This window comes from Rhizobium sp. BG4 (assembly GCF_016864575.1).
Lineage (GTDB): Bacteria > Pseudomonadota > Alphaproteobacteria > Rhizobiales > Rhizobiaceae > Rhizobium.
Map to the genome: position 1 here is coordinate 3947823 of NZ_CP044125.1, position 57335 is coordinate 4005157.

The window sequence follows — 57335 nt, forward strand, 5'->3', positions numbered from 1 at the left end:
AACGAGATCGTGGTCGCCGACGGATGCTCCGCCGAGCGTGACGATGACATCGGCGCCTGCGCCTTCGGCCTTGCGGATCGCGGCGGTGATGGCCGCCTTGTCATCAGGGACGATGCCGAGATCGAGCACCTCGCCGCCGGCATTGCGCACCAGAGCGGCAACGCCAAAGGTGCTCGACGCGATGATCTGCGATGGGCCGGGCTTGCTTCCGGGAGTGACCAGCTCGTCGCCGGTGGCGAGGATCGCGACGCGCGGCTTGCGCAGCACCTGCATCTCCGGCTGGTTCATCCCGGCAGCGACCGTCAGCCTGCTGAAATCCATCACCGTACCGGCGAGCAGCACAGGCTCGGATTCCACGAAATCCTGCCCGTACGGGCGGATATGCTGGCCCTGGCGCACCGCGAATTTGGTGCGGACGCCGCCATCGATCTTTTCGGCATCCTCCTGCAGCAGCACGCTGTCGGCGCCTTCGGGCACCGGCGCTCCGGTGAAGATGCGGACGGCTTCGCCCTTGCCGACCGTGCCCTCGAAAGCGTGACCGGCGGAGGAAGTACCGATGACGCGAAGCTCTGCGCCCGGCTCCGGCGCATCCTCGCGGCGCAGCGCGTAGCCATCCATGGCGGAAGCATTGAAGGGCGGCTGGGTCAGCCGGGCAACGAGATCGGCTGCCAGCACGCGGCCATCGGCCTCAGCCAGTGCCACGGGCTCATGCTCCGAAACGGGCGATGCACTGCCGAGCAGGCGGGCCTGGGCTTCGGCTACCGGCAACAGGCTGCTCATCGGCCGGCCTCCGGATGACGGAAGTCGCCGGACTTGCCGCCGGACTTTTCCAGCAGGCGGATGCCGCCGATTTCCATCGCCTTGTCTGCCGCCTTTGCCATGTCGTAGATCGTCAGGCAGGCGACGGAGACCGCGGTCAACGCTTCCATCTCGACGCCGGTCTTGCCGGTGAGTTTGGCCGTCGCAGTCACCCGCAGGCCGGGCAGGGCGGCGTCCTCTTCGATCTCGACGCTGACCTTGGTCAGCATCAGCGGATGGCAGAGCGGAATGAGACTAGAGGTTTGCTTGGCGGCCATGATGCCGGCCAGGCGAGCAGTGCCGATGACATCGCCCTTCTTGGCATTACCGTCACGGATCAGCGCCAGGGTTTCGGGCGCCATCCGCACGTGACCTTCGGCCGTGGCGATGCGCGTCGTTTCGGCCTTGTCGCCGACATCGACCATGTTCGCCTCGCCGGAGGCGCCGATATGGGTCAGGCGGGGCTCATCGCCGCTCATGTCATTCAGCCGCGATTGCAGCTTCGCCGAACAGCAGCGCGCGGGTGGCGGCCGCGACATCATCCTTGCGCATCAGGCTCTCGCCGACGAGGAAGGTGTTGATGCCGAAGGCCTGCAGCCGCTTGCAATCGGCATTGGTGAAGATGCCGCTTTCGCCGACGAGCAGACGATCGTCGGGCACCATGGCCGACAGCTGTTCGCTGACGGTCAGGCTGACTTCGAAGGTGCGCAGATTGCGGTTATTGATGCCCACGAGCGGTGAGGAGAGCTTCAGCGCCCGCTCCATTTCCTCGGCATCGTGAACTTCGACCAGAACATCCATGCCGAGCCCGAAGGCTTCGTCCTGCAGGCGCTCGGCGTCACTGTCGCTCAGCGATGCCATGATCAGCAGGATGCAGTCTGCGCCCCATGCGCGGGCTTCGTGGACCTGGTAGGTCTCGAACATGAAATCCTTGCGCAGCGCCGGCAGCGAGCAGGCGGCGCGGGCAGCGGTCAGGAATTCCGGCGCGCCCTGGAAGCTCGGCGTATCGGTCAGAACCGAAAGACAGGCGGCGCTGCCGTTCTCGTAGGCCTTGGCAAGCGCCGGCGGATCGAAATCCGGGCGGATCAGGCCCTTGGACGGGCTCGCCTTCTTGATTTCGGCAATCAGCCCGAACTCGCCGGCATCCCGCTTGGCAACGAGCGCCTTGTGAAAGCCGCGCGGTGCCGATTGGCCCGCCTGCATCGCCTTCAGGTCGGCAAGCGAGACCTTGGCCTTGGCGGCGGCGATCTCCTCGCGCTTGTAGGTTTCGATCTTCTTCAGGATATCGGTCATCGGGCAATCCTAGTCGATATCGTTGGAAACGGCGATGAGTTTGTCGAGGGCTGCCGCCGTCGCGCCGCTGTCCAGCGACTGCGTGGCGAGCGTCATGCCCTTGGCGATCGTCTCGGCTTTGCCGGCAACGACGAGCGCAGCAGCGGCATTGGCGAGCGCGACGTCGCGATAGGCATTCTTTGCACCGCCGAGCACTTCGCGCAGTGCCGCCGCGTTGACGACACCATCTCCGCCCTTCAGGGCCGAGAGCGTGCAGGGCGATACGCCGAAATCGGCAGGAGACAGCTCGAAGGTGCGGATTTTGCCGTTCTCAAGTGCTGCGACGCTGGTCTTGCCGGTCGTGGTGATTTCGTCCAGGCCATCGCCGTGGACGACCCAGACGCTTTCGGAGCCCAGATCGCGCATGACTTCGGCGAGCGGCACCACCCATTGCGGCGCGAAGACACCGAGCAGCTGGCGGCGGACGCCGGCGGGATTCGTGAGCGGTCCCAGCAGATTGAAGATCGTACGCGTACCGAGCTCGACGCGCGACGGGCCGACATGGCGCATCGCCGAGTGATGCTGCTGCGCGAACATGAAGCCGACACCGGCTTCCGCGATGCAGCGGCTGATCACCTCGGGGCTGATCTCCAGCTTGACGCCGAGTGCCGACAGGCTGTCCGACGCTCCGGATTTCGAGCTCAGGGCGCGGTTGCCGTGCTTGGCGACCGGGACACCGGCACCGGCGACGATCAGCGCCGCCAGCGTCGAGATATTGTAGGTGCCGCTGCCGTCACCGCCGGTGCCGACGATGTCGATCGCATCATCGGGTGCGACGACGCGCAACATCTTGGAGCGCATCGTGGTGGCGGCGCCGACGATCTCGTCGACGGTTTCGCCGCGCACCCTGAGGGCCATCAGGAAGCCGCCGATCTGCGAAGGCGTCGCCTGGCCCGACATCAGGATGTCGAAGGCCGCCTGGGCCTCCTCACGCGTCAGAGGCTCGCGGCTCGCGGCCTTGGCCAGAAGCGGCTTCAGATCGGTCATCAGCTCAAGCTCCTGCTAGCGGACGGCTGCCTGGTCGGCGAGCGTCTGGTTGATCGAGGCGCCGTACTGCGTCTGCAGAAGGGTCACCATCTGGTCGAGGATATCGTCACCGGCGGCATTGGCGACGGCGGCGATCTGCGCATCCTGGTTGGTCAGCGCGTCGGTCGTCGGGTCGTCGTTGACATTGGTGACCTTGAGCAGGATCTGCGTGCTCGGATCGGCGCCGACGGCACTGGCGACAGTGTCGGCCGGGCCGCTGAAGGCAGCGTTGACGGCGCGTCCGAGGACGGCATCATCTGTGCTGCGGGTCACGCCGGCCTTGCTTTCGACGGCGATGCCGAGCGGAGCAGCGATATCGGCCAGCGACTTGCCCTTCTGTGCTTCCTGCTTCAGCTCGTCGGCCTTCTTGGCAAGCTCGAGCTTCTGTTGCTCTGCCGTCCAGTCGGCGACGGCCTTGTCGCGCACTTCGGCGAGCGGGCGCTCGCGCTCCGGCGTCACTTCGCGAACATCGAACCAGACATAGCCGTCATTGCCGAGCGAAACGGCAACCGGCTGGGTGCCGACTTCAGTCTTGAAGGCTTCGCCGAGCAGCTGCTGCTTGGCCGGGATATCCTTGACCTCGTTGCCATCCTTGTCAGCGCCCGTGGCGTCGATCGCGTCGATGAGGACGGCCTTGAGCTTCAGCTCCTTGGCAATGTCTTCGAGCGACTGGCCGGCGCTGCGCATATCCTCGATATGATCGTGGACATTGATGACTTCCTGCGAAGCGTTGACCAGCGCAAGCTGCTTGCGGATGTCTTCCTTGACCTCGTCGAGCGTCTTCGTCGTTTCCGGCTTGATATTGGTGATGCGCAGGATGACCGGGCCGAAGGCGCCGTCGACTACAGGCGTCGTGCCGCCGCTCTTGGCAACGGCAAAGGCTGCGTCGGCAACGGACTGATCCGGAACCTTGTCTTTGGTGAAATCACCGAGCAGCACGTCCGTCGCCGTCTTGCCCTGGTCGGTGACCAGCTGGTCGAACGTCGTGCCGGTCTTCAGCGCGGCGAGAGCGGCGGCGGCCAGATCCTTGTTGGCGAAGGTCAGCTGTTCGATCGTACGGGTTTCGGGCGTGCGGAAGGTTTCCTTGCGCTTGTCGAAATCTTCGCGGATCTGCTCATCGGTGACCGTCGAGACATCGGCAATGTCGGCAGACTCGAGCTTGAGATAGGCGACCTTGCGGTATTCCGGCGCGCGGTAGCGGGTCTTTACGCCATCGAACCACTTCGACAGAACGTCGTCGGCGGGTGCCTTGATCGGCTCGATATTGGCGTTGGTGAGCAGCAGGTAATCGATGTCGCGGCTTTCCTGGCGATAGACCTTGAGCGCATCGACCAGCGTCTTCGGGGCGGTGAAGCCATTCGAGACTGCATCGACGATCTGGCTGCGGACCGCGACCTTGCTGCGCTCGTTGATATAATCAGCTTCGCGGATACCGGCATTGCGCAGGCGCGAGGTGAAGAGCGTGCGGTCGAACTTGCCGCTGACATCCTTGAAGGCCGGATCGTCACCGATCAGCTGGGCGAGGCGATCTTCGGAGAGGCCGAGATTCATGTCTTCGGCGAGCTGGTCGAGCGAAGCGCCGGCAACGAGCTGGGCGATCGTCTGCTGCTCGACCCCGAAGGCCTTGGCCTGATCCGGCGTCAGGCGCATGCCGAACTGCTGGCTGAGGCTTGCCACCTGGCGCTGATAGGCGAGGCGGAACTCGTTGACGTCCACCTTCTGATCACCAACGGTGACGACCGTCGTGCTGGAACCGCCGCTGATCAGCTCGCGGGATATGCCCCAGATGCCGAAGGAGGCGACCAGAAGAAGCATGAGGAGCTTGGCGACCCAGGTCTGGGCAGCTCTTCTCAGGATATGGAACATCGAAACGCAAACCTCGCATTATATTCCGCCCATTCACGGGCAAAGCTTTCGACGTTCCTTAGAGCAAAGCACGGCGGAATTGAAGCGTTATCGGACGAAAACATGACAGTGTCCGGAATGGATTTTGCTGGGCCGCCGCCGCCAACAAAAGCGCGCATTGCCGGGAACCTTTCGCCGCCTCCATTCGTTGTTGCGGCATCCGGAAAAATAGGAGCAGACAATGGCCGAACTGAAAACCGCCTCAGCCCAATCCACAGCTGCGCGCGTCAAGGCGGAAGTCGCCGCCGATGACCTGTCCGCACAGGTAGCCGCGTTGCGCGAGGATCTGGCCCGCCTTTCCGAAAGCGTCGTGGCGCTGGGGCAGGGTGCAAAGACCGCCGTTGCCGACGAAGCTTCTGTGATGACGGAAAAGGTGCGCGACAAGGTGCGCGAGGAGCCGATCTTCGCTCTCGCCGTCACGGCCGGTATCGCCTATGTCTTCGGGCTGATGAGCCGTCGCTGATTGCCGACACCCAACAAAAAAGCCGGGAGTGAAATCCCGGCTTTTTTCATGCGCATTTTTCTTGGGATCAGCGCCGGACCATCCGGCCGATGGCGATCAGCAGGCAGGCGCCGACGAAACCGGTGATGAGATAGCCGAGCCAGCCCGACAGCGGCTGCACATGCAGAAGCCCCAGAATGAAGTTGGCGACGATAGCGCCGACAATGCCCAGAATGATGTTCATGAACACGCCCATGTTGCTGCTCATGAACTTTTCGGCCAGCCAGCCGGCAAAGCCGCCGATGATGATTGCCGCAATCCAGCCTACGCCCTGATCTTCCATAGTGATTTCCCTCCGAGAAAAACAACGAAATGAACGCGGAAACTGCAGAAAGGTTCCCCGATTCTCAGGGCTGAAGCAATGTCACCGGCATATGCATCGCATGGCTGACCAGCTGAAACAGCAGGCCCGACAGGGCAAGCGCCGCAAAACCCAGCGGCATGATCAAACTCTTACCGGACATTTTTACTCTCTCCCATTTGACGTTCGAGAATAAATCATCGGGTAAGCACGGCAAGCCAAATATTAACGGATGGTTAAGCATAAAATTTGAATGAAACGGCTGAGAAGAAACCAGTTTTTACTTCGCCACGTAAATTATTCCAGGCTGCAAAATTAACGTGCCATTAAAGCATATTAGTGATCATCGATACACAGCAACCGACGGGAGACTCAGATGCGTCATTCACACCTTATGGAACACCTGGAAGCAGCCCGCAAAATCGCCGAGGCCGACAACGAACTGTTCGTCGCCTACCTGATCAAGATGGCGAAAGAGGCTGTGCGCAAGCAGGATAAGGGCGTAAAGCCCAAGGAAGCCGTCGCCGCCTAAGACCCGGACGGCACTTCAGCCTCAACGCGCGACATTCTGACGGCCAATCAGCAAATTGGCCGCCATAGTCCACCGTTAGAGTGGTTTTCGCTCCGTTTCGGACTATCACGGCGCCTCGACTTTGTGTTGTACGACAACCATAGCGGGCCGCAGCCGAGAGCGACTTGGATGCCAACTGCGGTCACGTGACAGGCACCCAGACGCGCGCAACGGCTTTACTGTGCGCACGCGGCCGAATTGTCCGGGCTCACGACATTGCCTGATGGACCGGTATTGCCGCTTGCATTTGCCTGCGGCTCACGGCGGCAGTCGTTTGAATCACCGTTCGAGCCGGAATTTCCGCTATTGATCGTGCTGTTCGTCGTGTTCGGATCGACGATCGCGGGATTGCTGTTGGTCGTCCCGTTCGTGCCGCCGCTTCCATTGCCGCTCATGCTGCCGGACCCCGACATCGTCCCGGTCCCCGATCCGCTTCCCGCTGCACTACCACCCGAAGAACCGCCGCTGGACGACTGGGCGAGGGCGGATGTTGCCAGCCCGAGAGACAGCAGGGATACGGCAGCTATTTTCACAAACATGATTTCCTCCTTCATCAGCGTTGAAGAAGACCCAACCGCCTGCCACGTCCTATGTTCCCATTTTTCCGGTACGGGCGATCCCGCCGCTGCAGAGTTTTTTGGGTCCAGCCCTTGCATTGACGCGCGCCTTTGCGTCATAAGGCGCGGAACGGAAGAGTGTCCGAGTGGTTTAAGGAACCGGTCTTGAAAACCGGCGTGCGGGAAACCGTACCGTGGGTTCGAATCCCACCTCTTCCGCCAATTCCAATTAGAGTGACGATCAAACAGAGCTCATCGTGTACCACGGCTCATGGCTTGCCGCAACACTCACCACTTCATCGTTGCGTCTTCCAGGCCGAATTCATGGCTGTAGGGCGTTTCGCCACGGATCGTGGCTTCGATCAACCTTTTCAGGCCGACGCGCTTTAGATCCAGCATTCTTGTGACGACAGTGTCTTGAGCCCCGAAGTAGCCGAGCAATGCGCTCTCCTGCTCCGTCAGATGCACCGCTTTAGAACCACACCTGAAGCCAACGCAAAGCCTGCCGCTAAGTAGCGGCCGGATGGGATTTTCGGCGGCTAGTTCAGAACTCAGGACCTTGCCGCCATTGAGTTCGAGCTCCAATGTCCCGGTGCGATAGTTGCGGGGGCCGATTATTGTTGCGGTTGCGGTATCGGCAAAAGCGATCGTCATGTTGTCGCGTTTTCCGGATGTCGTCTTTATCTTCGCCAACTCGCCTCGACCGACCAGCGCCCTTGCGAGCGCGGCGGCATGATAGCGGTAACCTGAACGTTGCATCCGAACTGCCCGAACCGGCTCACTCGGCAGTGCATCGATCCACGGAAGCAAAACAGAATCCTCGCCAAGTACGGCCTGCCTGAATTTGGCAAGCTCCGATTTTATCCGGGGGGTGTCTACAGCTGGTGTATCGATGATCAGCGAGATGTGTCGGACCGACGATTTTGTGACTTGGGCGAGAACCCGCTCCAACTGCGCCGGCGGGACGGCGATGTAGACGAGCGTGGCCTGCTGCAGTTGATCGGCGGTGAGAGATTCGAGCGAGGCGGTCTCATAGCACTCGCGCTCACCGAAAACCGCATTGAGACCCGTCGAATAGACCTTGTCGATCTCGATGCTTTCGATGGCCTCAAGAGCAGGTATGACATCTTCCCGGACACGGCGGCCGGCACCGATGACGATCGCGTGATCGGTTTTATCTCTTGCGGCAACAACCTTCCTCCGAGGCATATCGGGAACGAGATGTCGCGCCAGCCGGATCGATAGCGCAATCACCGTCATTGTCGGATTTGCGCTTCCCCCTGTCGGGAAGACCATACCGCCGGCAAGAAAGAGATTATCGACACTATGGACGCGCAGATTCGTGTCGACGACCGAAGTCTGTGGATCATGCCCCATGGCTGCCCCGCCGAGATGATGGCTCGCGTCATTGCGCAAGAGGCCCGCGAGGTCTGGCTCGACAGTCAACTCTCCGATACCAGCAGCCTGCAGCGCGACGCGCGCCTGCTCAGCCAGGCGCGCCACCGCTCGGACGTCCTCATCCGTGATGTCGTGCTTGACGAAAGCGATCGGCGTACCGAGCTGATCCGCCACCTCGGGCAAAACAGTGACGTACGAGGCATCGCTCGGGCGCATCTCCATGAAGCAACGGACGCGTGCCCATCTGAACGTCTTTTGGCGCTTGCTCAGAAGTCTCGCTGCTATCCGCTGGACGGTTTGCAGAATCCCGGGGAGATTTGCGAGGCCTGCAGCATGTTTGCCGGCGGCCGCAAATTGGCGTTTGCGCAGCGACGCCGTGAAGGCCCGCAGCGTTTGGCTCAGCTGTTTTGCCTCCGGGTAGGCGCCGATAGAACTGGGTTCGAAGCGCAGATAGGGATTGAGAAGCCCTTCGTTTTCCTGAACCTCATCGCTCAGACGAAGCCCGACGTAGCCTGTATAGCCGCGGTCGCCTACCTGAAAGAAATCATGTGACTTTGGCAGCGGCTGATTGAACGTCACACGTCCAATATAGCCCTTCGGGTGATTCATGAAGCCGCGGCCGAGGCGGCCAAAATTGTCTGGGATGCCAGAGTTTTTCAGTATCCTGATGGCCTCGATCGCCGATGTCGCCAGGACGAATCGCTTGGCCTGGATGCGGATCTTCGTGCCGCTGTCGGTCGCACAGTTTGCGCCCACGACATGTGCCAACTCTTGCTGGCCCGAACCGAGCGCCAACGAGGTAACGGTCGCGCCATAAACCAGGTCAAAGCCTTCTGACAAAAAGGCATGCGCGTAACGCCTGCCGAAGCGGGTTACCGGCTCCTGCGTCTTGAAGATCTTGCCATCAACGCCCGGAAGCGCGGGCAGGCGATGCTCGACATTGTTGCTCCAAGGCTCACCGAACCTGTTGCGTGATGGAATCTTGTAACGATATCCAACCTCGTCGGAGCCCGAATAAAGCTCATCGTGAGAAATAGGCCAACCGGGGTGCAATCCTGGCCGGTCTTTCAGATCAATCTCGTCCAGCGGGGCGATGAAACCGGACCAGGTCTGCGAGGAGCCGCCAATCGATCGGACGCGGGAATCGGATCTGACCTCTATACCCTCGGATCGGATGGCACCAAGGTCGTCTCGCTCGCCTGCGGCTTCACTGCCACTTTCGAGCACGCAGATCCGCAAGCCCGAATACTTGAGCTCGAGGGCGACGGTCATACCCGCCGGCCCGCTTCCTATGATGCACAGATCATATGCTTCTGATGAACCCGGCTGTATGTCAGTCGCAGGAATAATCACGATCAAATCTTATGTTCGTTGAGATTGCTCTGGGATTTATCTGACTGTTGATTAAATGAAAACCGGAGAAGCGAGGCCGTTATTCGGCTCGCATTAAGCGAGCTTGAGACACCTTTAATTTAACCCTTCATAAACCATAACCATTAAAATTACGGCTATCGCTGCGATATTGTTCGCAAATTCGGCACATTGGCCACACAATTAAAGTCTCGTTAGGTGCAGGGGCGTAGGCAGGGTTGGTCCGATTTAGGGCACTTGCTTAACCATAACGATCTTTGGCGGCGTGGGACAGATGAAGTTGGAATACGGGGCGGCGTCTTTCGCAACGGGTGTGCGGTGGCTGGCATTGGCGGCAATGTGCGCTGCGGTCACGGCGTGCGGTACAACATCTCAGGCGCCGAAGAAGCGCGCTCACGGCAAAGAATACTTTTCCGAAAAAGAATATGGCGTCAAAGCCAGCCCCCGTGTCGTCGAGGGCGGACCGATCCCTAAGGGCGGCGGCCGCTATATCGTCGGCAATCCCTACCAGGTGAAGGGCAAGTGGTATTATCCGCAGGAAGACTTCTCCTATAGCAAGGTCGGCATCGCATCCTGGTACGGCTCGGCCTTCCATGGCCGCCTGACGGCGAACGGCGAAGTCTATGACCAGCTGTCGATCTCGGCGGCGCATCCGACATTCCCGCTGCCGAGCTATGCGCGCGTCACCAATGTCGAGAACGGCTCGTCGATCATCGTGCGCGTCAACGATCGCGGCCCTTATCACGAGGGTCGAATCATCGACCTGTCCAACAAGACCGCCGATCTGCTCGACATGAAGCATAGCGGCACCGGCCGCGTTCGCGTTCAGTATGTCGGCAAGGCGCGTATGGATGGGCATGACATGCCCTATCTGATGGCCTCCTACACGCCGAAGGGCAGCCGCATCCCGGCCGTCGATCCGGGCGGTCAGATTGCAAGCGGCGTGATGGTTGCTTCCAACGATCGCCGCATCACCAGCGACCAGCTGCGCAGCCTGGGCACGCTGACCGTGCCGCAGACCTCCAAGGTTCCGGTTCCGATGTCGGCCACGGCTTACGGCGGTTCGACGCCGAGCGCCCGCTATAATGCCGCTCCGGTCCCGGCGCCGGCACCCACGCAGGCTTTCGGCACGATGGGTGCACCGCAGGGCTTTGGCGAGATGGTGGTTCTGCCGGAGATCGGACCGATCCCTTATGAGCGTCCCTATGGCGGGGGCAGCTCGCTGGCGATGGGCTATCAGGAAACCGAAACGGTCACCGTTCCGATCGCCTTCGACGCCGTCATGGTCCGCAACGATGGCCTGACGCAGGAATCGATCCTCGCCTCCTACAAGCGCCAGCAGGCAAAGCAGCCGGTGCGCTAAGACGCCGATTGCAGGCGCGCACCGGGTTCACTAACCTCCAGAATCGAATTTCGCGCTTGGGGACTTGCGATGCTGAAGCGTCTCATCGGTTATTGCGTTTGCCTGCTTTCTGCCGCTTCGGCGGCAGCGGCAGCTGATCCGGCACCTGCCGGTTTCGTCACCAAGGCGGCGCAGGCCTATATGATCGAGGCTTCGACCGGCACGGTTCTTCTCGCGAAGAACGAGGGCCAGTCGTTTTCGCCGGCCTCGCTCGCCAAGCTGATGACGATGGATATCGTCTTTGCCTCGCTGAAGGGCGGCGAGATCACCCTCGATACCGATTATCCGGTCTCCGAATTCGCCTGGCGCACCGGCGGCGCACCGTCACGGACGGCAACGATGTTTGCTTCGCTGAAGAGCCGGGTGCGCGTCGAGGATCTGGTCAAGGGCGTTGCCATCCAGGGCGCCAATGACAGCTGCATCATTCTTGCCGAAGGCATGAGCGGCACCGAGGAGAATTTCGCCGCCGCCATGACGCGCCGTGCCCAGACGCTTGGGATGTCCAAGAGCATCTTCGGCAATTCGACGGGCCTGCCCGACGGCGGCAAGAGCAAGACGACGGCGCGGGATATGGTGACGTTGGCCGCCGATCTGCAGCAGACCTATCCGGCCTATTATCCCTATTTCGCGCAGGCCGATTTCGAGTGGAACAAGATCTTCCAGCGCAATCGCAATCCGCTGCTTGGTCTCGGGCTAGGCGCAGATGGCCTTGCGACCGGCTTTGCCGAAGGCGAGGGCTATTCGATCGTTGCCTCGGTGCAGCGTGACGGCAAGCGGCTGTTCCTGGCGCTCGGCGGCATTGCCTCCGACAAGGAGCGCACAGACGAGGCCAAGCGCATTCTCGAATGGGGGCTGACCTCCTTCGAAACGCGGCAGATCTTTGCCGAGAAGGAAGTTGTCGGGTCGGCGAGCGTCTACGGCGGTCAGTCGGGCAGTGTCGACCTCGTCGCCAAGACGCCGGTCAGCGTCTATATCCCGGTCAGCAATCCCGATCGGCTGGCGGCGCGAATCATCTATCGCTGGCCGCTGACAGCGCCGGTTGCGGCCGATGCGGAGGCGGGGACGCTGGTGATTTCCTCCGGCGGGCGCGTGTTGCGCGAAGTGCCGCTCTTTACCGCGCAGGGCGTGGCCGAGGGCTCGCTGACCAGCCGGGCGGTCGATGCGCTGCTCGAACTCGGCGAATCCGTGTTCTTCTCCTGGCTTTGGGACAAGCCCGAAGGCGCCTGACGACCGGGCCGGCACTTGAAATTGGCGGGGAAGGGCGCTTGCCCGGCTCAGTGCAAGGTTTCACTTGGCGGCGTCTTCGGCTAGATAGGTCAGGAGCCCTGCGTCAATTCTTTCGCAGGATGGCGAGAAGACGGGAAAGTGCGCGTGTCGTCCGGTACGGGATTGTTCGTTACATTCGAAGGCGGTGAGGGGGCTGGCAAATCGACCCAGATCCGCCGCCTTGCCGAAGCTTTGCGCGAGCGCGGACATCAGGTGCTGCTGACGCGCGAGCCCGGCGGTTCGCCGGGTGCGGAAGCCGTTCGCCATGTGCTGCTGTCAGGCGCGGCCGAAGCTTTCGGCACGCGGATGGAAGCGATCCTGTTTGCCGCCGCGCGTAACGATCACGTCGAGGAAATCATCCGGCCGGCGCTGCTGCAGGGCAAGATCGTGCTCTGTGACCGCTTCATGGATTCCTCGCGCGTCTATCAGGGCGTAACCGGCAATCTGGAGCCCGATTTCATCGAGACGCTGCAGCGCATCGCCGTCAACGGCGTGGTGCCGGATTGCACCGTCATCCTCGATATTCCAGCAAGTGCCGGTCTTGCCCGGGTGCAGAAGCGCAATGCGGACGGTCCCGATCGCTTCGAGAAAGAAGAACTCGAAACGCACGAGAAGCGCCGCGAGGCCTATCTCGATATCGCCGCCCGCGAACCGGAACGCTGCCACGTCGTCAATGCCATGCAGGACGAGGCCGCCATCGCTGCCGAAATCCTTGAGATCATCACGCAGCTGACGAGCACTGACGCAGCCGAAAAGACACCGGAAGCCGTTCATGAGTGAGGACCGGCCCGGCCTGCTGGATGGGGCGATCTGGCCGGCGGAAAATCCCAAGCTCTTTGGTCACGAGGATGCGGAGGCTTTCCTCTCGCAGTCCTATCGCTCCGGCAAGGGGCATCATGCGGTCCTGATCGAGGGGCCGGAAGGCATCGGCAAGGCGACGCTGGCCTTCCGCTTTGCCAATTACGTGCTTTCGCACCCCGATCCCGGGACCGCGCCTGAAATCATTCCCGATCCGGATCCGAATTCTCCCGTCAGCCGCCAGATCTCATCGGGTGCCTCGCACAATCTCCTGCATCTGGCGCGGCCGGTCGACGAGAAGACCGGCAAGGTCAAGTCGGCGATCACCGTCGACGAGGTGCGCCGCGCCGGGAAATTCTTCTCGCAGACATCAGGTACCGGCAACTGGCGCATCGTCATCATCGATCCGGCCGACGACATGAACCGGAATGCCGCCAATGCGATCCTGAAGATCCTCGAGGAGCCACCGAAGCGGGCGCTGTTCCTGGTTCTCTCGCATGCGCCAGGAAAGCTGCTGCCGACCATCCGCTCGCGATGCCTGCCGCTGAAGCTTTCGCCGCTTGGCGAAGGCGACCTCGCGGCGGCGCTCGGCAATCTCGGCGCCGCGGCCGACGACGAGTCGCTGCTTGCGGCCGCCAAGGGCAGCGTCGGCGAGGCACTGAAGCTGATGAATTATGGTGGCGGCGAGATCATCAATGCCTATCAGGACGTGCTTTCGGCACAGGGACCGGCGGCGCGGCGCGCGATGCACCGGCTGGCCGACGCTCTCTCCGGCAAGGAAAGCGATACGATCTTCGAGTTCTTCGTGAGCCATGTCGGCGAAGACCTGATGGACCGGGCGCGTCAGGCGGCGCGGGCAGGGGATATCGCCGGTGCCGAGCGGATGGCGCGGCTGCAATCGGATGTGAACGAGCGGCTGACGGTGTCGGGCGCCTATAATCTCGACCGCAAGCAGACGATCCTCGGCATTCTCGCCGATATCAAGCAACCCGGGCCGTAATCAAGCCGTCAGCAGCTTCCAGGCGACGACGGCAAGCGTCAGCGCCAGCACGATGCGGATGGTGCGTTCGTGCAGCTTCGGCGCCAGCAGGCTGCCTGCGATGATCCCCGGGATCGAACCGATGAGCAAGGCAATCAGCATCAGCCAGTCGATCTCGCCGATGAACCAGTAGCCCATGCCGCCGATCAGCGTCAGCGGCACTGCATGGACGATATCGGAACCGACGATCTCGCGCACATCGAGGTTCGGATACAGAACCAGGAGAATGGTGACGCCAAGCGCACCGGCGCCGACCGAGGTCAGCGTGACGAGAATGCCAAGCGCCAGGCCGAGGATGGCGGTGAAGATGGCGATCGTCGCGGGCTTCGGCGGCGAGCGCTCGCCGATGGCGCTCTTGGCAAAGGCGAGCACTTGGGAGCGGAAAATCAGCATGAAGGCGGTCATGACCAGCAGCCAGCCAAGCGCGATGGTGATCGTATGGGCGACCTCGACGCTCTTGCGGTCGACGCCGGACATCAGCCAGAGCATTAGCAGGGCGGCCGGGACGCTTCCGGCGGCGAGCGAGCCGACGATGCGCCAGTTGATGCGGCCATGTATGCCGTGGACCGCGGTACCCGCTGATTTGGTGATCGCGGCATAGAGAAGGTCGGTGCCGACGGCAGTTGCCGGATGGACGCCGAAGAGCAGCACCAGCAGCGGCGTCATCAGCGAGCCGCCGCCGACGCCTGTAATGCCGACGAGCATGCCGACAAAGAAGCCGGAGAGCGAATAGAGCGGCTGGAAGGTTTCGGGAAGGCTCAAGCGGCATTCCCCGATGCGCGTGCGGCGATCAGCTCAATTTTCACGGTCTACTCTGCCTCGCCCCTGATGATGGCAAAGGGGTAGGATGCGGGCAAAAACGAGTCAAGCTCAGCTTGCCGCGCAGACGGCCAAAAGGCTGCCGCTTTCGAAACTTAGTGTTTCTCTTCGCCATGACATGCGCTAAGAGCGGCTGACAATTTTTATAGAGTAAGCCGGACAAGATGGCCGCCATGACAGACAAGAAGCCCTTCTACATCACCACCGCGATTTCCTATCCGAACGGCAAGCCGCATATCGGCCATGCCTACGAACTGATCGCCACCGACGCCATGGCGCGCTTCCAGCGCCTCGACGGCCGTGATGTGTTCTTCCTGACGGGTACCGACGAGCACGGCCAGAAGATGCAGCAGACGGCGCGCAACGAGGGCATCACGGCCCAGGAACTTGCCGACCGCAATTCCGGTGAATTCCAGGCGATGGCGAAGCTGTTGAATGCGTCGAACGACGACTTCATCCGCACGACGCAGGAGCGCCACCACGAGACTTCGCGCAACATCTGGAACCTGATGGCCGACAACGGCGACATCTACAAGGATTCCTATGCCGGCTGGTACTCGGTTCGTGACGAAGCCTATTACCAGGAAGACGAGACCGAAGTGCGCGCCGACGGCGTCCGCTATGGCCCCCAGGGCACGCCGGTCGAATGGGTCGAGGAAGCCAGCTACTTCTTCAAGCTGTCCGAATACCAGGACAAGCTCCTGAAGCACTACGAAGAGAACCCGGATTTCATCGGCCCGTCCGAGCGCCGAAACGAGGTCATTTCCTTCGTCAAGTCCGGCCTGAAGGACCTCTCGGTCTCGCGCACGACCTTCGACTGGGGCATCAAGGTTCCGAACGACCCCGAGCATGTCATGTATGTCTGGGTCGACGCGCTAACCAACTACATCACCGCGACCGGCTATATCGAAGACCGCAATGGACCGCGGGCGAAATACTGGCCGGCCGATGTGCATATCATCGGCAAGGACATCATCCGCTTCCACGCCGTCTATTGGCCGGCCTTCCTGATGTCGGCGGGTCTGCCGCTGCCGAAGCGCGTCTTTGCCCACGGCTTCCTGCTCAACAAGGGCGAGAAGATGTCGAAGTCGCTGGGCAACGTCGTCGATCCCGTCAATCTCGTCAATCACTTCGGTCTCGACCAGGTGCGCTACTTCTTCCTGCGCGAAGTCTCCTTCGGCCAGGACGGCAGCTATAGCGAAGAGGCGATCGGCCAGCGCATCAACGCTGACCTCGCCAATGGTATCGGCAACCTTGCCAGCCGCTCGCTGTCGATGATCGTCAAGAATTGCGACGGCAAGATCCCGGAACCCGGTCCGCTGACGGATGAAGACAAGGTGATGCTGGCTGCTGCCGATGCGCTGCTGGATTCCAACCGCGAAGACATGGGCAAGCAGATGATCCACAAGGCTGTCGCCTCGATCATCGGCGTGGTCTCCGAGACCGACCGCTATTTCGCCGGCCAGGCGCCGTGGGCGCTGAAGAAGACCGATCCGGACCGTATGGCCACCGTGCTCTACGTTACGGCAGAAGTCGTCCGCCAGATCGCCATCCTGCTTCAGCCGATCGTACCGGAATCGGCCGGGAAGCTGCTCGATCTCGTTGCCGCTCCTGCGGACAAGCGCGATTTCGCAGCGCTCGGCGAGGCCGGCCGTCTGGTGCCAGGCACGCAGCTTGAGGCACCGGCACCGGTCTTCCCGCGTTACGTCGCGCCCGAGGCTTAAGGACTGCCGATGCTGATCGATACGCATTGCCATCTGGACTTTGCCGATTTCGACGCTGAGCGCGACGAGATCGTTGCTCGGGCGCACCAGTCCGGCGTCAAGCAGATGGTGACGATCTCGACGCGCGTCAGGAAGCTCGACGGGCTGCTGGCGATCACCGAGCGCTATCCGTCGGTCTTCTGCTCGGTCGGCACGCATCCGAACAGCGCCAACGAGGAACTTGATATCCAGACGGAAGATCTCGTCCGTCTGGCGAACGCCCATGAGAAGATCGTTGCGATCGGCGAAGCCGGTCTCGACTATTTTTATGACACGCAGACGCCTGCGGACCAGCAGACCGGCTTTCGCCGTCACATCGCGGCTGCGCGCGAAACGCAGCTGCCGCTGGTCATTCACAGCCGCAGCGCCGACGAGGACATGGCGGCGATCCTGACCGAGGAAACAGGGAAGGGGGCCTTCCCTTTCATCCTGCATTGCTTCTCGGCCGGCCCTGAGCTTGCGAAGACCGGCGTCGAGCTTGGCGGTTATATCTCCTTCTCGGGCATCCTGACCTTCCCTAAGTCGGAAGAACTGCGGGCGATCGCCAAGACGATCCCGCATGACCGGCTGCTAGTCGAAACCGACGCGCCTTATCTGGCGCCGAAGCGCTGGCGCGGCAAGCGCAACGAGCCATCCTACGTCGTGAACACCGCCGAGGTGCTCGCCGAGACACTCGATCTCAGCTACGCCGAGATGGCGCGCATCACCACCGACAACGCCTTCCGGCTGTTCACCAAGATGCCAAGGATCTAGCGGCGTGGGCTACCGGCGGCGTTTCACCATTCTCGGCTGTTCGTCGTCGCCAGGCGTGCCGCGCATCACCGGTGACTGGGGCGCCTGCAATCCGGACAATCCGAAGAACCGGCGCACGCGCGCATCCTTCATGGTGCAGCAGTTCGACGGCAATGGCGGCGTCACAACCGTCGTCGTCGATACCGGATCCGATTTCCGCGAGCAGATGATCGCCGCCAAGGTCGGTCACATCGATGCGGTGCTCTACACGCATCCGCATGCCGACCATATCCACGGCATCGACGATCTGCGTGGCTACTATCACAATGCCCAGCAGCGCGTGCCGATCTACGCCAATGCGTTCACGATGGAGCGTATCCGCCAAGGTTTCGGCTATTGCATCGAAACGCCGCCAGGCAGCAATTATCCGCCGATTGTCGAGCCCAGGCTGATCGAGACGCTCGACGCGTCGATCCGCATATCCGGCGCCGGCGGCACCATTTCGTTTCTGCCGCACGAGCAGCAGCACGGCGATATCATCTCGCTCGGCTTCCGCATCGGCAATGTCGCTTATTGCAGCGATATCAGTGACTTTCCGGCGGAAACTGCAGTGAGGCTTGAAAAGCTGGATGTGCTGATCATCGATGCACTTCAATACCGATATCATCCGAGCCATCTGTCGCTGGAACAGTCGCTGGACTGGATCGCAAGACTGCAGCCGAAACGCGCGATCCTGACGCATATGCATACACCGTTGGACTACGACACAGTGATGGGCGAGACGCCGGATCACGTCGAACCGGCTTACGACCAGATGCAGTTCGAGATCGAACTCAGCGAGCTGGAAGAGCGCTGAGGGCGTCAGAGTGCCGGTTTTCCGGGGTTCTCAGGTAATCTGGGTATATCGTTTAGTTCCATAATCTATCTTATGCGATCTTTGCATGTAGCCACAAAGTTAGAATGTCCTGTTTCTGCAAAGTTGGAATGTCACACTCCCCGGGTCTGAAGGATGCGTGGGAGATTGCAGATGGGATTGATAGCGATGAGCGAGCGCGATCTGCAGCGGATTGAGATTTTATCGAAGGTGGCCGCTGGCCGGATGACGACGGTGTCAGCGGCGCATGTGCTTGACCTGAGCGAGCGCCAGGTGCGCCGACTTCTGGAACGGATACGGATTGGCGGCGCGGCATCGATCCGCCACAAGGCGATTGGCCGGCCATCGAACAACCGGATCAGCGACGGCGTTCGGGACTATGCGATGACGCTGGTTCGCGAACGTTATGCGGATTTCGGCCCGACGTTGGCGACGGAGAAGTTGGCTGAGCGCGATGGCTTGCGGGTGTCACGCGAGACGGTGCGCGGTTGGATGTCCGAGGCCGGACTGTGGCTGTCGCGCAAGCAGCGCCGGACGTTTCACCAGCCGCGGCTTCGACGCGAGGCTTATGGCGAGTTGGTGCAGATCGACGGATCGGAGCATCGCTGGTTCGAGGATCGCGGGCCGCCTTGCTCGCTGCTGGTGTTTGTCGACGATGCGACCGGCAGGCTGATGCAGCTGCGTTTCGTGCGCTCGGAAAGTGCCTTCACCTACTTCGAGGCGCTGGAACTCTATCTCCACCGTCACGGCGCGCCGATTGCCTTTTATTCGGACAAGCATTCGGTGTTCCGGGTGGCGAAGAAGGATGCCAAAGGTGGCCAGGGCATGACCCAGTTCGGGCGTGCACTTTGCGAGTTAAACATCGAGATTCTATGCGCAAATTCGAGCCAGGCCAAGGGTCGTGTCGAACGCATGAACCGGACGCTGCAGGACCGCCTGGTCAAGGAGCTCAGGCTTTGCGGCATCGACAGCATGGAGGCCGGCAACGCGTTTTTGCCGGACTTCATGGAGGACTACAATGCGCGTTTTGCGGTTACCCCTGCCCGGTCTGATGATCTGCATCGGCCGCTGAATCTGGCGCCAGATCGGTTGACGGAGATCCTGTGCAAACGCGAGCAGCGCTATGTTGGATCGCAGCTGACGTTTTCGTTCGAGCGCCAGCGGATCATGCTGGAGGAGACCGATGTGACGCGTGGGCTGGTGGGGCGCTATGTCGAGACCTATGCCTATGCCGACGGTCGTCTGGATGTGCGGTGGAAAGGCTACTCCCTGCCCTACACGGTGTTCGACAAGGACCAGCGGGTGACGCATGCCGCGATCACCGAGAACAAGCGGTTGGGTGATGTTCTGGCCTATATCAAGGAGCGCCAGGAGCAGCAGGACAAGCCGAAGGTGAAGAGCAGCAGTGACAAGAATGGCTACGTCAAACGGGCTCGCGGACCTGGCCGGCGGAAGGATTTCATGAACGATCCGGCAGTGATCGCACGGCGCCAGAAAGCATTGTCGCGACAGCAGGCTGCGGAGTGAGGCGTGTCAAAGCTAAAGCCGAAGAGGTGTATTTACCACCCGCCCCGATCTGATCTTGCAACCGGGATCAGCCGCTCAGATCGGGGCTGACCGTTGTGCCGTGTGATGACCACGCGGACATTTCTACCTTGCAAACCGCCGGACATTCCAACTCTCCCGCCACATTGCATAGGCGTTTCCGAGGGCCTGATAAAGCCGCCCGCTTCCCTGATTGGCTGCGGTCACGTCCTGCGCTTGAATGTGTGCTCCACTGCCGGAAACGCTCGTGAGCGGACATCCTTCGCATATTCCTCTGCAGCGGACGCGGCGCGTTTGCCGAGTTCGTCGTAGCGTTTGACGAAGCGTGGCGTGAAATCGTTGAAGAGACCGAGCATGTCGTCGGAGACGAGGATCTGGCCGTCGCAGGCCGAGGATGCGCCGATGCCGATTGTCGGGATATGGATCGCCGATGTGACTTCGCGGGCCAGCGGCTCGACGGTGCCTTCGACGACGACGGCAAAAGCACCGGAGCCGCCGATCGCGTGGGCGTCGCGGCGGATCTTCGACGTCTCGTGCTCCGTGTGCCCGACCGAGCGGTAGCCGCCGGCGGTATGGACGAGCTGCGGCATCAGGCCGATATGGCCGAGAACCGGGATGCCGCGAGCCGTCAGGAACGCGATCGTCTCCACCATCTCCTCGCCGCCCTCGAGCTTGACGGCGTCGCAGCCGGTTTCCTGCAGGATGCGGACGGCGTTGCGGAAGGCCACTTCCTTTGATTCCTGGTAGGTGCCGAACGGCATGTCGACGACGACGCAGGCCTTCTCGACGCCGCGCATCACCGCCTTGCCATGGGCGACCATCATGTCGAGCGTCACGGCCGTCGTGGTCTCCATGCCGTAAAGCACCATGCCGAGCGAATCTCCGACGAGGAGAAGATCGCAATGGGCATCGAGGAGACGCGCCATCGGCGTCGTATAGGCTGTCAGGCAGACGATCGGCGTGCCGCCCTTCATCGCGGTGATGCGGGATGGGGTCAGGCGCTTGCTTGTTCCGGATGCACTCATCGCACCGCTCCTATCCTTGCCACGCCCTGCCCGCCGATAACCCTGTTATCCAGCAGCCGCGTCGTGCCGATCCTGACGAAGAGCGCGACGACAACGGGATCGCTGATGACCTCGACCGGCTTCAGCGTCTCCGCGTCGCGCACGGCGACGACTTCGGGATTGGCGAGCGGCTCCCGGCCAAGGAATGCTTTCAGCAGATGTTCGAGCTCGGCGGGATCGGTCAGGCCGGCGGCGACCAGCCGCTCAGCCTCGGCGAGCGTCTGCGGCACGATGACTGCTGCCTTGCGCTCGCCGGCGCTCAGATAGACATTGCGCGACGACAGCGCGAGGCCGTCGTGATCACGCACTGTCGGCACGGGTACGATGCGCACCGGCAGCGCGAGATCGTCGACCATGCGCCTGATGACGACGACCTGCTGATAGTCCTTTTCGCCGAAATAGGCGCGCTGCGGCTGGACGATGTTGAAGAGCTTGCAGACGACGGTGGCGACGCCGGCGAAATGCCCGGGCCTCACCGCTCCTTCGAGCTCGCGGCCGATCTCCGGCACATCGACAACCGTCAGCATCGGCTTCGGATACATGTCGGTGACACCGGGCGCGAACAGGATGTTGACGCCGCCCTGGCGGAGCATGGCCGTGTCGCGGTCGAGATCGCGGGGATATTTGCTGAGGTCTTCGTTGGCACCGAACTGCAGCGGATTGACGAAGATCGAAGCGACAACGATGTCGTTCTCCACCCTCGCCCGCGATACCAGCTCCATATGGCCGGCATGCAGATAGCCCATGGTCGGAACCAGGCCGATGGTGCGCGATTGCCGGCGTAAGGCTTCGAGCGCCGCGCGCAGTTCGCCGATGTCAGAGAAAACTCGCATTATCCACCCGTCACTCCACCTCGCGCGCATAGAAATTGCAATCGGGCCGGAAGGTCAATCCTCGTACGGGCCTTCGTCCAGGATATAAACGATTATATGCTAATCTGCTGATAATGGGAGCAAATTTCGGGAGGCCGAACTGTGCTGGAGGGCAGCGCCTGCCCTTGCCTTCCCGCCGATGATGCCAATCTCACAGGGGATCCTGTCTCAGCTGGAGGTTCCCTTGCCCTGGATTGCCTATATCGTTCATTTCATCGCCGCCGCGTTTCTGACCAACGGCATTCCGCATTTCGTCAACGGCGTCAGCGGGCGCGCTTTCAGGACGCCTTTCGTAAGGATGAGCGGCAGCAAGCTGAGCTCGCCCGAGGTCAACGTCATCTGGGGCTGGCTGAATTTCCTGATCGCCTTTCTGCTCTTCGCCAATATCGGGCCGCTCTATATCGGCACGCCCGGAGATACGATCTTCGTTGCTGCGGGCATGCTGGTGATGGGCGTCATTCTCGCCCGGATCTTCAGTTCCGACGCGCGCTGAAGAGTGACTTGCTAAAAGCAAGTGACTGCGATAGTGACTTGCTTCATGCAACGGACCAGCTTTGCCATCTTTCCATGCCCTGCCGCCCGCGCGCTGAACAGCGTCGGCGATTCCTGGAGCATCATGATCCTGCGCGACGCCTTTCAGGGCCTGACGCGCTTCGACGATTTCCAGAAGAGCCTCGGGATCGCGCCGAACATCCTGACGCGGCGCCTCGCCCACCTGGTCGAGGAGGGCATTTTCGAGAAGCGGCTCTATAGCGAGCGCCCTGCCCGCTACGAATATGTGCTGACCGCGAAGGGACAGGATTTCTTCCCGGTGCTGATGGCGCTGTCGACATGGGGCGGACGCCACGCTCCGCAGGAAGATCTCGCCTATCTTCTCGGCAATGCGTCCGGCGAAAAGCTTGATGCCAAGCTGGTCGATGCCAGGAACGGCGAAGAACTCACCCCCCGGAATACCTGCCTGCTGCCCGGCCCTGCGGCCGATGAGGCGGCGCATGAGCGCATTGCGCGGATGAAGGCCTGGTATCTGGGTTTTGATGCCTAGAAAGGACAAGAATATGGATCGGATCGTCGTTACCGGCATGGGGCTCGTCTCGCCGCTTGGAACGGGCGTCGAGACTGCCTGGAAGCGCCTGCTTGCGGGCGGCTCGGGGCTGCGCGTGCTGGGAGAGGATGTCGTCGGCGATCTGCCGGCCAAGGTCGGCGGAGTCGTGCCTGACATTGCCGAGGATGCCGAAGGCGGATTCGATCCCGACCGCTACATCGTGCCGAAAGACCAGAAGAAGATGGACCGCTTCATCCATTTCGCGATGGCGGCGGCCGATGAGGCCGTCCGCCAGGCTGGATGGATGCCGGAGGATACCGCCTCGCGGGAGCGCACGGCAACGATCATCGCCTCGGGCGTCGGCGGCTTTCCCGCGATCACCGATGCTGTGCGGACGGTCGAGACGCGCGGGCCGCGGCGTCTGTCGCCCTTTATCGTCCCCTCCTTCCTCGTCAATCTGGCAGCCGGCCAGGTCAGCATCAAATACGGCTTCAAGGGGCCGCTCGGTGCGCCGGTCACGGCCTGTGCCGCCAGCGTCCAGGCAATCGGCGACGCGGCGCGGCTGATCCGCTCCGGCGAGGCCGATGTAGCAATCTGCGGCGGTGCGGAAGCCTGTATCGATCGCGTCAGCCTCGGCGGCTTTGCGGCCGCTCGGGCGCTGTCGACGGGGTTCAACGAGACACCGGAGCTCGCTTCGCGGCCGTTCGACACCCAGCGTGACGGTTTCGTCATGGGCGAAGGTGCGGGCATTCTCGTGATCGAGACGCTCGAGCATGCGCTGGCGCGTGGTGCGACACCGCTTGCCGAACTCGTCGGCTATGGCACGGCGGCCGACGCCTATCATATGACGGCCGGACCCGAGGATGGCGACGGCGCGCGACGGGCGATGGAAGCCGCCATCCGTCAGGCGAAGATCGCTCCCTCCGAGATCAAGCATCTCAACGCTCACGCGACCTCCACCCCGGTCGGCGACCGCGGCGAGATGGCGGCGATCGCGACGGTTTTCGGCCGCAATGGCGAGATCGCCATCAGCTCGACGAAATCGGCGACCGGCCATCTGCTGGGTGCGGCAGGCGGGCTGGAGGCGATCTTCACGATCCTGGCGCTGCGCGATCAGATCGTCCCGCCGACGCGCAATCTCGAGGAAGCCGATCCGGTGGCAGAAGGCCTCGATATCGTCGGCAAGACGGCGCGCAAGGTCGAGATGGAATACGCGATCAGCAACGGCTTCGGCTTTGGCGGCGTCAATGCGAGCGCCCTCTTCCGCCGCTGGCATTAAACGCGATGGCGGGCTCTGAGCCCGCCACTTTCAAATCCCCGCAGATGCCCTACACTCCTGTCTATATGGCTGGAGGCTCCCGCATGCGTGCTCTATCCGCAATTCTCGTCCTGTGTGCCGCATTCATCGCCGCTTCTCTGCCGGCTCGAGCGGAAGACCCGTTGGAAACGACGCAGCAGGTTATCGAGCGGCAGATCAGTGCCTTCCTGAAGGATGATCCGGATACGGCCTATTCCTATGCCGCGCCTGGCATCAAGGCGCTGTTTCCGGACAAGAACGTGTTCTTCGCGATGGTGAAGAAGAGCTATGAGCCGGTCTATCATCCCGGCAATTACGCCTTCGGCCGCAGCAAGTCGGTCGATGACGGCGCGATGATCTATCAGGAAGTGCTGATTTCTGGCCGCGACGGCAAGGACTGGACGGCCATCTACCAGATGGCGCGCCAGCCTGACGGGCAATACAAGATCAACGGCGTCCAGATCGTTCCGAACACCGACAGCAAGGGTATCTGATCTCAAACGGGATCGAGATCGCCCCTCGCCCATTCGTCCATCGTCTCGGCCATGAAATCGGCGAAGCGGTCTTCGGCGATCGCCTTGCGGATGCCCTGCATCAGTTCCTGATAGTAGTTCAGGTTATGCCAGGAGAGCAGCATGCCGCCGAGCGCCTCGTTGGCGCGGACGAGGTGGTGCAGGTAGGCGCGGGAGTAATCGCGCGTCGCCGGGCAGTTCGACTGGTCGTCGAGCGGGCGCATGTCCTCGGCATGACGGGCATTGCGGATATTGACCTTGCCGCGGCGGGTGAAGGCGAGACCATGACGGCCGGAGCGGGTCGGCATCACGCAGTCGAACATGTCGATGCCGCGGGCGACCGATTTCAGCATGTCATCAGGCGTGCCGACACCCATCAGGTAGCGCGGCTTTTCGGTAGGAAGAACGGGCAGCGTCGTGTCGAGCATGCGCAGCATGACATCCTGCGGCTCGCCGACGGCGAGGCCACCGACGGCATAACCCTTGAGGTCGAGCTGGGCCAGCGCTTCGGCAGAGCGGATACGCAGGTTCGGCTGGTCGCCGCCCTGGACGATGCCGAACATCGCCTTACCCGGCTGATTGCCGAAGGCCACCTTGCAGCGCTCCGCCCAGCGCAGCGAGAGTTCCATGGCGCGCTCGATCTCGCGCGGCTCGGCCGGAAGCGCCACGCATTCGTCGAGCTGCATCTGGATATCGGAACCGAGCAGGCCCTGGATCTCGATCGAGCGCTCCGGCGACATATGATGCAGGCTGCCGTCGACATGCGACTTGAAGGTCACGCCCTGTTCGTCGAGCTTGCGCAGACCGGAAAGCGACATGACCTGGAAGCCACCGGAGTCCGTCAGGATCGGGTGTTCCCAGCGGATCAGCTTGTGCAGGCCGCCGAGGCGGGCGACGCGCTCGGCGCCCGGGCGCAGCATCAGGTGATAGGTATTGCCGAGAATGATGTCGGCGCCGGTATCCCGCACCTGGTCGAGATACATCGCCTTGACGGTGCCGACGGTACCGACGGGCATGAAGGCCGGCGTGCGGATCGTGCCGCGCGGCATGGAGATTTCGCCAAGGCGGGCGCCGCCATCGGTCTTCTTGAGGGTGAACTGGAAGTTCTCGGTCATCTGTCGTTCCGGAAAAGAAGGCTCGAATCGCCGTAGGAATAGAAGCGGTAGCCTGTCGAAATGGCGTGTTCGTAAGCCGCGTGCATGGTCTCGAAACCGGCAAAGGCGGAGACAAGCATGAACAGCGTCGAACGCGGCAGGTGAAAATTGGTCATCAGCATATCGACCGCCTTGAAGCGGTAGCCCGGCGTGATGAAGATGCCGGTGGCGCCGGCCCAGGGCAGGATTTCGCCGCTGTCGGCCGCCGCACTCTCGATCAGGCGCAGCGACGTGGTGCCGACGCAGACGATGCGCCCACCCCTCGCCCTGACGGCGTTGAGCTTGGCGGCAATCTCCTCGGTGACATAGCCGCTTTCGAGATGCATCTTGTGATCGTCGGTATCATCGGCCTTCACCGGCAGGAAGGTTCCGGCGCCGACATGCAGCGTCACGAAGTGGCGTTCGATGCCGGCCTTGTCGAGAGCGGCAAAGAGCTCCGGCGTGAAATGCAGGCCGGCCGTCGGCGCGGCGACAGCGCCTTCTTCGCGGGCGTAGATCGTCTGGTAGTCGGCGCGGTCGCGCTCGTCTTCCGGGCGTTTGGCAGCGATGTAGGGCGGCAGCGGGATATGGCCGACGGAAGCGATCGCTTCGTCAAGCGCCGGACCCGAGAGATCGAATGCGAGCGTCACCTCGCCCGCATCGCCCTTCTCGACGACGGTGCAATCGAGCTGGCCGAGAAAGCAGCTCTCGCCGCTATGGCCGAAAGCGATGCGATCGCCTTCCTTGATGCGCTTGCCGGGCTTGGCAAAGGCCTTCCAGCGGTTGGCGCCGACACGCATGTGCAGTGTCGCCGAAACCTGCTGGCCGCCCGCCCCTTCGCGATGGCGGATGCCCTCGAGCTGAGCGGGAATGACCTTGGTGTCGTTGAAAACCAGCGCATCGCCGGGCTTCAGAAAATTCGGGAGATCGCGAACAATATGGTCGCTCAGCACCTCGCCGGCGGACGCATCGACGACCAGCAGGCGCGCGCTGTCGCGCGGCTCGGCGGGCCTCAGGGCAATCCGCTCATCCGGCAGGTCGAAATCGAAAAGGTCTACGCGCATCGGGGTACTTTCAGGCAAAGCGAAACCCGCCCCACGTTCTCACGCAAGGGCGGGTTCCGTCAGAAATCACAATCAGACGTCGGCGGCAACCCGCATCGAGACGATCGAATCCGGGTCTACGACCGGTTCGCCCTTCTTGATCTTGTCGACATTGTCCATGCCTTCGATGACCTGGCCCCAGACGGAATACTGCTTGTTGAGCCAGGGAGAATCCGCAAGGCAGATGAAGAACTGGCTGTTGGCCGAGTTCGGGTTCTGCGAGCGGGCCATGGAGCAAACGCCGCGAATATGCGGAGTGGCAGAGAATTCTGCCTTCAGGTCCGGCTTCTCGGAGCCGCCCATGCCTGCACGGCCCGGGTTGAAGCTCTCGCTGCCCTTCTTGCCGAACTTGACGTCGCCGGTCTGGGCCATGAAGTCATTGATGACGCGGTGGAAGACGACGCCGTCATAGGCATTCTCGCGGGCGAGTTCCTTAATGCGGGCGACGTGCTCAGGTGCCACCTGCGGCAGAAGCTGGATGATAACCTTGCCCTTGGTGGTTTCCAGGATGATGGTGTTTTCGGGATCCTTGATCTCGGCCATTCTTATTCTCCTCGTTGTTCTTGAACTGCTTGCTTCTGGTTACTTGGCGACGGTGACCTTGACCATGCGGTCAGGATTGCTGACTTCGCCGTTCTGGCCTTCGCCCTTCTTGATCTTGTCGACGAATTCCATGCCGGAAACGACCTTACCGACGACCGTGTACTGGCCGTTGAGGAAGGAGCCGTCAGCGAACATGATGAAAAACTGTGAATTGGCCGAATCCGGATCCTGCGAGCGGGCCATGCCGACCGTGCCGCGCACGAAAGGTGTCTTGGAGAACTCGGCCGGGATGTTCGGCAGGTCGGAACCGCCAGTGCCTGCGAGGCTCGGGTCGAAGCCCTTCGACATATTGCCGTACTGGACGTCGCCGGTCTGGGCCATGAAGCCGTCGATGACACGGTGGAAGGCGACGTTGTCATAGGCGCCCTTCTTGGCGAGCGCTTCGATCTGGGCAACGTGCTTCGGTGCGACGTCGGGAGCGAGCTGGATGACGACGGGGCCGTCCTTCAGCTGGATGGTGAGCGTGTCGGCTGCAAGGGCGTCACCAACGAAGGACGCGACATAGAGCACGGCGGCAAAGGCAACATAAAAGAGTTTCATTGTAGCTCCGGTGCGGCGGAAAACCGCCTCAAGATTTGCGCTTGGATTGAAGGGCTTTAAGAACTGCGGCCGGTACGAAGGCGCTGACATCTCCACCCATGGCGGCGATTTGGCGGACCAATGTGGCGGTTATGGGCCGCGATGCCGTTCCGGCCGGCAGAAAGATGGTCTGGATATCCGGCGCCATCTGCCGGTTCATGCCGGCCATCTGCATTTCATAGTCGAGATCGGTGCCGTCGCGCAGCCCGCGGATCAGCAGCGATGCCTTATGCTTGCGCGCCGCATCGACGACGAGATTGTCGAAGGAGACGACCTCGATGCCAGCAGCCTTCTGCGGCAGGATTTCGGCGAGCGACTGGCGGATGAGATCGGCGCGCTCCTCGAAGGAAAACAGCGGCGCCTTACCCGGATGAATGCCGATCGCAACGATGACTTTTTCGGCGACGTTCAGCGCCTGAACAAGCACATCCATATGTCCGTTGGTGATCGGGTCGAAGGACCCCGGATAAAAAGCAAGCGTCATGGGACCCGGCCGTTTCGTTCGTTGCCTTTTGTCACGGATGCCCCTTTACCGCAAGTCATTTGGCATGCCGGTGCCGGATGCGTGAACGGCTGATGAATGGGTCGTTCAAGGCCGTTTCAGATGCGATCTGCATAATCAAAATCGTCAACGCAGCCGATGCCATTCCGGCATCCGGCTCTCCCCGGAAGTCACTTCGATGCTCATGCTCCTGATCGCCCTTGCCGTCATCATCTCCCTTATCGGCGAAGTGGCCTATGGGCTTCTCAAGGAGAAGTACGAGGTACGCTGGGTGCGCCCGGAGGTCAGCGAGCATTATGCACTGATGCGCCAGCTCGGCCGGCTGCGGTGAAAACGGGCCTCGAATCTGAACGCCAGATGAACGAGGCATTCAAGGTCGCTTCAGACCAAGCTTAGTAAACGACACGTCAACATCCCACGGAACCATTTCCAGGCGGATGCATTTAAACACCGAAGCGTAGATGCGATACGCGCAAGAAGGAAAAGAAGATGCCCGATAAGATTACCGTCATTAACGTTTTCTGGATGGCAATGATTACGGGAATGCTTACTGCAACTGTCGCACTCTATGACCAGAAGCCTGATACGTCCAAGGTATATGGCCCTTACGCCGCTGCCCGCACGGCAATCGTAAGCCAGTACTGAGGAACGTGAACGCAACTTCGGAAAGGATTGCCCATGTTCACGATTTTGACCGTTCTGACCGCCCTCATCAGCGTAATGTTCATCGTGTCCGTGGCGTCAACGATTTCCGCTCTTCGCCGTGAAAGCGAAGAGGTGAAGGCTTACAACGAAAAGCGCATCACTTTCTAAAGCCAGTTCCCCTGCCCTGAGCGCATTCCCCTCCGTGCTCGGGCAATTCAAAAAGCCGGACGCCTTCCCCGCGGCCGGCTTTTTCTTTGTCGTTATGCCGGGCGATAGGCGAGGCAGCCGCTCTTGCGGTAGGGCAGCACGAGGATTGCTCCCGATGCATAGAGCTTGCGGACGTAATCGGGGCTTTCACCGCGCACCACAGCAAAGACCGATCCCCAGCGCAGCAGCTTGACGCCATCAGGGAGGCTCGCCGGGCTGCCGGGCGGGCGGAAGACCATGGCGGCAGGCGCCTCCCCGGTTGCGGCGAAAATGCCGGCAAACAGCATGAAGACGGCGCAGAGGATGACGAGAGCCGTCACACCCGTTTTTGCGATCCGCCGCGTCCATGCCATCACCGCACTCCCTTTCAGAAGTCGAATATATGCTCGATGCCGGGATCGGCAATCGGCCGATCGCGCAGCAGCTGCGCCAGATCGGTGATCCTGACCAGAACCAGCAGCCGGTCGTTATCGAAGCCGGCGCGCGGGAAACGGGCGATCAGCTCACCGGGCGGTGGCGCCTGATCGCTCGCCGGTGCAGTCAGCGACACCATGATCTGGTCATTTCCGGCAATCTCCCGGACATTTCCGCCCGCCTTGGCGATGTCGGAGAGAATATGGGTGAAGCGGTCGTAGCGAGGTGTTTCGATAAGGATGCCATTGGCACTTTCGGAGACGACGCGGACATCGGGCATTGCCGACAGCGCCTCGGCCGGCATACCGGAAACAACGGAGAAGATCGTCAGCTTGGCCTCGCCGGTGGCTGCCACCGCATCGGCGATCATTCCGGCATAGGCGATCTTCGCCTTCCATTCACCGCCGAGCGCCAGGCGGCGTTCCCAACCGCGCAGGGGCTCATCGACGGATGCCGCCCAGAGCTTGTCGATCTGTGGCTGGAAGGGATATTTGTACCAGGGCGTCTGGCGCAGAAAGGCGGCGTAATCGATCGCCATGTCGCGGGCGACACTATCCTGCGGCGTCTTCTGATCGCCACGCCAATAAGCGGTCAGCCGTCCCAGCGTTTCTTCATAGGCAGCCTTCAGGCCCATTTCGAGGGTGAAACTGACGCCGATCGTCGCGACCATCATGCGCGTCTGCGTGTCGGCGCCGCCGTGGCGGTCGGCGATCGCCGTCAGTGCACAATCGGCCTTCCAGAAATCCTTGACGCTGGCGAGATAATCGAAGCGGTATTCATCGCCCGTCTTCAGGACCTCGGCCAGACCGTCATAGGCATAGACGATGTGCCACTCGGGATAGGTCAGGAATGTATTGGCCTCCTCGCGGCGCATGGCGGGATCGCGGATCAGTGGGCTGTAGCTATCTGCCTGCGGATCGGCATGGCAGAAGGTCTCCACATAGGCGGCAGGACTCAGAAGGAGGAGCACAACCACGACGACGGCGGCGACGAACAATGCGAGGATCTTGAAAGCCCGGCGCATCAGCGCGCCTCGCTGCGGAAGATGTAGCTCGATGCGATCGCTGCGCCGCCAAGGAAGAGATGCGGCAGGTTTGCGAGGATCTTGAAGCCGAACGGCAGGTCCTGGATGCCGTAATTGACGATGCCGAGATCAAGATAGCCGGAGCCGGTGATCAGGCCGAGCAGGCCATCGGTGAAATAGAGCAGGCCGAAATAGAAGAGGAAGAAGCGCGAGGCTCGCACCGAGAGATAGGCAGCGATCGCAGCCCAGAGCGCCGAAGCCAGATGCAGGCTGTCGTCATAAATATCGAGCGCGAAGATGCCGAAGGCCCTGCCCTCGGCGTCCGTCAGGCCGGGAATGTAATTCAGCGCCGCGGCAAACAGCAGCGCCACGGTATAAAGCCCGGCAATCAGTCGAAGCTTGCTCATCATTCCCCCTCAGATCTTGCCCAGATAATTATCCCAGAAGCGGTTGCGGAACAGCAGGCCGGGATCAGCCTTGCGTTTTGCCGCAGCGAAATCACCTGCCCGGACATAGGCCCGCTGCAGCTGGTCGAGGCGCGCATGCGGCCGGTACGGCAGATAATAGCTGCCGCCGATGGCAATGACGCGCTCGATCAGCGCCTCCGTCATCCGCGCCATATCGGCCTCGCCGCGCACGGTCTTCTCCTGCGAAAACAGCATGACCGCGGCAATGCGCGGCTCTGTTGCATAGGCCAGGACACTGTCGCTATCGGTGTTCACATAACGTAGCGTGATATTCAGCAGCTGCTGATAAGAGGCCGGGATAACCTCCTGGCAAGCCGTGACAAAATCGGCAAAGCGCGACGGCGAGACGAAATATTCGTGCAGGATATCGGTGCGCGTGGGATCGCGGTCGTCGAGGGTGATGACGGGTTCGTTCATCAGGCTGTTGCGCGTCGATGCGGCGGCGATCTGCGGGTTCAGCACCGCCTCCGTCCACCAGCGCATATGCTTGACGCCGTCGGAGCCGAGCTGGCGGCGGAAGATTTCGCGCGAGACGTGGCTGATGAGACCGGAGCCGGTCGCCGCCGGGATATTCGACTGATCGGCGGAGGGGCGGTAGGTGATCAGCAGCGCATCTTCGAAGAAGCGGTCGAGCGAGATATCCATGCGGCCATAGGCCATCTGGATCGTGGGATCGGACGCAAGGACCTCGGCAAAGCGGCGGCCGATATCCTCGCCGGCCAGATGCTCGAAACTCGGGTCCAGCAGGGTATTCGGCACCATGTCGAGCTCAAGTTCGGTAATGACGCCGAACAGGCCGTAGCCACCCATCGCGTGATTGAAGAGCTCGGTATTCTCAGTGCGCGAGCAGGTCAGCAGATTGCCGTCAGCCGTCATTATCTTCATCGAGTGCACAGTGCTGCCGCAGCCGCTGAAGGGTACCGGCCAGCCATGCGCATTGACGGAAAAGGTGCTGGCGACGCCGAAATCGTTATTCGACTGCATGACGGCGGGCGAAAAGCCGATTGCATCGAGCTTGCGGATGATCGTCGACCAGCGGGCACCGGCTGCGACGCGATAGGTCTTGGCCGAGGTGTCGGCCTCCAGCCAATCCTGATCGAGGGTCAGGGCCGTGCCGTTCAGCGGCAGGCTATGGCCGCCCATGGAATGACGCGCGGCGCTGGCGGCGAACGATTGACCGTTGCTGCGGGCGTCGGCAAGCGCGGCTCGGAGCTTGCCGATCAACGCGTCCTGTGGCGGCTCGTTAAAGGTCAGATGCTGGGCGACCGGGGTCGGTGAAAGCTCGCCCGCGTCGTTGAGGATGGTGGCGCCCGAGGAAACATCGTCTTCTGGCGGGAAAGCCGGACCCGGATCGCTCACCGGCGTCAGAAGATACTGCCCTGCAACGGCGCCGGCGATCGCCGAGCCCGCAACGAGAACGCCGCGCCGCGTCCAATTCCCCATGATTCCCTCGCCCTAAAATCAACTCAGACTAGCAGGAATCTCTTTAGCGCATAAAAAAACCGGGCGGCAGGGGCCGCCCGGTTTTCCAGCCAAAGCCGGTTAAATTATTCTTCCGTGGAAGATGAAGGTTCGTCGCCTTCGGTTGCCGGAGGCACTGCGCCGGCTTCGATCGGCGTTTCGTTGGTGATCTCACCAACCTCTTCGCTGTCGTCTTCCGGTTCGCTGATGCGCTCGACCGAAACCACCTTCTCATCCTTGGCGGTCGAGAAGATCGTGACGCCCTTCGTCGCGCGGCTGGCGATGCGGATGCCGCCGACCGGAACGCGGATCAACTGGCCACCATCGGAGACGAGCATGATCTGGTCGCCGTCATCAACCGGGAAGGCAGCGACGAGTGCGCCGATTTCGCCCGTCTTCGACGTGTCGGTGGCGCGGATGCCCTTGCCGCCGCGGCCGGAGATGCGGAAGTCGTAAGACGAGGAACGCTTGCCGTAGCCCTTTTCGGAGACCGTCAGCACGAACTGTTCACGTGCCTTCAGCTCTTCGTAGCGCTCGTCGTTAAGCTGTCCCTCTTCGGTGACTTCCTCGCCGACGAGAGCGATATCCTCTTCGTCTACGCCGGTTGCGCGACGCTCTGCAGCGGAACGCTTCAGATAGGCAGCACGTTCCCACGGCTCGGCGTCGACATGGCCGACGATGGTCATCGAGATGATGCTGTCGCCATCACCAAGGTTGATACCACGCACGCCGATCGAGTTGCGGCCGGCAAAGACACGGACGTCATCGACCGGGAAGCGGATGCACTGGCCGAGCGCCGTGGTCAGAAGCACGTCGTCGTGCTCCGTGCAGGTCTCGACGGAGAGGATTTCATCGCCCTCCTCTTCCAGCTTCATGGCGATCTTGCCGTTGCGGTTCACCTGGACGAAATCCGACAACTTGTTGCGGCGAACGGTGCCGCGCGTCGTCGAGAACATCACGTCGAGGCTTTCCCAGCTGTCCTCATCCTCGGGCAGCGGCAGGATCGTGGTGATGCGTTCGCCGGGTGCCAGCGGCAGCATGTTGATGAGCGCCTTGCCGCGCGAGGTCGGCGTGCCGATCGGCAGGCGCCAGACCTTTTCCTTGTAGACGATACCGCGCGACGAGAAGAACAGAACGGGCGTATGCGTGTTGACCACGAATAGCCGGCTAACAAAATCTTCATCGCGTGTGGTCATGCCGGAGCGGCCCTTGCCGCCGCGGCGCTGTGCACGGTAGGTCGTCAGTGGCACGCGCTTGATGTAGCCGAGATGCGAGACGGTCACGACCATGTCTTCGCGGGCGATGAGGTCTTCATCGTCCATTTCAAGACCGCCATCGATGATCTCGGTGCGGCGCGGTGTGCCGAACTCGTCGCGAACGGCGCCCAGTTCTTCCTTGACGATGGTCATGATGCGAATGCGCGACGAGAGAATATCGAGGTAATCCTTGATTTCTTCGCCGATCTTGTTGAGCTCGTCGCCGATTTCGTCGCGGCCAAGCGCCGTCAGGCGGGCGAGACGAAGTTCGAGGATGGCGCGGGCCTGCTCTTCCGAGAGGTTATACGTCATGTCCTCGTTGATCCGGTGACGCGGATCGTCGATCAAACGGATCAGGCTTTCGACATCCGCTGCCGGCCAGCGGCGCGTCATCAGCTGTTCGCGTGCAGTCGCAGGATCCGGCGCCTGGCGGATGACGCGGATGACTTCGTCGATATTGGCAACCGAGATCGCCAGACCGACCAAGACGTGGGCGCGCTCACGCGCCTTGCGGAGCAGGAATTTCGTTCTCCGACTAACGACTTCTTCGCGGAAGGCGACGAAGGCGCGGAGCATGTCGAGCAGGTTGAGCTGTTCCGGCTTGCCGCCGTTCAGTGCCACCATGTTGCAGCCGAAGGAGGTCTGCAGCGGCGTGTAACGGTAAAGCTGGTTCAGGATGACGTCGGCATTGGCGTCGCGCTTCAGCTCAACGACAACGCGGTAGCCCTGGCGGTCGGATTCGTCGCGCAGGTCGGAGATGCCCTCGATGCGCTTTTCGCGCACCAGCTCGGCCATCTTCTCGATCATCGTCGCCTTGTTCACCTGATAGGGGATTTCGGTGATGATGATCTGTTCGCGATCGCCGCGCATCGGCTCGATCGTGGCAACGCCGCGCATGACGACGGAACCGCGGCCCGTCTCATAGGCCGAACGGATGCCGGAACGGCCGAGGATCTTGGCGCCGGTCGGAAAGTCCGGGCCCGGGATGATCTGCATCAGATCCGGCAGTTCGATCGCAGGATTGTCGATCAGCGCGATACAGCCGTCGATGACTTCGACGAGATTGTGCGGCGGGATGTTGGTCGCCATGCCGACGGCGATGCCGCCTGCGCCGTTGACCAGCAGGTTCGGGAACTTCGCGGGTACCACCGACGGCTCGGAGAGCGTGCCATCGTAGTTGTCACGGAAATCCACCGTTTCCTTGTCGAGGTCGTCGAGCAGCGAATGCGCGGCCTTTTCCAGGCGGCATTCGGTGTAGCGTTCGGCCGCCGGCGGGTCACCGTCGACAGAGCCGAAATTGCCCTGGCCGTCGATCAGCGGCAGGCGAAGAGACCAATCCTGCGCCATACGGGCGAGCGCATCGTAGATCGCCGAGTTGCCGTGCGGATGGTATTTACCCATCACGTCACCGGTTACGCGGGCGCATTTGACGTATTTTTTGTTCCAGTCGATGCCGAGCTCGGACATGCCGTAAAGGATGCGCCGGTGGACGGGCTTGAGGCCGTCACGGACATCAGGAAGCGCGCGGCTGACGATAACGCTCATCGCGTAATCGAGATAGGACCGCTGCATTTCCTCCATGATGGAGATGGGCTCGATGCCTGGCGGGAGCTTCCCGCCGCCTGGGGGTGTTTGTTCAGTCAAAACAGATCACGATCTCTTTGTAGAATCACTGAAAGATTTATAGCGGAAAGCCCCGTTCCGCGCCAATTTGAGCGGGAGTTTTGAACAGGCTTTTACGGCGGAAAGGCGGCAATTCTGGCGTTTTTGCGCCGGGAGGAGGCCTACGCGAAAACAGGCGGTTTGCCAAACGCGGGCAGTCGCTCCACAATCGCGAAACCTCGCCCTCATATGGTGTTTTGGAGACCGAATGGCAAGCACCGACCAACTGATCAATGCCTTCACCACCCTGCTCGTGACTATCGATCCGCCGGGGCTGGCGCCAATCTTTCTGGGGCTGACCGCTGGCATGAGCCGGCCCCAGCGCAAGCAGGTAGCGCTGCGCGGCTCGATGATCGCCTTCATCATTCTCGCGGTCTTCGCGCTGTTTGGCGCAGGCGTGCTCGGCGTACTCGGCATATCCATGGGAGCCTTCCGCCTCGCTGGTGGCTTGCTGCTCTTCTGGATCGCCTTCGAGATGGTCTTCGAGAAGCGTCAGGACCGCAAGGAAAAGACCAGCGAAGTCGCCATCACCAAGGACCACATCCAGAATATCGCCGTCTTCCCGCTGGCAATCCCGCTGGTTGCCGGTCCGGGAGCGATCTCGGCGACGATCCTGCTCTCTGGTGCCTTCGCCTCGTCGATCGAGCGGGCGCAGCTGATCATCGTCATTGCCGCCAACCTGCTGATCACGCTGGGCGCCCTGCTGGTCGCCGACAGGCTCGACCGTTTCCTCGGCGCCACCGGCCGGGCGATCCTGACGCGGCTTCTCGGCGTCATCCTGGCGGCCCTGGCGGTGCAGTTCGTTGTCGATGGCGCCAAGGCGGCGCTCAATCTGATCAGCGCCACACCGGCCTAACAAAAACGGCGCCTCAAGGGGCGCCGTTTTCATTTGATCCGTCCGGTTCTCAGAACGGGATGTCGTCGTCGAGATCCCGCGAGAAGTTGCCGCCGCTACCGCCGCCACTGCTGCTGCCGCCACGGCCGCCGCCGGAGGACTGTGAGGGCGCGCCGTAATCGTCGCCGTAGCCGCCACCGCCGCCACCATAATCGTTGTTGTTGCCACGGCCGCCGCCACCGCCGAAGCCGGAGCTTGCACCGCCGCCGTCACCACGGCCATCGAGCATCGTCAGCGTCGAGTTGAAGCCCTGCAGCACGACTTCCGTCGAGTAGCGGTCCTGGCCCTGCTGGTCCTGCCACTTGCGGGTCTGCAGCGCGCCTTCGATATAGAGCTTGGCGCCCTTCTTGACGTATTGCTCGACAACCTTGCAGAGGCCTTCGTTGAAGACGACGACAGTGTGCCATTCGGTCTTTTCGCGGCGTTCGCCGGAATTGCGGTCGCGCCACTGCTCAGAGGTCGCGATACGCAGGTTGGCGATCGGACGGCCGTCCTGGGTCCTGCGGATTTCGGGGTCGGCGCCCACGTTTCCGATCAGAATTACCTTGTTTACGCTACCAGCCATGCTTTTCACCTTACCTGCCGCCCTGCCCGGCGGCGCTTGAAACAATCGGTGCACCTTAAACTATAGAGCCCTTGCGAGGCGCGTCCATCGGGCCGTCATCCACAAGGAATTTTGTTCTTTCTTTGTTCTATTTATTCACTATGATCCTGTCAACAGAATCGAAAACCTTCTCCTACCCCGGATTTGAGCCTCGACTCGCCCGCGAGCATCACTAAATAAGGGGCTTCATCCAAGAGACCAAAGCAGAAGACGATGAGCGAACTGAAGACGATTTCCATCCGCGGCGCGCGTGAGCATAATTTGAAGGGCATCGACCTCGATCTGCCGCGCAACAAGCTTATCGTGATGACGGGCCTTTCAGGGTCCGGCAAATCCTCGCTGGCATTCGATACGATCTATGCCGAGGGACAGCGGCGCTATGTCGAAAGCCTTTCGGCCTACGCGCGCCAGTTCCTGGAAATGATGCAGAAGCCTGATGTCGACCAGATCGACGGCCTCTCGCCCGCCATCTCGATCGAGCAGAAGACGACCTCGCGAAACCCGCGCTCGACGGTCGGCACGGTCACCGAAATCTACGACTATATGCGTCTGCTCTTTGCGCGCGTCGGCGTTCCCTATTCGCCGGCCACCGGCCTGCCGATCGAGAGCCAGACGGTCAGCCAGATGGTCGATCGTGTCCTCGCCTTCGACGAGGGCACGCGTCTTTATATTCTGGCGCCGCTCGTGCGCGGCCGTAAGGGCGAGTACAAGAAAGAACTCGCCGAACTGATGAAGAAGGGCTTCCAGCGCGTCAAGGTGGACGGCCAGTTCTACGAGATCGCCGACGTTCCGGCGCTCGACAAGAAGTACAAGCACGATATCGACGTCGTCGTCGACCGTATCGTCGTGCGCGCCGACATGTCCTCGCGCCTCGCCGACAGTCTTGAGACCTCGCTGAAGCTCGCCGATGGGCTGGCGGTCGCCGAATTTGCCGACAAGCCGCTGCCGCCAGAGGAAACCGCTGCCGGCGGCTCGGCCAACAAGTCGCTGAACGAAACGCATGAGCGCGTGCTGTTTTCGGAAAAATTCGCCTGCCCGGTCTCCGGCTTCACCATTCCCGAGATCGAGCCGCGGCTCTTCTCGTTCAACAACCCGGCCGGTGCCTGCCCGACCTGCGACGGTCTTGGCGCGCAGCAGAAGATCGACGCCAACCTGATCATCCCGGAACCGGAGCGGACGCTGAAGGACGGCGCGATCGCGCCCTGGGCCAAGTCGTCTTCTCCTTATTACAACCAGACACTGGAAGCGCTCGGCAAGCATTTCGGCTTCAAGCTCGCCAGCCGCTGGAGCGATCTCTCCGCCAAGGCGCAGGATGTGATTCTGAACGGCACGGAAGAGAAGATCGAATTCCACTATGCCGATGGCGCGCGTTCCTACACGACGCACAAGACCTTCGAGGGCATCATCACCAATCTCGAGCGCCGCTGGAAGGAGACGGATTCCGCCTGGGCGCGCGAGGAGATCGAGCGTTTCATGTCAGCCGCGCCCTGCCCGTCCTGCGCCGGTTACCGGCTGAAGCCGGAAGCTCTGGCCGTCAAGATCGACAAGCTGCACATCGGCGAAGTCACGCAGATGTCGATCCGCGTCGCCCGCGACTGGTTCGAAGTCCTGCCGTCGCATTTTACGGCGAAGCAGAACGAGATTGCCGTGCGCATTCTCAAGGAAATCCGCGACCGCCTGCGCTTCCTGAACGATGTAGGCCTCGAATATCTCAGCCTGTCACGCAATTCGGGCACGCTATCTGGCGGCGAAAGCCAGCGTATTCGCCTGGCGTCGCAGATCGGCTCGGGCCTGACGGGCGTGCTCTACGTTCTCGACGAGCCCTCGATCGGCCTGCACCAGCGCGACAATGCCCGCCTGCTCGATACGCTGAAGCACCTGCGCGACATCGGCAATACCGTGATCGTCGTCGAGCATGACGAGGACGCGATCCTGACCGCAGACGACGTGGTCGATATCGGCCCGGCTGCGGGCATTCACGGCGGCCAGGTTATCGCCCACGGCACGCCTCAGGACATCATGGCGAACCCGAAGTCGCTGACCGGCAAGTATCTCTCCGGCGAACTCGGCGTTCCCGTGCCCGATGAGCGGCGCAAGCCGAAGAAGGGCAAGGAAATCAAGGTCGTCGGCGCGAGGGGCAACAACCTCAAGAACGTCACCGCCGCCATCCCGCTCGGCGTATTCACGGCAGTGACCGGTGTTTCCGGCGGCGGCAAGTCCACATTCCTGATCGAGACGCTCTACAAGTCGGCGGCGCGCCGTGTCATGGGCGCGCGCGAAATCCCGGCCGATCACGATCGTATCGACGGCTTCGAGCATATCGACAAGGTGATCGATATCGACCAGTCGCCGATCGGCCGCACGCCGCGCTCGAATCCGGCGACCTATACCGGTGCCTTCACGCCGATCCGCGACTGGTTCGCCGGCCTGCCGGAAGCCAAGGCGCGCGGTTATCAGCCGGGCCGCTTCTCGTTCAACGTCAAGGGCGGCCGCTGCGAGGCCTGCCAGGGCGACGGCGTCATCAAGATCGAGATGCACTTCCTGCCCGATGTCTACGTCACCTGCGACGTCTGCCACGGCAAGCGCTACAATCGCGAGACGCTCGACGTCACCTTCAAGGGCAAGTCGATCTCCGACGTGCTCGACATGACGGTCGAGGAAGGCGTCGAATTCTTCGCCGCCGTTCCCGCGGTGCGCGACAAGCTGCAGTCGCTCTTCGATGTCGGCCTCGGCTATATCAAGGTCGGCCAGCAGGCGAATACGCTGTCGGGCGGCGAGGCGCAGCGCGTCAAGCTCGCCAAGGAACTGTCGAAGCGCTCGACCGGCCGCACGCTCTACATTCTCGACGAACCGACCACCGGCCTGCACTTCCACGATGTCGCCAAGCTCCTGGAAATGCTGCACGAGCTGGTCAACCAAGGCAACTCCGTTGTGGTCATCGAGCACAATCTCGAAGTCATCAAGACAGCCGACTGGGTGCTCGACTTCGGCCCCGAAGGCGGCGATGGCGGCGGCGAGATCGTCGCGACCGGCACGCCTGAGGCGATCGTCAAGGAGAAGCGCTCCTATACAGGCCAGTTCCTGAAGGAGCTGCTGGAGCGTCGCCCGGTGAAGAAGACGGTCGCGGCGGCCGAGTGAGATGCTGAGACAGGCGGCCGCTGACGATCTTGAGACCGTGCGCCGCCTGACCATGGCGGCTTACGGCCCTTATGTCGCGGAGTTCGGCGGCGAGCCGCTGCCGATGCGTGAGGATTATGCGCCGCGGATCGCCAATGGCGAGGTGTGGCTGCTCGATATCGATGGTGAGCCTGGCGGGCTCGCCGTTCTTGAGCGCCATGCGGATCACACGATGCTGTTCAGCATCGCCGTGTCGCCTGATCATCATAGCCGCGGGATTGGCCGTACGATCCTCGGCTGGGTGGAAGACAAGACGCGCGAATGGGGGCTGCCGGAAGTCAGGCTCTACACCAATGCGCGGATGGAGAGGAATATCGCGATCTACCGCGCCTTCGGCTTTCGGGAAACGGGTCGACGGCCGAACCCCTACCGGCCAGAATGGGTGATCGTCGATATGGCAAAGCAAATCGCCTGAGCAAAATCGCTTGAACAGGCAAAGGGAGGAAGAGAATGAGCAAATCCGGCACTATCCGCGTCGGTATCGGCGGCTGGACATTCGAGCCTTGGCGCAATCATTTCTTCCCCTCCGACCTGAAGCAGAAGGACGAGCTCAATTATGCCAGCCGCCAGCTGAAGGTCATCGAGGTCAACGGCACCTATTACAGCTCGCAGAAGCCTGAGACCTTCGCAAAATGGGGCGCGGATGTGCCCGATGGTTTCATCTTCTCGCTGAAGGCCAGCCGCTTCGTTACCAACCGCAAGGTTTTGGGCGAGGCCGGCGAATCCATGCAGCGGTTCCTGACACAGGGACTGACGGAGCTCGGCGACCGTCTCGGGCCGATCCTCTGGCAGTTCGCGCCGACCAAGAAGTTCGAGCCCGACGATTTCGAAGCGTTCTTGAAGCTGCTGCCCGACAAGCAGGATGGCCTGCCCTTGCGCCATGTCGTCGAGGTCCGCCACGACAGTTTCAAGGCGCCGGATTTCGTGGCGCTGCTCGCCAAGTACGGCGTGGCGCCCGTTGTCGCCGAGCATTTCGACTATCCGATGATAGCGGACGTCACTGCGGATTTCGTTTATGCGCGGCTGCAGAAGGGCTCGGACGAGATCAGGACCTGCTACCCTCCCAAGGACCTAAAGGCCTGGGCAAAGCGGCTGGAGACCTGGGCCGAAGGCAAGGTGCCCGACGATCTGCCTGTCATCGACGCGGATCGCAAGGTGAAGGCCGAGCCGCGCGACGTCTTCGCCTTCATGATCCATGAGGGCAAGGTGAACGCCCCCTTCGGCGCCATCGCGCTGCAGGAAGAGGTCGGGTAATCAGCCGACCGGCAGTCAGAACGGCAAGACGTGGGCGGCGAGATCTTCCGCCGTCAACCCCTTGCCGGCGCGCTGCCCGGCGAGGCTGTGCAGGTAGACACCGATCGCTGCCGCCTCGAAGGCCGGAAGGCCCTGCGCCAGATAGGCGCCGATGATGCCGGCAAGCACGTCGCCGGACCCTGCCGTTGCCAGCCAGACCGGCGCGTTGGTGTTGATCAGCGCGCGTCCATCCGGCGCCGCAATAACGGTATCGGCACCCTTGAAGACGATCGCCGCGTTGGCGCGCTTCGCGGCCATCTGTGCCTTGGCGGTCTTGCCGAGCCCGGTATCGGCGGCGATATCGGGGAAGAGACGGGCGAATTCGCCGTCATGCGGCGTCAGGACCAGACGCGGTTCGCCACCGGAGAACAGGTCGAACAGGCGCTTCGGCTCCTGGCGGAACGAAGTGATGCCGTCAGCATCGAGCACCAGGCGGCGGTCGCTCAGTGTCGCGGCATAGTCCCTCGCCTGCTCGCCGATCCCGAAGCCCGGACCGAGCACGAAAGTGTGCAGGCGGTCGTCCTCCAGCCATTCTTCCAGCTGTTCCGTGTCGCCGATCTCGCGCAACATGACCGCCGTCAGATGCGCGCTGTTTTCCGCAAGCGCTTCCGCCGACGCTGCGATCGTCACCAGACCTGCACCGGCCTTCAGGCCCGATATCGCCGACATCCGCGCCGCGCCGGTCTTTCCCGCCGAACCGGAGAAGACGACGAGATGGCCGCGCTTGTATTTGTGGGTCTCCAGCCGCGCCGACGGCGTCAGATGCGCCCATTGGGCCGGGGTGTTTTCGGCGACCTCCGAACCGGCATGCGCGCGGACGATCCGGGCGGGAATGCCGATATCGATGACATCGAGTGCCCCGCAAAGCTCCCTGCCCGGCATCAAGAGATGGCCCGGCTTGCGGGTCATGAAAGTGATCGTCTGCGTGGCTGAAAAGGCCGCGCCGAGCACCTCGCCCGTCGCACCGTCGATGCCCGATGGCAGGTCGATGGCGATGACGGGCAGATCGGCCCAGCGCACGGCCGAGATGACGTCCTCGACCTCACCGGGCACATCGCGGCTCAGCCCGGCACCGAACAGAGCGTCGATGACGACGTCGCCGTCTTTTGGACGGTACTCTTCGAGCGGTTCGACATCGCCACTCCATTCCGTATAGGCCCGCCCGGCGTCGCCCTTCATCCGTTCGGGATCGCCGAGCTGGAAGACGGCAACTGCTGCGCCGCTCTCGGCCAGGAAGCGGGCTGCCACATAGCCGTCGCCGCCATTGTTGCCGGGTCCGCAGAGGACGGCGAAGCGAAGTGCGCCGGGATAAAGCCGCATCGCGGCCGCAGCCACAGCCGCGCCTGCGCTGGTCATCAGCGCAAAGCTGTCGATGCCGCTTTCAGCCGCCGCCTTGTCGACAGCCGCCATTTCGGCGGGCGTCAGAAGCAATTCACTCAATCGATCGGTCATGACCCCATTGAAGTCAAAAAACGCCTAAAAAACAACCGGTTTCGGGCGACGGAAGCACGATCATTATTTGTGCAATTGCCTATTTTTAACCCATCGACATTCAGCAAACCGAAACTCACTTCCACAGAAAAATCTGCGATTTCCGTGGTATTTTCGATTTTTTCCGATCGAAATTGTCATCTTTTTACGAAAAATCGCAGCTAAACAGGAGCCTTGGCGCGGTTTTGGGTGCATTTGCCGCATTTTTTCGATCTGGCCCGTTGCGAACTGGCATGATACCTGCATCATGTTTCGCGAGCGGCATACGCACGCTTTAACGGGAGAAGCGGAGAGTCATTTTCTCATGAAAAAGATCGAAGCGATCATTAAGCCTTTCAAGCTCGACGAAGTGAAGGAAGCCCTTCAGGAAGTCGGCCTGCAGGGCATTACGGTTACGGAAGCAAAGGGCTTCGGTCGCCAGAAGGGCCACACGGAGCTTTACCGTGGCGCCGAATATGTTGTCGATTTCCTGCCGAAGGTGAAGGTCGAAGTGGTTCTCGCCGACGAGAATGCCGAAGCCGTCATCGACGCGATCCGCAAGGCCGCCCAGACCGGCCGCATCGGCGATGGCAAGATTTTCGTGTCGAATGTCGAGGAAGTCATCCGCATTCGTACTGGCGAAACCGGTATCGACGCTATTTAAGCAGGCTTTGCCACAAGAGGCAAAGCCAAGTCGTCATAGCAAATCAAAGGGAGTGTTTCATGGCGAGTGCAAGCGAAATTCTGAAGCAGATCAAGGAGAACGACGTCAAGTTCGTGGATCTGCGCTTCACCGACCCCAAGGGCAAGCTGCAGCACGTGACGATGGACGTCGTCTGTGTGGACGAAGACATGTTTGCCGACGGCGTCATGTTCGACGGTTCCTCGATCGGCGGCTGGAAGGCCATCAACGAGTCCGACATGGTTCTCATGCCGGATACCGACACGGTTCACATGGACCCGTTCTTCGCGCAGTCGACGATGGTCATCATCTGCGACATTCTCGATCCGGTCTCGGGCGAAGCCTATAACCGCGACCCGCGCGGCACCGCCAAGAAGGCCGAAGCCTATCTGAAGGCATCCGGCATCGGCGACACCGTGTTCGTCGGCCCGGAAGCCGAATTCTTCGTCTTCGACGACGTCAAGTACAAGGCCGACCCGTACAACACCGGCTTCAAGCTCGACTCGACCGAACTGCCGTCGAACGACGACACCGAATATGAGACCGGCAACCTCGGCCACCGTCCGCGCGTCAAGGGCGGCTACTTCCCGGTTCCGCCGATCGACAGCGCCCAGGACATGCGTTCCGAGATGCTGACGGTTCTGAGCGAAATGGGCGTCGTCGTCGAAAAGCACCACCACGAAGTGGCAGCTGCCCAGCACGAGCTCGGCATCAAGTTCGACACGCTGGTTCGCAACGCCGACAAGATGCAGATCTACAAGTATGTCGTGCACCAGGTCGCCAATGCCTACGGCAAGACGGCAACCTTCATGCCGAAGCCGATCTTCGGCGACAACGGCTCGGGCATGCACGTTCATCTTTCGATCTGGAAGGGCGGCAAGCCGGGCTTCGCAGGCGACGAATATGCAGGCCTTTCGGAATCCTGCCTCTATTTCATCGGCGGCATCATCAAGCATGCCAAGGCGCTGAACGCCTTCACCAACCCGTCGACGAACTCATACAAGCGTCTCGTCCCGGGTTATGAAGCTCCGGTTCTGCTGGCCTACTCGGCCCGCAACCGCTCCGCTTCCTGCCGCATCCCGTTCGGCAGCAACCCGAAGGCAAAGCGCGTCGAAGTCCGCTTCCCGGACCCGATGGCGAACCCCTACCTCGCCTTCGCAGCGATGCTGATGGCCGGTCTCGACGGCATCAAGAACAAGATCCATCCGGGCAAGGCCATGGACAAGGATCTGTACGACCTGCCGCCGAAGGAACTGAAGAAGATCCCGACGGTCTGCGGCTCGCTGCGTGAAGCGCTTGAGAGCCTCGACAAGGATCGCAAGTTCCTGACCGCCGGCGGCGTTTTCGACGACGACCAGATCGACTCGTTCATCGAGCTGAAGATGGCCGAAGTGATGCGCTTCGAAATGACGCCGCATCCTGTCGAATACGACATGTACTACTCGGCATAAGCGAATACCGAAAAGCCCTGGCGAAAGCCGGGGCTTTTCTCGATGTCACTGAGGCTGATGGCGACATGACACTCATGTGACGAAATCCTGCACAAATCTTGATTTGAGCAGGCCCAATCACCAAATCTGGTGATGAAAGGAAGTCGTACCATGAAAGAAAGAGTTGCAAAGTTCGGTATCGGTGAAGTGGTCCGGCACAAGGTTTTTCCGTTTCGCGGCGTGATCTTCGACGTCGATCCGGAATTCGCGAATACGGAGGAGTGGTGGAACTCCATTCCCGCCGAAGTTCGCCCCAGCAAGGACCAGCCGTTCTATCATCTGCTCGCCGAAAATGACGAGAACGAATATGTCGCCTACGTCTCGGAGCAGAACCTGGTGAATGACGAAAGCGGCGTGCCGCTGCGTAATGAACAGGTCTACCAGATATTCGACATGGCGCCGACCGGTCAGTTCAAGCCCAAGATGAGCCTGGCCAACTAAGCGCATCAAATACCGCTTTAAAGAAACCCCGCTCCGGCGGGGTTTTTCTTTGTCTGCGGCAATAAAAAACCCGGCGCGAGGGCCGGGTTTTCGAAAGCGATATGGTCAGACGCTTACTGAGCGGTCTTTGCAGCGTTCTGCGCGTCTTCCAGCTTCTTGCGGGCTTCCTCAGCCTTCTTCTGCATGCTGTCCTGCAGGCTCTTCTGGCTTTCGGCAAGCTTCGATTCGGAAACTGCTTCGCCGTCATAAGCGCCGGTGAAGCCTTCGAGCGAGATCTTGATCGGGTTCGGAGCGCGGCGGAAGTTGATCGAGGTGAAGATCACGTCGCTGCCCTTCTTGAGGCTGGCGATCATCGCGTCGGTCAGCGGCAGTTCAGCCGTGCACTTGTCGGGCAGGCAGACTGCGTAGTCGAGCTTCTGGCCCTTGTTGTTGTCGATCTGCATCATGATGCCGGGCGGGATCAGGCGGGCGGTCGGGACCGAGACCTGGAGGATCTTGCGGTTGACCTTGCCGGAAACGCTGATGAGGCCGACAGCCGTGACCAGCTGGCCGCCATTGGCGAGGATCAGGTTCTGAACGACGCAGATGTCGTTGTCTTCCTGCTTGCTGCAGGTCTTGTACCAGCCGAGCCGCGGTGCGCCGGCAGCCTGCTGCGGGGCATTGGCGGCGTCCTGAGCGAAGGAGGACACCGGTGCCGAGGCGGCGCCGAAGGCAACTGCGAGAACGGACAGGGCTGCCCGCATTTTCTTTTCAGACTTGAAGATCATAACGGATTCCGTCTCCTGATACCCATTCGGGACCGCGACCTGCAGCCCTCTCCAACCGGGTCATTCGGCACTCCACCTCATAAAACAATGAGGCAAATGCATGACCCCGAACTTCGGGAACACCTGTTACATTGAGGCGCTCCAGATATCCAGTATTTCTTTGGCAATTTCTGGATGCTCGTAAAGATTTGAGGGCGTGAATGTTCGATTTTTCGCGCTCCGTGATAGTCTTCGCGCGAATCGAGCCCTGCCGGAAAGGAAATTCAGAGATGCTCCGGATCGCCCTGCCCGCCGTCTTCGCCCTCATCTGCACCGCCGCTGCCGCCGAGCCGCTTCACGGCATTGCAATGCATGGCCAGCCGGCGCTGCCTGCTGATTACAAGAGCTTCCCTTACGTCAATCCGGATGTGAAGAAGGGCGGCCATATCACCTATGGCGTGGTCGGAACCTTCGACAATCTCAATCCGTTCATCCTGAAGAGCATGCGCACGACGGCGCGCGGCATGTGGGACCCCGACTACGGCAATCTCGTCTACGAATCGCTGCTGCAGCGCTCGCGCGACGAGCCCTTCACGCTCTATGGTTTGCTCGCCGAAAGCGTCGAGTGGGACGACAACCGGACCTTCATCCAGTTCAACCTCAATCCGAAGGCGAAATGGGCGGACGGCCAGCCGGTGACGGCCGAAGACGTGATGTTCACCTTCGAGCTCTTGCGCGACAAGGGCCGGGTGCCCTTCTCGACACGGCTCAACCTGGTCTCGAAGATGGAGAAAGTCGGCGAGCGCGGCGTGCGCTTCACCTTCAACGACAAGGCCGACCGCGAAACGCCGATGGTCTTCGGGCTGATGCCAGTGCTTCCGAAGCATCTCATCGACCCCGAGACCTTCGACCGCACCTCGCTGACGGCGCTGGTCGGTTCCGGGCCGTACAAGATCGCCACGGTGAAGCCCGGCGAGAGCATCACCTTCGAGCGCGACCCGAATTACTGGGGCAAGGATATCCCCTCCAAGGTCGGGATGGACAACTACGACCGGATCACCGTTCAGTATTTCCTGCAGGACACGACGCTGTTCGAAGCCTTCAAGAAGGGCGATGTCGATGTCTATCCGGATGGAAGCCCCGGTCATTGGGCGACCGCCTATAATTTCCCGGCGGTCAGTTCCGGCGCCGTCATCAAGGACACGTTCCAGCCGCAGCTGCCGAGCGGTATGTTCGGCTTCGTCTTCAATACCCGCCGGCCGATGTTCCAGAACGTCAAGCTGCGCGAGGGGCTGTCGCTGGTCTTCGATTTCGAATGGGCGAACAAGAACCTGTTCTCGGGTGCGTACAAGCGCACGGAAAGCTTCTGGCAGAATTCCGAGCTTTCGAGCTTCGGCGTCCCGGCCGACGCGCATGAGCTTGCGATGCTTGGACCGCTGAAGGACAAGATCGATCCTGAAATCCTCGACGGCACCTACAAGCTGCCGGTTACCGACGGCTCAGGCCGCGACCGCAAGGTGCTGAAGCAGGCCGTCGATGTTCTCAAGGAAGCCGGTTACTCGATCAAGAACGGCAAGATGACCGATGCCAAGGGCAAGGCGCTGGCCTTCGAGATCATGACGCAGAATGCCGATCAGGAAAAACTGGCAATCGCCTACCAGCGCTCGCTGCAGACGCTCGGCATTACCACTTCGATCCGCACGGTCGATGATTCGCAGTATCAGAGCCGGACCAACAGCTTCGACTATGACGTGATCGTCAAATCCTATGTTTCGTCGCTCTCGCCCGGAAACGAACAGCTTTCCTATTGGGCCTCGGCGAGCCGCGACCGCGAAGGCAGCTCGAATTTCGCAGGCGTCGCCGATCCCGATGTCGATACGGCGATCAAACATTTGCTGACGGCCCGCTCCGACGAGGACTTTACCGCGGCCGTGCGCTCTCACGACCGGCTGCTGTTGTCAGGCCACTATGTGCTGCCGCTCTATCACATCGACCAGCAATGGATCGCCCGAAGCAAGCGGATCGGCCATCCGGACAAGGTGCCGCTCTACGGATACCAGCTGCCGGCCTGGTGGGACCAAAGCGCCCAGTAGGCGGTTCCTTTTTCCTGCCTGGTTGAAGTCGGCGGCGCGAGCGCATAGATGGCGTGAAGCACGGAAGCCAGAAAAGGAAAACACCATGGAACGCATTACCATCGACGTCGTCTCGGATGTCGTCTGCCCGTGGTGCTATCTCGGCAAGGCGCGGCTGGAGCTCGCCATTGCCGAAGTGCAGGACGAGGTCGGCGTCGACATCAACTGGCGCCCCTACCGGCTGAACCCCGACTATCCGCCTGAAGGCGTCGACCAGAAGAAGAGCCTGGAAGAAAAGCTCGGCGGCGCCGAGCGCGTGGCGCAGGCCCACAAGATGCTCACCGATTTTGGCAAGGAAGTCGGCATCAACTTCAATTTCGAGGCGATCAAGATCGGCCCGAATACGCTCGATGCCCACCGGCTGATCCACTGGGCGATGATCGAGGACCGTGAGAAGGCCGACAAGGTCGTCAACGGCCTGTTCAAGGCGAATTTCGAAGAAGGCCGCAATGTCGGCGATCACGCCGTCCTGCTCGATGTCGCCGATAAGGCCGGCCTCGACCGCGCCGTAACCGCTTCGCTGCTGGCCTCGGATGCCGACAAGGTTCTCGTCGTCGAGGAAATCGAATCGGCGCAGAAGATGGGCGTCAACGGCGTGCCGTTCTTCATCTTCGACCAGCAATATGCCGTCAGCGGCGCACAGACTCCCGACATCCTTGCCGGTGCGCTGCGCGATATCGCAAAGGCGAAGGCCGAAGCCCGCGCCGGGATGAACTAGCCCTTCGCCAGCTCCGCCAATTGCGTCATGATAACGGCTGCGCCCTGCAGCCGTTTTTCCGGCGTGGGGAGATCGCGGGTCAGGAACAGGCTGTGATCGGGGCGGATCTTCGCCATCGAGCCCTGCTTGCCGATATAGCCGACGAGATTTGCCGGGTTCGGGAACTCCTTGTTCCTGAACTGCACAACGATGCCCTTCGGGCCGGCGTCCAGCTTCTCGACATTGGCGATGCGGCAGAGCGATTTCACGTAAACAATCTTCAGCAGATGCTGGACCTCGATCGGCATCGGGCCGAAGCGGTCGATCATCTCGGCGCCGAAGCCGTCGATCTCCTTGAGCTCGGTGATTTCGCCAAGGCGGCGGTAGAGCGCCATGCGCAGGTGCAGGTCCGGGACGTAATTGTCGGGGATCATCACCGGCGTGCCGACGGAGATCTGCGGCGACCAGCCGGTATCGGCGATCTCGTCGACGCCCTTCACTTCGGCGACGGCTTCCTCGAGCATCTGCTGATAGAGCTCGAAGCCGACTTCCTTGATATGGCCCGACTGTTCCTCGCCGAGAAGATTTCCGGCGCCTCGGATGTCGAGGTCGTGGCTAGCGAGCTGGAAGCCGGCGCCCAGCGTATCCAGCGACTGAAGCACCTTCAGGCGGCGCTCGGCGGTTGCCGTCAGTACCTTGTTGACCGGCAGCGTGAAGAGCGCGAAGGCGCGCACCTTCGAACGGCCGACGCGGCCGCGCAGCTGGTAGAGCTGGGCAAGGCCGAACATGTCGGCGCGGTGGACGATCAGCGTATTGGCGGTCGGCACGTCGAGACCGGATTCGACGATGGTGGTCGACAGCAGCACGTCGTAGCGGCCTTCATAGAAGGCATTCATGATGTCTTCGAGCTCGCCTGCCGGCATCTGGCCATGGGCGACCGCGACCTTCAGCTCCGGCACATCCGACTGCAGGAAGGCGTGAACGTCTTCGAGATCGGCGAGACGCGGGCAGACATAGAAGCTCTGGCCGCCGCGATAATGCTCGCGCATCAGCGTCTCGCGGATGACGAGGCTATCGAAGGGCGAGATGAAGGTGCGCACCGCCATGCGGTCGACAGGCGGCGTGGTGATCAGCGACAGCTCGCGCACACCGGTCATCGCCAGCTGCAGCGTGCGCGGGATCGGCGTTGCGGAGAGTGTCAGAACGTGGACGTCGCTCTTCAGCTCCTTCAAGCGCTCCTTGTGCTTGACGCCGAAATGCTGCTCTTCGTCGATGATCAGCAGGCCGAGATTGGCGAAATTGATGCCGGCGCCGAGCAGCGCATGCGTGCCGACGACGATGTCGGTCTTGCCGTCGGCGACTTCCTTCTTGGTCAGCGCCAGATCCTTGGAGCCAACGAGACGCGAGGCCTGCTGGACGCGGACCGGCAGACCGCGGAAACGCTCGGAAAAAGTCTTGAAATGCTGGCGCGACAAGAGGGTCGTCGGAACGACCACGGCAACCTGGACACCGTTCATGGCGGCGACGAAGGCTGCGCGGAGCGCCACCTCGGTCTTGCCGAAGCCGACGTCGCCACAGACGAGGCGATCCATCGGACGGCCGGCGGCCAGATCGCCGCGGACTGCCTCGATGGCCGTATCCTGATCCTCGGTTTCATCATAGGGGAAACGCGCGGCGAATTCGTCGTAGAGGCCTTCGGGCGTCGTCAGCACCGGAGCGTGGCGCGTCAGGCGCTCGGCGGCGATGCGGATCAGCGCATCGGCCATGTCGAGCAGGCGCTTCTTGAGCTTGGCCTTGCGCATCTGCCATGCGCCGCCACCGAGCTTGTCGAGCATCGCCTCGGTGCCCTCGCCGCCATAGCGCGAGAGCAGATCGATGTTTTCGACCGGCAGGAAGAGCTTGGCCTCATCGGCATATTGCAGCTCGAGGCAGGCGTGCGGGGCACCCGCAGCCTCAATGGTCCGCAGGCCGATGAAGCGGCCGATACCGTGTTCGGCGTGGACGACGATCGAACCCTCGTCGAGGCCTGCCACTTCCGAGATGAAGTCAGCGGCGCGCTTCCGCCGCTTCGAGCGACGCACCATGCGGTCGCCGAGAATGTCCTGCTCGCCGATGACGATCAGGTCACCACTTTCGAAGCCGGATTCGAGGCTGAAGACGGCAGATGCCGCCTCGCCCTTCGCCAGCGCGTTGACATCCTTCAGCGCCTCGATCGGCTTGACGCGTTCGAGGCCGTGCTCATTCAGCACCTGCAGAAGCCGCTCCAGCGAGCCTTCCGTCCAGGCGGTGATCAGCAATTTGGCGCCGGACGCCCGCTTGTCCGCGATATACTTGACGACGGCATCGAAGACGTTGACGCGCTCGGCGTCACCGCCGCCTTCGGCGTTCGAGCGCGCCCAGCGCACGCCCTTGCGCGCGTCGATGTTGACGACCCGCCTCGCCTCGCCTTCATGCTCGTTGAACGGCGTCATGCGGATGGCGTTGAAGGCATCCAGCGTGCTGGCGAAGGTCTTGCTGTCGAGATAGAGCTGGCCCGGCGTGACCGGCTTGTAGGGCGTGCCCTGCGCCATCTGGCCCTTGGCGGGCTGGCCGGTGCCCAGGCGCGCGTCGTAATAATCAAGCACCAGCTTGGAGCGCTCCTCGGCGGCTTCGCGGACCGTGTGATCGGTGACCAGCTGGAAGCCCTTGAGATAGTCGAAGACCGTTTCCAGCCGCTCGTAGAAGAGCGGCAGCCAGTGTTCCATGCCGGCATAGCGACGTCCCTCGGAAACGGCGAGATAGAGCGCATCGTCGCGGGTCGCCGCGCCGAAGGCCGAGAGATAGTTCTTGCGGAAGCGGCTGATCGTATCCGGCGTCAGCGTCACTTCGCTCATCGGGTTCAGATCGAGCGAACGGACCTGCCCCGTCGTGCGCTGGCTGGCCGGATCGAAGCTGCGGATGCTTTCCAGCGTGTCGCCGAAGAAATCGAGTCGAACCGGCTCTTCCGAGCCTGGCACGAAGACATCGAGAATGCCGCCGCGCACGGCATATTCGCCGACTTCGCGCACCGTCGCGACGCGGTCGAAGCCGTTGCGCTCCAGGCGGCCGGCAATGTCGTCCATGCGCACCTGATTTCCAGGACGGGCGGAGAAGGCCAGGCTTTCGATGACCTCCTGCGGCGCCACCTTCTGCAGCATCGCATTGACGGTCACAAGAACGATCGCCGCATGCGGCTTTTTCTGGTGGGCGATGAGGCCACTCAGCGCCGCAAGACGGCGTGCCGAGGTATCCGCGCTCGGCGAGACGCGGTCATAGGGCAGACAGTCCCAGGCGGGCAGCGTCAGGACCGGGATTTCGGGAGCGACGAAAGCAAGCATCTGCTCCAGATCGGCCATGCGATGACCGTCCGAGAGAACATAAGCGACCGGCTTTCCGGCGCGCGCCAGCTCGGCAAGCAGCAGCGGCTCCATGCCCGCGGGCACGTTGCCGATCGTCAGCGGCTCGGAAGCGGCTGCGAGCTTCTTTGCATCAAATCCTGAAATCATTCCGGTTTCCTGGAAGCGGTATCGGCGGGGTATTCGAAATCCGGCTTGAAGGCGGCCAGGCGCGTAAACATCGGCGTCTGGAAACGCTCGGGCACCGGCCATGTTCCCATCACCCAGCGCACCAGATCGTTGTCTTCCTCGGCCATGATCGTTTCGAGTTCGTCGAGCTCGGCTTCCGACAGCGTTGCAATCTCAGCCTCGGCGAACTGGCCGAAGACCAGATCCATCTCGCGCAGCCCCCGATGCCAGCAACGGAACAAGATCCGGCGGCGACGCGGATCCAGTCCAGCGCTCGAGAGTGTCACACCTGTCATGGCAGTACCTTCCTGTTGATGCGCCTCTATAGACCCTGGAAAGCGGCTTGTCAGCCTTGCCAAGGCCCTATTGTTCATCGCATTTTGCGGCGATGCGCCCTACCATTCTCGATCCGCTGTTTTCTCCCGTTTCGGCCCTCGCCGGCGTCGGTCCAAGATTGCGGAACTGCTGGTCAAGCTGCTCGGCCGGGAAACGCCGGAGGATACGCGGATCGTCGATCTGCTGTTCCACGCGCCGCATTCGCTGATCGACCGGCGCAACCAGCCGGGTATCGCGCGTGCGCCACAGGGCGCCATCGTGACGATCACGGCGCGGGTCGACCGGCATCAGGCGCCGCCGCGCGGCAAGAGCAACATTCCCTACCGCGTCTTCCTGCATGACGAGACCGGTGAGCTCAGCCTCGTCTTCTTCCGCGGCCAGGCGGCCTGGCTGGAAAAGCAGCTGCCGCTCGACGAGGACGTCACCGTCAGCGGCAAGGTCGACTGGTTTAACGGCCGTGCGACAATGGTGCATCCCGATTACATCGTGAAGGCCAGCGAGGCCGAGAACCTGCCGCTGGTGGAGCCGGTCTATCCGTTGACGGCAGGGCTGTCGCCGAAGACCTTGCGCAAGATCGTCGAGGCCGCCGTGCCGCGCATGCCCGAGCTTCCGGAATGGATCGATCTGACGCTGACGCAGAAGCAGGGCCTCCCGGCCATTCGCGACAGCTTCCATATGCTGCACGAGCCACAGGATGCAGCCGATATCGATCCACAGGCACCGGCGCGCCGGCGGCTTGCCTATGACGAGTTTCTTGCCGGCCAGCTGTCTCTCAGCCTGGTGCGCCAGCGCCTGCGCAAGGTGGCGGGCCAACCCGTACACGCCACTGGAGAAATCAGCGGCAAAATATTGCAAAACCTTCCCTTTTCGCCAACGGGAAGCCAGACGACGGCAATTGCCGAGGCGCTCGTGGACATGGCCGGCGAAGACCGGATGCTGCGGTTGCTGCAGGGCGATGTCGGCTCCGGCAAGACGCTGGTGGCGCTGATGACCATGGCGGCCGTCATCGAAAGCGGTGGTCAGGCGGTGCTGATGGCGCCAACGGAAATCCTGGCGCGGCAACATTATGCGACGATCTCCAAATTCGCGGCCCCCGCCGGCCTCGGGATCGAGGTACTGACGGGGCGGACCAAGGGACGGGAGCGCGAGGAGATCCTCGAGCGCATCGCCTCCGGCCAGGCACAGATCGTCATCGGCACGCATGCGCTGTTCCAGGATAGCGTCAACTACAAGAGCCTGATGCTCGCAGTCGTCGACGAGCAGCATCGTTTCGGCGTTCACCAGCGCCTGCGGCTGACGGCGAAGGGTCTGTCGCCGCATATGCTTGTGATGACAGCGACCCCCATTCCCGCACGCTCGTCCTCGCCGCCTTCGGCGACATGGACGTCTCCAAGCTCACCGAGAAGCCTGCTGGCCGCAAACCGATCCAGACGATCACCATTCCAAACGAGCGCACCGGCGAGATCGTGCAGCGGCTGAAGGGTGCGCTTGGCGAGGGCAAGAAGGCTTACTGGATCTGCCCGCTGGTCGAGGAGTCCGAAGAGCTTGACCTGATGTCGGCCGAAGAGCGGCATTCGACGCTGGTTTCGGCCCTTGGGCCCGGCATCGGCCTGATCCACGGCCGCATGAGCGGACCGGAGAAGGATGCCGTCATGCTCGCCTTCAAGAGCGGCGAGATCCGGCTGCTGGTCGCGACGACCGTGGTCGAAGTCGGTGTCGACGTACCGGACGCGACGATCATGGTGATCGAGCATGCGGAGCGTTTCGGCCTGGCGCAGCTCCATCAGCTCCGCGGCCGCGTCGGCCGTGGCGACGAGGCCTCGACCTGCATCCTGCTCTACAAGGGACCGCTCGGTGAGACCGGCCATGCGCGGCTTTCGATCATGCGTGAAACCGAAGACGGTTTCCGTATTGCGGAAGAGGACCTGAAGCTGCGCGGCGAAGGCGAGCTTCTGGGCACCCGCCAGTCAGGCACGCCCGGGTTCAGGATCGCCAGCCTTGAAGACCATGCCGATCTCCTGGAGATCGCCCGCAAGGATGCCGCCTATCTGATCGAGCGCGATCCCGATCTGACGAGCGAGCGCGGAGAGGCCGTGCGCACCCTGCTCTATCTATTCCGGCGCGATGAGGCGATCCGCTTTCTTCATGCGGGCTGAGGCCTTCGGCTTCAGCGCCGCAGGCTCGGCGCCCGGCACGACCGGCAGATATTCCGGAGTGACGAGACCGCCGGAAACCAGAAGCTTGGCGCCGTCCTCAGCCGTCATGTCGAGCACGACGATCTTTTCGCGCGGCACGAAGATCAGAAAGCCCGCCGTCGGCACCGGGGTCGGCGGCAGGAAGACGCTGACCATGTCCTTGCCCATCGCATTGAACTTCGAGGCGATCTCGCCCTTGGCGTCGGTGGCGATGAAGACCAACGACCAGAGGCCGGCGCTCGGATATTCGATCAGACCGACCTTCTTGAAGGAATCGCTGCGCTCCTTGAGCACCGTCTCGAATATCTGCTTCAGGCTCTTGTAGATGCTGCGCACCAGGGGCACGCGGCGCACCAGCGACTCGCTGAACTGCACGATCGTCTGGCCGATCAGGTTCTTGCCGAGGAAGCCGATGATGGTGATGAAGATCATCGCGATCAGCAGGCCGGAGCCGGGCACGGCGAAATTCAGGTAACTGTCGGGATCGTAGCGCGCAGGGATATAGGGCTTCACCCAGCTATCGGCCCAGCGCACGACGGACCATGTCAGCCAGAGCGTAATGGCGATCGGGGCGCAGATGATGAGGCCCGCAAGGAAGTTGTTTCTGATGCGCGTGGCAATCGGCAGGCGGGGAAGCTTGTTGGTCATCGCTCGCGATGAACTCCCTTGAGTCTATCAGCTTTCGTGATCAGGCGCTCCCCCGTACCTTCGTAACGAAGCTGCCAGAATTCGGTTCCCCGGACAAGCCTCGTCCGGGGATTTCAGGCTTCACTCCACCGTGACCGACTTGGCGAGATTGCGCGGCTGGTCGACATCCGTGCCCATGAAGACGGCCGTGTGATAGGCGAGCAACTGGATCGGCAGCGAGAAGATCATCGGCGCGATGATTTCATCGACATTCGGCAGCGTGATCGTCGCCATGGTCGGCAGCTTGGAGGCGCCGGCACCCGCTTCATCGGTGATGAAGATGATACGGCCGCCGCGGGCCGCGACTTCCTGCATGTTGGAAACGGTCTTTTCGAAGAAGCGGTCGTAGGGCGCGATGACGATGACGGGCATGTTCTCGTCGATCAGCGCGATCGGGCCGTGCTTGAGCTCACCGGCGGCATAGCCTTCGGCGTGGATATAGGAGATTTCCTTGAGCTTCAGCGCGCCTTCCATGGCCAGCGGGAAGCTGGTGCCACGGCCGAGATAGAGAACATCGCGGCACTTGGACAGCTCGCGCGACAGGCTTTCCATCTGCGGCTGGATGAGGTTCAGCACGCGGCTCATGATGCGCGGCATTTCCGAGAGATGCTTGACCAGAACCTTCTCGTCCTTGGCGCTGAGTACGCCGCGGGCCTTGGCGGCGCCGAGCGCCAGCGAGGCGAGCACGGCGAGCTGGCAGGTGAAGGCCTTGGTGGAGGCAACGCCGATCTCGGGACCGGCCATGATCGGGAAAACGGCATCGGATTCGCGGGCGATGGTCGACTCGCGAACATTGACGACGGCGCCGATCTTCAGGCCGTTGTCCTTGCAGTATCGCAGCGAGGCGAGCGTATCGGCGGTTTCGCCTGATTGAGAGATGAACAGTGCCGCCTGCGTCGGCTGCAGCGGCATTTCGCGGTAGCGGAATTCCGAGGCAACGTCGATCTCGACGGGCAGGCGCGCATAGCGCTCGAACCAGTACTTGCCGACGAGACCGGCAAGATAGGCCGTGCCGCAGGCCGAGATCGCCAGGCTGCTGACCGACTTGAAATCGATCCCGGCGGCATTGGCGCCGATCGTATTCTCGGCGAAATTCACATAGTGGC

Annotated in this window: 53 protein-coding genes, 1 tRNA gene and 2 pseudogenes (2 of these 56 cut by a window edge); 28 read left to right on the top strand and 28 right to left on the bottom strand. The window is 61.8% G+C overall.

The annotated features are described in order from the left end of the window. The 5 genes in view from glp to F2982_RS19830 are tightly spaced (at most 15 nt apart) and all read right to left on the bottom strand, a layout consistent with a single transcriptional unit that may run on beyond the window. Positions 1–780: the 5' portion of a gephyrin-like molybdotransferase Glp gene (gene glp, locus F2982_RS19810; protein WP_203428872.1), read on the bottom strand. The gene continues 447 nt to the left of window position 1, outside the view; 780 of the gene's 1227 nt are visible here — the first part of the coding sequence; it begins with the start codon at positions 778–780; its stop codon lies beyond the left edge, outside the window. Further along, positions 777–1277: a cyclic pyranopterin monophosphate synthase MoaC gene (gene moaC, locus F2982_RS19815; protein WP_203428873.1), complete on the bottom strand. Its 501-nt coding sequence runs from the start codon at positions 1275–1277 to the stop codon at positions 777–779. Before moaC ends, glp begins: the two co-directional genes overlap by 4 nt. A gap of 1 nt (position 1278) precedes the next feature. After that, complete coding sequence (gene trpC / locus F2982_RS19820) at positions 1279–2091, bottom strand: indole-3-glycerol phosphate synthase TrpC (RefSeq protein WP_203428874.1); 813 nt, start codon at positions 2089–2091, stop codon at positions 1279–1281. 9 nt (positions 2092–2100) lie between these two features. Continuing rightward, a complete protein-coding gene (trpD, locus tag F2982_RS19825) occupies positions 2101–3117 on the bottom strand; it encodes an anthranilate phosphoribosyltransferase (protein ID WP_130278313.1) in 1017 nt (338 codons plus the stop codon). A 15-nt stretch (positions 3118–3132) separates the two neighbouring features. Then, positions 3133–5022 carry a peptidylprolyl isomerase gene (locus F2982_RS19830; protein ID WP_203428875.1) on the bottom strand — a complete coding sequence of 630 codons (1890 nt, stop codon included), beginning with the start codon at positions 5020–5022 and terminating at the stop codon, positions 3133–3135. Positions 5023–5242: 220 nt separating this feature from the next. Here F2982_RS19830 and F2982_RS19835 point away from each other — a divergent pair, with 220 nt between their 5' ends. Next, positions 5243–5524, top strand: a complete 282-nt coding sequence (locus tag F2982_RS19835; RefSeq protein WP_112716231.1) for a hypothetical protein — start codon at positions 5243–5245, stop codon at positions 5522–5524. 67 nt (positions 5525–5591) lie between these two features. Here F2982_RS19835 and F2982_RS19840 read toward each other — a convergent pair whose 3' ends face one another. Further along, positions 5592–5846, bottom strand: coding sequence for a GlsB/YeaQ/YmgE family stress response membrane protein (locus F2982_RS19840; protein WP_112716229.1), 255 nt, complete (start codon positions 5844–5846; stop codon positions 5592–5594). A 394-nt stretch (positions 5847–6240) separates the two neighbouring features. Here F2982_RS19840 and F2982_RS19845 point away from each other — a divergent pair, with 394 nt between their 5' ends. Next, on the top strand, positions 6241–6396 hold the full coding sequence (locus F2982_RS19845; RefSeq protein WP_162708678.1) for a hypothetical protein: 156 nt from the start codon (positions 6241–6243) through the stop codon (positions 6394–6396). A gap of 215 nt (positions 6397–6611) precedes the next feature. On the opposite strand, the gene F2982_RS19850 is transcribed toward F2982_RS19845, so the two are convergent. Continuing rightward, entirely contained in the window at positions 6612–6974 is a 363-nt protein-coding gene (locus F2982_RS19850) for an oxidoreductase (protein WP_203428876.1), read from the bottom strand. Between the two features lie 150 nt (positions 6975–7124). Between F2982_RS19850 and F2982_RS19855 the strand changes: the two genes are divergently transcribed. Next, a tRNA-Ser gene (locus F2982_RS19855) sits at positions 7125–7214 on the top strand. Between the two features lie 66 nt (positions 7215–7280). Here the strand turns inward: F2982_RS19855 and F2982_RS19860 are convergent. Further along, the gene (locus F2982_RS19860; protein ID WP_203428877.1) at positions 7281–9662 is read right to left on the bottom strand and encodes a GMC oxidoreductase; all 2382 of its coding nucleotides are present in this window, start codon (positions 9660–9662) and stop codon (positions 7281–7283) included. Between the two features lie 373 nt (positions 9663–10035). Between F2982_RS19860 and F2982_RS19865 the strand changes: the two genes are divergently transcribed. The 4 genes from F2982_RS19865 (at position 10036) to F2982_RS19880 (ending at position 14227) form a co-directional block, all read left to right on the top strand. Next, positions 10036–11124, top strand: a complete 1089-nt coding sequence (locus F2982_RS19865) for a septal ring lytic transglycosylase RlpA family protein (RefSeq protein ID WP_203428878.1) — start codon at positions 10036–10038, stop codon at positions 11122–11124. A 69-nt stretch (positions 11125–11193) separates the two neighbouring features. Next, positions 11194–12390, top strand: coding sequence for a D-alanyl-D-alanine carboxypeptidase family protein (locus tag F2982_RS19870; protein ID WP_203428879.1), 1197 nt, complete (start codon positions 11194–11196; stop codon positions 12388–12390). Between the two features lie 144 nt (positions 12391–12534). Then, on the top strand, positions 12535–13209 hold the full coding sequence (gene tmk / locus F2982_RS19875; protein ID WP_199629644.1) for a dTMP kinase: 675 nt from the start codon (positions 12535–12537) through the stop codon (positions 13207–13209). Further along, complete coding sequence (locus F2982_RS19880; protein WP_203428880.1) at positions 13202–14227, top strand: DNA polymerase III subunit delta'; 1026 nt, start codon at positions 13202–13204, stop codon at positions 14225–14227. Before tmk ends, F2982_RS19880 begins: the two co-directional genes overlap by 8 nt. Here F2982_RS19880 and F2982_RS19885 read toward each other — a convergent pair whose 3' ends face one another. After that, entirely contained in the window at positions 14228–14971 is a 744-nt protein-coding gene (locus F2982_RS19885) for a sulfite exporter TauE/SafE family protein (protein WP_246777572.1), read from the bottom strand. A 287-nt stretch (positions 14972–15258) separates the two neighbouring features. Between F2982_RS19885 and metG the strand changes: the two genes are divergently transcribed. The 4 genes from metG to F2982_RS19905 all read left to right on the top strand — a co-directional run bounded on the left by metG (position 15259) and on the right by F2982_RS19905 (position 19981). Next, positions 15259–16809: a methionine--tRNA ligase gene (gene metG, locus F2982_RS19890; RefSeq protein ID WP_203428882.1), complete on the top strand. Its 1551-nt coding sequence runs from the start codon at positions 15259–15261 to the stop codon at positions 16807–16809. Positions 16810–16818: 9 nt separating this feature from the next. Then, positions 16819–17601 carry a TatD family hydrolase gene (locus tag F2982_RS19895; protein ID WP_203428883.1) on the top strand — a complete coding sequence of 261 codons (783 nt, stop codon included), beginning with the start codon at positions 16819–16821 and terminating at the stop codon, positions 17599–17601. Positions 17602–17605: 4 nt separating this feature from the next. Next, positions 17606–18436: an MBL fold metallo-hydrolase gene (locus F2982_RS19900; RefSeq protein WP_203428884.1), complete on the top strand. Its 831-nt coding sequence runs from the start codon at positions 17606–17608 to the stop codon at positions 18434–18436. Positions 18437–18607: 171 nt separating this feature from the next. Then, entirely contained in the window at positions 18608–19981 is a 1374-nt protein-coding gene (locus F2982_RS19905) for an ISNCY family transposase (protein WP_203428885.1), read from the top strand. Positions 19982–20202: 221 nt separating this feature from the next. Here the strand turns inward: F2982_RS19905 and panB are convergent, their stop codons facing one another. Together panB and panC are read right to left on the bottom strand one after the other, a co-directional pair. After that, a complete protein-coding gene (gene panB, locus F2982_RS19910; RefSeq protein ID WP_203428886.1) occupies positions 20203–21024 on the bottom strand; it encodes a 3-methyl-2-oxobutanoate hydroxymethyltransferase in 822 nt (273 codons plus the stop codon). Next, positions 21021–21896 (bottom strand): pantoate--beta-alanine ligase, encoded by an 876-nt coding sequence (gene panC, locus F2982_RS19915; RefSeq protein WP_203428887.1) that lies wholly within the window; start codon positions 21894–21896, stop codon positions 21021–21023. Before panC ends, panB begins: the two co-directional genes overlap by 4 nt. Before the next feature lie 223 nt (positions 21897–22119). On the opposite strand from panC, the gene F2982_RS19920 reads away from it, so the two are divergent. From F2982_RS19920 to F2982_RS19935, 4 genes are all read left to right on the top strand, one after another. After that, on the top strand, positions 22120–22428 hold the full coding sequence (locus F2982_RS19920) for a hypothetical protein (protein ID WP_112711957.1): 309 nt from the start codon (positions 22120–22122) through the stop codon (positions 22426–22428). A 45-nt stretch (positions 22429–22473) separates the two neighbouring features. Continuing rightward, positions 22474–22977 (top strand): helix-turn-helix domain-containing protein, encoded by a 504-nt coding sequence (locus tag F2982_RS19925; RefSeq protein ID WP_203428888.1) that lies wholly within the window; start codon positions 22474–22476, stop codon positions 22975–22977. A gap of 13 nt (positions 22978–22990) precedes the next feature. Continuing rightward, on the top strand, positions 22991–24256 hold the full coding sequence (gene fabF / locus F2982_RS19930; RefSeq protein ID WP_203428889.1) for a beta-ketoacyl-ACP synthase II: 1266 nt from the start codon (positions 22991–22993) through the stop codon (positions 24254–24256). Between the two features lie 83 nt (positions 24257–24339). Next, positions 24340–24768 (top strand): DUF4864 domain-containing protein, encoded by a 429-nt coding sequence (locus F2982_RS19935; RefSeq protein WP_130278329.1) that lies wholly within the window; start codon positions 24340–24342, stop codon positions 24766–24768. A 2-nt stretch (positions 24769–24770) separates the two neighbouring features. Here the strand turns inward: F2982_RS19935 and tgt are convergent, their stop codons facing one another. The 5 genes from tgt to coaD form a co-directional block, all read right to left on the bottom strand. Further along, the gene (tgt, locus tag F2982_RS19940) at positions 24771–25901 is read right to left on the bottom strand and encodes a tRNA guanosine(34) transglycosylase Tgt (RefSeq protein ID WP_203428890.1); all 1131 of its coding nucleotides are present in this window, start codon (positions 25899–25901) and stop codon (positions 24771–24773) included. Beyond that, positions 25898–26983, bottom strand: a complete 1086-nt coding sequence (gene queA / locus F2982_RS19945) for a tRNA preQ1(34) S-adenosylmethionine ribosyltransferase-isomerase QueA (RefSeq protein WP_203428891.1) — start codon at positions 26981–26983, stop codon at positions 25898–25900. The genes tgt and queA overlap by 4 nt, the downstream gene beginning before the upstream one ends. Positions 26984–27055: 72 nt before the next feature. After that, positions 27056–27565: a peptidylprolyl isomerase gene (locus F2982_RS19950; protein WP_203428892.1), complete on the bottom strand. Its 510-nt coding sequence runs from the start codon at positions 27563–27565 to the stop codon at positions 27056–27058. Between the two features lie 39 nt (positions 27566–27604). Beyond that, positions 27605–28165, bottom strand: coding sequence for a peptidylprolyl isomerase (locus tag F2982_RS19955; RefSeq protein ID WP_112711895.1), 561 nt, complete (start codon positions 28163–28165; stop codon positions 27605–27607). A 28-nt stretch (positions 28166–28193) separates the two neighbouring features. After that, positions 28194–28688: a pantetheine-phosphate adenylyltransferase gene (coaD, locus tag F2982_RS19960; protein WP_112711893.1), complete on the bottom strand. Its 495-nt coding sequence runs from the start codon at positions 28686–28688 to the stop codon at positions 28194–28196. A 92-nt stretch (positions 28689–28780) separates the two neighbouring features. Here coaD and F2982_RS19965 point away from each other — a divergent pair. The 3 genes and pseudogenes from F2982_RS19965 to F2982_RS32065 all read left to right on the top strand — a co-directional run bounded on the left by F2982_RS19965 (position 28781) and on the right by F2982_RS32065 (position 29519). After that, a pseudogene (locus tag F2982_RS19965) lies at positions 28781–29037 on the top strand (hypothetical protein). Between the two features lie 158 nt (positions 29038–29195). Beyond that, entirely contained in the window at positions 29196–29351 is a 156-nt protein-coding gene (locus F2982_RS19970; protein ID WP_165402599.1) for a hypothetical protein, read from the top strand. A 33-nt stretch (positions 29352–29384) separates the two neighbouring features. After that, a complete protein-coding gene (locus tag F2982_RS32065; RefSeq protein WP_281438207.1) occupies positions 29385–29519 on the top strand; it encodes a hypothetical protein in 135 nt (44 codons plus the stop codon). 92 nt (positions 29520–29611) lie between these two features. Here F2982_RS32065 and F2982_RS19975 read toward each other — a convergent pair whose 3' ends face one another. The 5 genes from F2982_RS19975 to gyrA form a co-directional block, all read right to left on the bottom strand. Then, entirely contained in the window at positions 29612–29911 is a 300-nt protein-coding gene (locus F2982_RS19975; protein ID WP_246777487.1) for a hypothetical protein, read from the bottom strand. A gap of 14 nt (positions 29912–29925) precedes the next feature. Further along, the gene (locus F2982_RS19980; RefSeq protein WP_203428893.1) at positions 29926–30996 is read right to left on the bottom strand and encodes a hypothetical protein; all 1071 of its coding nucleotides are present in this window, start codon (positions 30994–30996) and stop codon (positions 29926–29928) included. Continuing rightward, the gene (locus F2982_RS19985) at positions 30996–31403 is read right to left on the bottom strand and encodes a hypothetical protein (RefSeq protein WP_112711953.1); all 408 of its coding nucleotides are present in this window, start codon (positions 31401–31403) and stop codon (positions 30996–30998) included. Before F2982_RS19985 ends, F2982_RS19980 begins: the two co-directional genes overlap by 1 nt. 9 nt (positions 31404–31412) lie before the next feature. After that, positions 31413–32906, bottom strand: a complete 1494-nt coding sequence (locus tag F2982_RS19990; RefSeq protein WP_203428894.1) for an FAD-binding oxidoreductase — start codon at positions 32904–32906, stop codon at positions 31413–31415. Between the two features lie 104 nt (positions 32907–33010). Then, positions 33011–35824, bottom strand: a complete 2814-nt coding sequence (gene gyrA / locus F2982_RS19995) for a DNA gyrase subunit A (RefSeq protein ID WP_112711887.1) — start codon at positions 35822–35824, stop codon at positions 33011–33013. Between the two features lie 226 nt (positions 35825–36050). Here gyrA and F2982_RS20000 point away from each other — a divergent pair, with 226 nt between their 5' ends. Beyond that, a complete protein-coding gene (locus F2982_RS20000) occupies positions 36051–36698 on the top strand; it encodes a MarC family protein (protein WP_112711885.1) in 648 nt (215 codons plus the stop codon). Between the two features lie 49 nt (positions 36699–36747). On the opposite strand, the gene F2982_RS20005 is transcribed toward F2982_RS20000, so the two are convergent. After that, positions 36748–37302, bottom strand: a complete 555-nt coding sequence (locus F2982_RS20005; RefSeq protein WP_112711883.1) for a single-stranded DNA-binding protein — start codon at positions 37300–37302, stop codon at positions 36748–36750. A gap of 252 nt (positions 37303–37554) precedes the next feature. Here F2982_RS20005 and uvrA point away from each other — a divergent pair, with 252 nt between their 5' ends. From uvrA to F2982_RS20020, 3 genes are read left to right on the top strand one after another with little or no spacing between them, the layout of a single operon-like run. Then, positions 37555–40479 (top strand): excinuclease ABC subunit UvrA, encoded by a 2925-nt coding sequence (gene uvrA, locus F2982_RS20010; RefSeq protein ID WP_203428895.1) that lies wholly within the window; start codon positions 37555–37557, stop codon positions 40477–40479. A 1-nt stretch (position 40480) separates the two neighbouring features. After that, positions 40481–40933, top strand: a complete 453-nt coding sequence (locus F2982_RS20015; RefSeq protein WP_203428896.1) for a GNAT family N-acetyltransferase — start codon at positions 40481–40483, stop codon at positions 40931–40933. 35 nt (positions 40934–40968) lie between these two features. Beyond that, positions 40969–41772 carry a DUF72 domain-containing protein gene (locus F2982_RS20020; protein ID WP_203428897.1) on the top strand — a complete coding sequence of 268 codons (804 nt, stop codon included), beginning with the start codon at positions 40969–40971 and terminating at the stop codon, positions 41770–41772. 15 nt (positions 41773–41787) lie between these two features. Here F2982_RS20020 and F2982_RS20025 read toward each other — a convergent pair whose 3' ends face one another. Next, on the bottom strand, positions 41788–43263 hold the full coding sequence (locus tag F2982_RS20025) for an NAD(P)H-hydrate dehydratase (protein WP_203428898.1): 1476 nt from the start codon (positions 43261–43263) through the stop codon (positions 41788–41790). Positions 43264–43606: 343 nt separating this feature from the next. On the opposite strand from F2982_RS20025, the gene F2982_RS20030 reads away from it, so the two are divergent. From F2982_RS20030 to hspQ, 3 genes are all read left to right on the top strand, one after another. After that, positions 43607–43945: a P-II family nitrogen regulator gene (locus tag F2982_RS20030; protein ID WP_003539626.1), complete on the top strand. Its 339-nt coding sequence runs from the start codon at positions 43607–43609 to the stop codon at positions 43943–43945. A 59-nt stretch (positions 43946–44004) separates the two neighbouring features. Further along, on the top strand, positions 44005–45414 hold the full coding sequence (gene glnA, locus F2982_RS20035) for a type I glutamate--ammonia ligase (RefSeq protein WP_203428899.1): 1410 nt from the start codon (positions 44005–44007) through the stop codon (positions 45412–45414). A gap of 150 nt (positions 45415–45564) precedes the next feature. After that, positions 45565–45894, top strand: coding sequence for a heat shock protein HspQ (gene hspQ, locus F2982_RS20040; RefSeq protein ID WP_130278340.1), 330 nt, complete (start codon positions 45565–45567; stop codon positions 45892–45894). A gap of 113 nt (positions 45895–46007) precedes the next feature. Here hspQ and F2982_RS20045 read toward each other — a convergent pair whose 3' ends face one another. After that, entirely contained in the window at positions 46008–46661 is a 654-nt protein-coding gene (locus F2982_RS20045; RefSeq protein WP_112711869.1) for an invasion associated locus B family protein, read from the bottom strand. A 269-nt stretch (positions 46662–46930) separates the two neighbouring features. On the opposite strand from F2982_RS20045, the gene F2982_RS20050 reads away from it, so the two are divergent. Together F2982_RS20050 and F2982_RS20055 are read left to right on the top strand one after the other, a co-directional pair. Further along, complete coding sequence (locus F2982_RS20050) at positions 46931–48733, top strand: extracellular solute-binding protein (protein ID WP_203428900.1); 1803 nt, start codon at positions 46931–46933, stop codon at positions 48731–48733. 85 nt (positions 48734–48818) lie between these two features. Beyond that, on the top strand, positions 48819–49490 hold the full coding sequence (locus F2982_RS20055) for a DsbA family oxidoreductase (RefSeq protein ID WP_203428901.1): 672 nt from the start codon (positions 48819–48821) through the stop codon (positions 49488–49490). Here F2982_RS20055 and mfd read toward each other — a convergent pair. After that, positions 49487–52993, bottom strand: coding sequence for a transcription-repair coupling factor (gene mfd / locus F2982_RS20060; RefSeq protein ID WP_203428902.1), 3507 nt, complete (start codon positions 52991–52993; stop codon positions 49487–49489). The two genes, F2982_RS20055 and mfd, sit on opposite strands and share 4 nt — an antisense overlap. After that, the gene (locus F2982_RS20065) at positions 52990–53307 is read right to left on the bottom strand and encodes a succinate dehydrogenase assembly factor 2 (RefSeq protein ID WP_203428903.1); all 318 of its coding nucleotides are present in this window, start codon (positions 53305–53307) and stop codon (positions 52990–52992) included. Before F2982_RS20065 ends, mfd begins: the two co-directional genes overlap by 4 nt. A gap of 92 nt (positions 53308–53399) precedes the next feature. Between F2982_RS20065 and recG the strand changes: the two are divergent. After that, positions 53400–55503, top strand: a pseudogene (recG, locus tag F2982_RS20070) (ATP-dependent DNA helicase RecG). Here recG and F2982_RS20075 read toward each other — a convergent pair. Both F2982_RS20075 and glmS read right to left on the bottom strand, forming a co-directional pair. Continuing rightward, on the bottom strand, positions 55459–56190 hold the full coding sequence (locus F2982_RS20075; protein WP_130278345.1) for a DUF502 domain-containing protein: 732 nt from the start codon (positions 56188–56190) through the stop codon (positions 55459–55461). The pseudogene recG and the gene F2982_RS20075 overlap by 45 nt on opposite strands. Before the next feature lie 120 nt (positions 56191–56310). After that, positions 56311–57335, bottom strand: partial view of a glutamine--fructose-6-phosphate transaminase (isomerizing) gene (gene glmS, locus F2982_RS20080; RefSeq protein ID WP_112711857.1) — the 3' portion only. The gene runs 802 nt beyond the window's last position; the window shows 1025 of its 1827 coding nt (coding positions 803–1827); the start codon falls outside the window, past its right edge — the gene reads right to left on this strand; its stop codon occupies positions 56311–56313.

Coding starts and splice junctions, on each gene's coding strand:
- moaC (WP_203428873.1), bottom strand. CDS start 1,277: ATGAGCGGCGATGAGCCCCGCCTGACCCATATCGGCGCCTCCGGCGAG.
- trpC (WP_203428874.1), bottom strand. CDS start 2,091: ATGACCGATATCCTGAAGAAGATCGAAACCTACAAGCGCGAGGAGATC.
- trpD (WP_130278313.1), bottom strand. CDS start 3,117: ATGACCGATCTGAAGCCGCTTCTGGCCAAGGCCGCGAGCCGCGAGCCT.
- F2982_RS19830 (WP_203428875.1), bottom strand. CDS start 5,022: ATGTTCCATATCCTGAGAAGAGCTGCCCAGACCTGGGTCGCCAAGCTC.
- F2982_RS19835 (WP_112716231.1), top strand. CDS start 5,243: ATGGCCGAACTGAAAACCGCCTCAGCCCAATCCACAGCTGCGCGCGTC.
- F2982_RS19840 (WP_112716229.1), bottom strand. CDS start 5,846: ATGGAAGATCAGGGCGTAGGCTGGATTGCGGCAATCATCATCGGCGGC.
- F2982_RS19845 (WP_162708678.1), top strand. CDS start 6,241: ATGCGTCATTCACACCTTATGGAACACCTGGAAGCAGCCCGCAAAATC.
- F2982_RS19850 (WP_203428876.1), bottom strand. CDS start 6,974: ATGTTTGTGAAAATAGCTGCCGTATCCCTGCTGTCTCTCGGGCTGGCA.
- F2982_RS19860 (WP_203428877.1), bottom strand. CDS start 9,662: ATGACCGTCGCCCTCGAGCTCAAGTATTCGGGCTTGCGGATCTGCGTG.
- F2982_RS19865 (WP_203428878.1), top strand. CDS start 10,036: ATGAAGTTGGAATACGGGGCGGCGTCTTTCGCAACGGGTGTGCGGTGG.
- F2982_RS19870 (WP_203428879.1), top strand. CDS start 11,194: ATGCTGAAGCGTCTCATCGGTTATTGCGTTTGCCTGCTTTCTGCCGCT.
- F2982_RS19880 (WP_203428880.1), top strand. CDS start 13,202: ATGAGTGAGGACCGGCCCGGCCTGCTGGATGGGGCGATCTGGCCGGCG.
- F2982_RS19885 (WP_246777572.1), bottom strand. CDS start 14,971: ATGCTCGTCGGCATTACAGGCGTCGGCGGCGGCTCGCTGATGACGCCG.
- metG (WP_203428882.1), top strand. CDS start 15,259: ATGACAGACAAGAAGCCCTTCTACATCACCACCGCGATTTCCTATCCG.
- F2982_RS19895 (WP_203428883.1), top strand. CDS start 16,819: ATGCTGATCGATACGCATTGCCATCTGGACTTTGCCGATTTCGACGCT.
- F2982_RS19905 (WP_203428885.1), top strand. CDS start 18,608: ATGGGATTGATAGCGATGAGCGAGCGCGATCTGCAGCGGATTGAGATT.
- panB (WP_203428886.1), bottom strand. CDS start 21,024: ATGAGTGCATCCGGAACAAGCAAGCGCCTGACCCCATCCCGCATCACC.
- panC (WP_203428887.1), bottom strand. CDS start 21,896: ATGCGAGTTTTCTCTGACATCGGCGAACTGCGCGCGGCGCTCGAAGCC.
- F2982_RS19925 (WP_203428888.1), top strand. CDS start 22,474: ATGCAACGGACCAGCTTTGCCATCTTTCCATGCCCTGCCGCCCGCGCG.
- fabF (WP_203428889.1), top strand. CDS start 22,991: ATGGATCGGATCGTCGTTACCGGCATGGGGCTCGTCTCGCCGCTTGGA.
- F2982_RS19935 (WP_130278329.1), top strand. CDS start 24,340: ATGCGTGCTCTATCCGCAATTCTCGTCCTGTGTGCCGCATTCATCGCC.
- tgt (WP_203428890.1), bottom strand. CDS start 25,901: ATGACCGAGAACTTCCAGTTCACCCTCAAGAAGACCGATGGCGGCGCC.
- queA (WP_203428891.1), bottom strand. CDS start 26,983: ATGCGCGTAGACCTTTTCGATTTCGACCTGCCGGATGAGCGGATTGCC.
- F2982_RS19950 (WP_203428892.1), bottom strand. CDS start 27,565: ATGGCCGAGATCAAGGATCCCGAAAACACCATCATCCTGGAAACCACC.
- F2982_RS19955 (WP_112711895.1), bottom strand. CDS start 28,165: ATGAAACTCTTTTATGTTGCCTTTGCCGCCGTGCTCTATGTCGCGTCC.
- coaD (WP_112711893.1), bottom strand. CDS start 28,688: ATGACGCTTGCTTTTTATCCGGGGTCCTTCGACCCGATCACCAACGGA.
- F2982_RS19970 (WP_165402599.1), top strand. CDS start 29,196: ATGCCCGATAAGATTACCGTCATTAACGTTTTCTGGATGGCAATGATT.
- F2982_RS32065 (WP_281438207.1), top strand. CDS start 29,385: ATGTTCACGATTTTGACCGTTCTGACCGCCCTCATCAGCGTAATGTTC.
- F2982_RS19975 (WP_246777487.1), bottom strand. CDS start 29,911: ATGGCATGGACGCGGCGGATCGCAAAAACGGGTGTGACGGCTCTCGTC.
- F2982_RS19980 (WP_203428893.1), bottom strand. CDS start 30,996: ATGCGCCGGGCTTTCAAGATCCTCGCATTGTTCGTCGCCGCCGTCGTC.
- F2982_RS19985 (WP_112711953.1), bottom strand. CDS start 31,403: ATGAGCAAGCTTCGACTGATTGCCGGGCTTTATACCGTGGCGCTGCTG.
- F2982_RS19990 (WP_203428894.1), bottom strand. CDS start 32,906: ATGGGGAATTGGACGCGGCGCGGCGTTCTCGTTGCGGGCTCGGCGATC.
- F2982_RS20000 (WP_112711885.1), top strand. CDS start 36,051: ATGGCAAGCACCGACCAACTGATCAATGCCTTCACCACCCTGCTCGTG.
- F2982_RS20005 (WP_112711883.1), bottom strand. CDS start 37,302: ATGGCTGGTAGCGTAAACAAGGTAATTCTGATCGGAAACGTGGGCGCC.
- uvrA (WP_203428895.1), top strand. CDS start 37,555: ATGAGCGAACTGAAGACGATTTCCATCCGCGGCGCGCGTGAGCATAAT.
- F2982_RS20015 (WP_203428896.1), top strand. CDS start 40,481: ATGCTGAGACAGGCGGCCGCTGACGATCTTGAGACCGTGCGCCGCCTG.
- F2982_RS20020 (WP_203428897.1), top strand. CDS start 40,969: ATGAGCAAATCCGGCACTATCCGCGTCGGTATCGGCGGCTGGACATTC.
- F2982_RS20025 (WP_203428898.1), bottom strand. CDS start 43,263: ATGACCGATCGATTGAGTGAATTGCTTCTGACGCCCGCCGAAATGGCG.
- F2982_RS20030 (WP_003539626.1), top strand. CDS start 43,607: ATGAAAAAGATCGAAGCGATCATTAAGCCTTTCAAGCTCGACGAAGTG.
- glnA (WP_203428899.1), top strand. CDS start 44,005: ATGGCGAGTGCAAGCGAAATTCTGAAGCAGATCAAGGAGAACGACGTC.
- hspQ (WP_130278340.1), top strand. CDS start 45,565: ATGAAAGAAAGAGTTGCAAAGTTCGGTATCGGTGAAGTGGTCCGGCAC.
- F2982_RS20045 (WP_112711869.1), bottom strand. CDS start 46,661: ATGATCTTCAAGTCTGAAAAGAAAATGCGGGCAGCCCTGTCCGTTCTC.
- F2982_RS20050 (WP_203428900.1), top strand. CDS start 46,931: ATGCTCCGGATCGCCCTGCCCGCCGTCTTCGCCCTCATCTGCACCGCC.
- F2982_RS20055 (WP_203428901.1), top strand. CDS start 48,819: ATGGAACGCATTACCATCGACGTCGTCTCGGATGTCGTCTGCCCGTGG.
- mfd (WP_203428902.1), bottom strand. CDS start 52,993: ATGATTTCAGGATTTGATGCAAAGAAGCTCGCAGCCGCTTCCGAGCCG.
- F2982_RS20065 (WP_203428903.1), bottom strand. CDS start 53,307: ATGACAGGTGTGACACTCTCGAGCGCTGGACTGGATCCGCGTCGCCGC.
- F2982_RS20075 (WP_130278345.1), bottom strand. CDS start 56,190: ATGACCAACAAGCTTCCCCGCCTGCCGATTGCCACGCGCATCAGAAAC.